Genomic DNA, 50,179 nt, shown 5'->3' with positions numbered 1-50,179 from the left:
CGCAACACCACCGCCTTCGACGCGGTCACCAACGTCCTGGACCGTCACAGCACCGGCCTCGACGCGATCGACAACATCCTCGGACGCAACACCACTGCCTTCGCGTCTATCGCGGAACATCTAACTCGCGGGCTTGCCACGCCGACCGTTCTCCCCGGGTACCAAGACGCCGCCCGAAGAGTGCTGAAGAGACTCGATACTGATGTCGAGGAAGACGACCTCGTGCCGTTCACCCCATCAAAGGACGACTCCGCATACGAGATGCTCGCCGGTGCGGCTCCGGAGATAGCAAGCGCGATCGACGACGCCGTCAAGGTCGTGAAGACTTCGTTCTGGTCCCGGCGAGTGGTCCGAAACTCGCTCGCATGGCTCGTGATCTCGCTACTCGTCACCGTGTGGGTCGCCTCAGGTTTCCTGCCCGCACCCCTGGGCAGCCTGCTGGGCGGACTGTATGGAACGGGGCAGGCCGTACTACAGGTGAAGAAGCGCTTGGGCCCCCCTCCGAAATCGTCGTCGCACGATGACGTGGCACCGACGACGCTGGACACTGACACGCCATCCGACCAGGACTAAAGCCCGCGTGCGCGAATTGTGTGCCAGAATGAAGTCATGCGGTCGAGGTCCGGCCGTGAGCACGGATCGCGGAGGCCGTCATGCCCCAGACTTCACCCATCCAGGTTCTCGATACCCATGCCGACGAGGTTCGCTCCTTTGTCGTCCACCGAGTACTAGATGTCCACGACCGCTTCGCCGACGCACATCAGATGTCGGGAACGAACTACGGATACGTCTTCGGCGGCCAGTGGCGTGACCTCCTAGACGCTGTCCGCAAGGCGGCGACAGATCGCGGCTACCGGACGTACAGTCTCCCTCCGGGGGGTCAACGGCTTCCCGTTATCAACGGCTGCTTGCTGTACGCATGGCGTGTCCCGGACTCCGCGCGAACGGTCTCGTCCTTTGCGTCGAGCCCCACGCGGAGGAGTGGCTTCACCGCGCCGCCACTCGACCCGATGCTCTTCGAGCCGGGCTTCACCGGCGAGGCTGAGGAGCTTGGCGACTGGTTGGACGACCTCGAGCTAAAGGGCGTGGTGGGCGAGGCTCAGGCCGTTATGCCGCTCGTGCTCGTGATGGTGAGATCGACCCCTCGCAGGCTGCAGTCGATCGACTGGGCGGTCGCTGAGCTCGAGGTGGATCGCCGCGAAGTGATCCTGCACGGGCTGGAGACCATCTGGGAGCCGGAGCCGATTGACGGCGCGCTCACTGCCAGCGTCGATTCCTTCGACAGCGGTACTCCCACTGGTCCGAAGATCGAGCCGCAGGAGGAGGCGAACCGTCCCGATGCGTGAAGATCTACCCGGCCTGTTCGACCTACTCAACTCCGGGCAGGCTCACGGCCGTTTCGAGCCGGCGCGGCTGACCCAGGCGCGCCTCCGAGTCGGCATGAAGAAGACCGACCTGGCCGCCGAGGTTGGTGTGTCAGCGGCCGCCATCGGTCAGTACGAGGCAAGTGTGAACTCACCCCGCCCCGACGTGCTCGACCGTCTTGCGAAGGTTCTGGACGTCCGTCCGGAGTTCTTTGGAGCGGGGCGACCACTCGCTCGCGTCGACACGGTGCACGCCCACTTCCGGAGCCTGCGGTCAGCACGCGTGAGTGACCGGCAGAGGGCGCTTGCCACGGCCACCCTAATCTGGGAGCTGACCTTCACGCTGGAGAAGTACGTCAAGCTCCCCGAGGTCGACCTTCCAACCGTGGAGAAGGGCACGACGCCGGCGGACGCTGCCGCGCTCCTTCGCGCGCATTGGGACCTGCCCGACGGGCCAGTCAAGCACCTGACCGCAACGGCGGAGTCGCGCGGCATTGTGATCGTGGTGCGACCCCTCGCGGAGATTAACGCCGTTGACGCCTTCTCAACCGTCATCGTGGAGCGTCCCATCGTCGTAAGCACGCCACGCCGTAGCGAGAACGTCTTCCGCCATCGCTTCTCGATCGCCCACGAGATCGGGCACCTGCTGCTGCACGCCGACTCAGAGGAGTACAGCTCAGCGGCCGAGAAGGAGGCCGATTCCTTCGCCGCTGCATTTCTGACGCCAGCAGCCTCGATGGATGCGGTACTTCCCCAACGCCTCGATCTGGCCGCGCTCGACCGCGTGTCCCGAACCTGGGGTGTCTCTCCCCACGCGCTCGTCCGGCGCATGGTCGAGCGCGGCAGAACGACGGAGTCCTCAGCCCGGCGCGCGTACCAGCGGCTGAAGATGCTCGAAGATCCCAACGCCGACCCGACCAGCGCGTACCCGGGAGAGAGACCGACACTGCTGACTAAGGCCGCAGAGCTCGCCGCAGACCACGGCGCAGGTGTTCCTGCTCTCGCCCAGGCGTTACGGATCAGCCCTAGGCACATTCGAGACCTGCTTGGGGATGCGGATCAGCGCCCTGCGCTCCGTCTGGTCGGCGACGAGTAGGGCCTCCCAGGAGTCGAGGAGTCTACGGCCTCTAGCGTTGGTCCGTCCCGCAAGCCGAACCACCACCAGGACGGAGTCCGGCATCGCCCGGCCTCAGGGTCACGGCCCCGACTCGTGTCCCGTAAGACCTGTTCGGTGGCATGCCCGGTGAGGGCACGCTATCCGGCACACCTGCCGGAGTCCCGGAGGACGGTCGCGTGCTTCCGGCTAACCGGCGGCCGCTAGGTAGCGGTAGACCGTTGCACGCGACACCCCAAGCGCCTTGGCAATCTGTGTTGGGCTCTCGCCATTGGCGCGGCGGGCGCGGGCGATGGCGAGCTTGTCGGGGTCCATCACTCGAGGTCGCCCGCCCGTGCGTCCCTGTGCTCGGGCGGCTGCGAGGCCGGCCATGGTGCGTTCTCGGATGAGGTCACGCTCGAGCTCGGCGAAGGCGGCCATCATCGTGAAGAAGAACTTCCCCTCCCCCGTAGCGCTGTAGGTGCCGGCCAACGTCCCGGTGAGGACGCTTAGACCGATACCGCGGTCACTGAGGTCGTCGGCGACCGTGAGGATGTCCTTGGTCGACCGGCCCAGGCGGTCAAGCTTCCAGACGACCAGGGTGTCCATGCCGTCGCGCATGTATTCCAGCGCCGCGGCGAGCCCCGGGCGATGGCTCGATCGGCTGCTGATCTTCTCCTCGAAGATCTTGATGCATCCGGCTACCTCGAGGGCGTTGCGCTGCAGCTGGGCGTCCTGGGCGTTGGTGGAGACCCGGGCAAGGCCGACAAGGTTCTGCGTCACGCCGCCAGCGTCTCACAAACTGTCGCAGAACCGCCTAAGACTCGTCCGGTTTTGAGATGAGTTTTGGACGCACCAGCCCTCGCTCGCCCACCCTCGCCACGTCGTCTCACTAACGATCGTTTGTTGACCGCGGAGGTGATGGATCACTGAGATGTCTACTGACGCTGCCCAGCCGAGGTGCCCGGCGAGGCTCTACCCTCGGGCCGCCTCGTGAGTCTTAGGCAGGCCTGGCCGGTCGTAACTCGTCAAACCAAACCTGCATACAGCTCATCGGTGATGAGTTCAGAATGTTCCACTCTCAACTGCCCAGGTCCAACGCGCGACTCGAACGCGGTAAGGACCAAACCGACGCCGGTGGCGGAGGGCGTCAGGACCCCACCGAGGCCGAGAAAGTGGGCAGCATGGCCAACGGCCTGACACGCCGTGCGGTCCTCATCGGTGATATCCGTCAGCTCCAGTCCAACCTGGGCTTGCGCGGCTTCTGTACGCAGGTCGAGTACCGACAGTTCGCGCACGTCGATCGTGTGGAGAGTCCGCCCTCCGCGGGCTCGCAGGAAGTCGGAGACAGTCAAGTCCTGCGAGCTCGCCATGCGGGCAAGCTCGGCCATGCACGCGGCGACGGGGTGGGCCAGGTAGATGGCACCAAAGACGCCTGGGGGGTTCCAACGCCCTCCGAAGATGCGCGCTCCTGCCCCAGACAGCGGATCCCGCTGACCGGCTACATGCCGATAGGTCGTGCCACTCCATGGAGTAGGGCCGAGATCGTTGACCCGCTGTACGAGTTCTTCGTCGAGCGTGGGAGTCACATCACCACGCCGTCGGCCATCGCCTCAATGAGGCCAAGGACGTCCCTGTAGTGGCCAGCGCGGATGCGGTCGGCAGGCGAGTCGTGTTCGAGCAGTCGGTTGGGTGACGTCATCCACAGGTTGACCTTGTCCGCGGGCAGCACCTCGGTAACTACGTCTGCGACGTAGGCAAGTTCGATGAGGCGCTGTTTGTTGAGCTTCTGTGGGACGACTTCACCCCTGGCCCAGCGAGAGACCGAGCGAGGGGAAGCGTCGACGATCGATCCGATCTCCTCCTGAGTGAGGCCTAGCGTTGAGATCAGATCAGTGACGTGGTGGGCAAGGGCTCCGGCAGTAGCCACGGTGTGTCACCTTCTATGGCGGGGTTCTGTCCTCTAGTCTGTCACACTAGTATCGCCGAACGGTAGATGGAGGCATCTCATGGGTGTGGCGTTCCAGCTCGGTCACAGCGACCACAAGGTCGTCGAGGATTTTCTCCTGCGCCAGCCCGCGGGGGTCTCGGCGATCACGCTGCACGCGAAGGCAGCGCGTCACCAGCAAGCTGCAGCCGAGGCGGCTATCGCGGTCGGCGTCTCGGTCTTCTACAACCCTGCAACGGAACGGCTGGCAGCTCCTGGGTACGCCATGCCCGAGGCTCCCTTCTACGCGCACGCACCTTACGACGTAGATCTCCTCGCCAGCGACGCAGCGGCTCGCGCTCGACTCATAGACCTCGTGATCGAAGGCCACCCCGCGTTCACCACAGCGATCACACCCCCACACTTCTACGTCAACAGCATGAGATCGGCGAACCTCAACGCAGCACTCGCGGCTGACACCCGCAAGAGCACCGATAAGCCCATCCAGGCGGTCCTTGTACTCGACCGTCGCTTCGGTCTCAAGGTCGCGGCAGAGCTGGCCGCACAGTACGCACAGGAAGGCATCCGCAACCTTGAGCTTCGCCTCAGCCCCTTCGGTGGTGAAGACGAGAGCATCGCGAAGATCAAGTCCGGGTTCACGATCCTGGATGCCTTCCGAGCCGCGGGAATCACCACGACTCTCGGCTGGTCTGGGAACATCGGCCAGTCCGCGGTGGCTCTGGGACACACCGACAACTACTCGGTCGGCGTGGGGCTGCTCGAGCACGTCAGCCACACGGCAATGATCAGTCGGCAGCGACTCCCTCCGAAGCTCGACGAGAACGGCAAGAAGAAGGGCGGTCCCCAGTTCGAGGGTGTGTATCTACCGGGCATCGCTGCAACCGTCAGCCGAAAGGTCGCCGAGACCCTACTCGGCCACACCGACCTTCGACTCCGCCTGAGCTGCCGCCTCGACGAGTGCCGCGCAAGCATTGACGGACCAACCAGAGCCTCACGTCGCCATTACCTCCATGCCCGCGCTCACGAGATGGACGACCTTCTGAAGAAGCCGGAGCCCTGGCGCGCCACCACCGAAGAGGACCGCTTAGGCCGGGCGCTCGCACTCCGCGACCTGGTCAATGAGAAGTACCGTGCGGGCGACAGCCCAGCACTGAAGACCCGCACCCTGCGGAGCATCCTCGACCTCTCTGGGGAGTCGACCGCCGCTCAGACGGCCTAAGGGCCCTGTCGCCTCCCAGTAGGACTAGACGCCACAACTTCACACCGCGACGATGCATACATGCAGGTCGGCGATGAGGATGGCCACGGCCGATATGGCGCTCTCGATGAGGACGCAGAGGGGCTGCTGTGCCACGAGTGTGGCGGCCGATTCACCCACCTCGGCTTGCACGTCTACAAGGCACACGGGCTCACGGCGAAGGAGTACCGCACGGCGCACGGACTCGGCCGGCGTGGGCTGGTCGCCGAGACCACCAGACGAACCATCGCGGACAACGCACGGCAGCGACTCCCGCTCAATAGCTTGTTCGTCCAGAAGCGGGACCCCTCGAGGGCCACTGCCGCGCGCCTCGCGGCGGGGAGTGTCTTCTCGCCGGCCGGTCTGGAGGCGATGCGGCAGGCGAGCGCGTCTCGGCGTGGGAACCAGCGTCTCGGCACAGTCGTCGCGTGCGAGCAGTGCGGGCTGGAGTTCTGCCCGTTGACGGGCGCCAAGAGGCGCCGTTTCTGCTCACGCTCCTGCGCGTCGAAGTACAACCGAGCGCGCCGGTCTGGCTAGCGAGGGCGGTCGTACCAGCGAACCACGCCGTTGGCGGAGTGTGCCCGGCCCAGGGCGCTTGAGGCTGCATTGAGGGCCGCAGTCGCGGCCTCGAGCTCGGCTGCGGCAGTGATAGTTCCGGTGGCACCGTCGCCCCGGTCGTCCTCTCCCGCGTAGTGAATGCCGTCCACGACGCTGCTGTGCCAGGCGCCAAGTTGTTGGCACACCTGCTCGAGGGAGTCGATGGCGGCGCGCAGCTCCGCGAGCAGGCTGTAGGAGTCGGACGGAACCGGCACGTCGCGTGTCGAGTGCGCCAGGGTCCGTGCAGCCTCCTCGAGTTCCGCAGCGACCGCGAGTTGGCGGTCCTCTTCGTTGATGGCCATGGCTGGTTCCTTTCAGTGACCCATGGGCCGGCCCTGTGGCAGTTCCCGCGCACCGACGCCCGGCCATGGTTGGCCGGCGTTGTGCTTGCGCTCGAGCCGTTCAACTTCGGCCATGACGGCGTGGTTGATGAACTCGCTGAGGGAGCGCGGGCCTTCGATGTGGTTCGTGTGAAGGATGGCGGCCCTCACGCGGGCGGTGTCGTCCTCGTCTTGGTAGAAGCTGACCTTGTGCCGGTACTTCCGCTTCTCCCCCGCCGGCTGGCCGGCTGGCGCAGCCACCGGCCCAGCACCTGGCGGCGGGGGGGCCGCGGGTGCGGCGACCTCGGGACCGGGCGCGCTGGCGGCCGGTGGGGGCGGGTCGGTCGGTGAGAGCCGGGCGAGGCTGGTCTTGCGCGGGGTGGGGCGGCTCATCGCGCGGCCTCCTCGAGGTGGGTCAGGTAGCTGTCGAAGGTCTCCGCGAGGCGATTGGCGACTCGGCTGCCGTACTCGTCCAGTCCGACGCTGGCCTCTGCGGCGTCGGAGAAGACCACGGCCTTGGGCATGGGCGGCTCGAGGATCGTCATGGCGGCGCGGAGCTCCTCGAGCCAGGACTGGCCGCTGACGGTGTTCTGCTCGTGCTGGTTAACCAGGACGCCGGCGATGGTGAGGTCGGCGCGGTAGTTGCGGCGGACGGCGTCGATGGTCTCGTGCAGCTTGACCAGGCCGTTGATGCTGGCCTGCTTGCTCTGGGTGACGATGAGGACGGCGTCGGCGGCGACCAGGGCGTTGATGGTGAGCTGGTCCAGTGAGGGCGGGCAGTCGACGAGGACCAGGTCGTAGCGGTCCGCCACAGTGGCCAGCGCGTCGCGTAGCCGCGACTCGCGGCCCGCGCCGGTCACTACGAGCTCATCGCGGACGACTCCGAGGGTCTCCCCCACCGTGGGCGCGACGTCCAGCCCGTCCCAGGTGCCGGGGACGAGCACGTCGGTCAGCGGCTCGCGGGTGCGGGCGCTGAGGACGTCGGCGACGCCGATGCTGTCCTCGGGGACCTCCTCGCGCGCCGCGATCGTGGTCAGGGTGCCTTGGGGGTCGAGGTCGACGACCAAGACCCGGCGCCCGGCGCGGACGCCGGCACGGGCGAGGTGGTAGGTGGTCGTCGTCTTCCCGACGCCACCCTTCTGGTTACACACGGCTAGTACGAGAGCACTCATCCATTACCTCCAATGCTGTTCACCGTACTAATAGTGGCGTTGCCAGTGTTGGCGCCACACCGTCAGGGCACGATCCCCCGGTCGCGCAGCAGCCGGCGCTGCCGCTCGGCACGACCCTGCTCGCCCCGCTGCTCACACAGCTGGTCGTAGGGCTGGCCATCGGCGATGCCCCGGACGAGGGCGGCGGCGGTCGCCCATGTGGCCTCGTTGTTCGCTTCGGATGCGCGGTAGCCCAGCTCGAAGCCGTGGTCGAGGCCGGCCTCGTAGTAGGCGATGACGAGCTTCTGTATAGCGGCCGGGACCTCCACCAGGCTCGGGACCACCTCGTCTTCATTCATCGGTCGCACCACCGTTACTGGCAATAGTGGTGTTAGTAGTCGCACGGGCTGCCACTGCTTTGATGCGGTCGGGACGGAAGCCGGACCAGTGGTGGGCTTCGTCCTGGTCGACGATGACCACGGGGGCCTCGGTGTAGCCGAGCTCCTCGGTGACGTAGGAGCGTGCGGTGGGATCGCTGGCGACGTCGACGACGCGGTAGGTGAGGCCGGCCTTGTCGAGCTGGCGGCAGGTCATGGTGCAGCGGATGCACTCGGGTGTGGTGTAGACGGTGAGGGTGTACGTCCCTTCTCCCCCTTCTCATGGTGTGCTCCGCCGGGGTGACCGTTGGCGAAGCGGGAGGGGGCGACCGGCCCCCGCCGGCCGGAGCGCCGGAAGCCCCCTGCCGGACCTCCGGGACTCCGGTTAGTGGTAATAGTACCGTTAGTGTTGTGCCTGGACAATGGTTGGCGGGATCGTCGCGGGCTCCAGGGCGTCGGCCAGGGTGTGAACTGCGCCCAGGACTCGGGAGGCGGTGGCGTGGATGTCTTCCCCGACTGCGTGGGTGTCGGCGTCAGGGTCGGACCAGGTGGCGATGTAGCCGATGGAGTAGGCGCTAGTGTCTAGCCCGAGCAGGCCGGCCAGGACGTAGGCGACGGACTCGGCTTCGCATTCCATGACGCCGCGGTGGGTGAGGTAGTCGCTGTGCGGTGTCTCGAGGTGGCCGAGGGTGATGTGGGCGGCCTCGTGGAGGAGTGTCTTGGCGCCTTGGGCGGGGGAGAGGTGGGTCTCGATGACCACGCGGCGTCCGTGGTTGGTGGTGTAGCCGTTGGTGTGGCCGTCGAGCTGCTCGCGGGTAACGGTCCAGCCGGTGGCGGTGAGGTAGTCACTCACGGCGGCCGCGATCCCAAGGTCGTCGGTGCCGGTGAGGCGGTGGGCGATGGTGGCGTGGTCCTCTTCGCCGTCGATGAGGTCGGTTTGGGTGATGTCGAAGACCGACAGGACGGGGAAGCGGGGCAGTCGCTTCTCTAGCTCCTCACCGGTGGCTGGGTCCTCCTCGGTGATCCTCTTCGTGGAGTAGCCGAAGATCCGGATGGCCTGCTCGCCCTTGCGGACCTGGCGACCCTTGGTCTGCCACTGGCGGTAGCCGGCCACGGCCGTTGCGGTGGGACGCTGGGCCAGGATGAGCAGGACGTTGTTCAGGCTGTAGGTGTGGAACGAGCGTGAGAAGTCGAGGAAGCGTCGCCACTCCTCGCTGCCGCGTAGGGCGTGGGCCTGGTCGGCGATGCTGGCGTGGAGGGCCGCGGCCTGCTCCCGGCGCTGCTCGGCACTCATCGTCTGGCGGCTCGTGCGTGACATGGTTTCCATCCTCCAAAGGTGACGAGATTAGTACCGTTAGTACGGTTAACCCTCTTGGCCCCCTCCACGTTTTCTTGCCGTGAAGGCACGTAGTGCCGCTAGGGAGAGCCGGCCGGAGTGCAAGGCGTCGTGGAATACCGGACTGAGCGCAGCGAGGGAGGATATGCCGCGAAAGCGCCTTGCGCGTAGGTCGGCCGACCGTATGCTGCCGCAGGCTTCACGGCGAGAAAAACGAGCGCCGTTGGCGCGTGCAGCTGGTGGCCGCCGTGGCGGCCTCGGGTAGCCGGCACGGCAGGCGGGCTTGGGTGGGGGAGTGGGGTGTGGACGCTGCCGGGTGCGATCGCGGCATGGATCGATCCACTGCACCCGCGGCTTGAGCCCTCCGGCGGTTAGGCAGTGGACCGCGCGCACTCCCTGGGGTTCATGTGCGTGTCGCTTGTTCCTTGTGGAGCCAAGGCCGGACGTCTGCCTTGCGGAGCCACACGAGCCGTTCCTGACGGTGGTTGCGAGGGTCGGGTCGCCACAGCACCAGGACGTGGGTGGTGGTCCAGCGGTTGGCGGTGGCGGCCACCCACCAGCTCGAGCCTGTCTCGTCCTCGAGGCGTGCGATGCAGGGCAGCGCCCCCATCGGGTTCAGCGGCACCGATGGGGGATGGTCCGCGTTGGCCAGCTCACGCACGCTCCAAGTATCGAACATACGTACCACTCGCGCTCTCAGGGCTCCAACCTCGCGAGGGGTGACCGCCCGTGGCATCAATACTGGGATTAGTACTGTTGTCGGTGCGGCCGTTGGCCGCCGGGTTGTTGGTTTCTTTCCCTTCCTGGCGTTCGATTCTGAGCCGCGGCCGCCGCCGGTCAAGTCGGGCGCTGCGCGCCGGCGGTCCTGCGCACGATTCTGGGTCGCGCTCCTGCGTCGCTTGTTTCGCCCCAGATTCGTGCTTGTCTCGCCGGTTCCCCGACTGGACCTCTGGCGTCCCATCGCGGCTCCGATCGACCTCTTGCCAGGAAGGACAAGAAAACGTTCAGGGGAGGAGTCAGGGGATGGGTGCTCACGTGGTGGTGTACGGCCGAGCCGGGTGCGAGGCGTGCCGGGCGACCGAGCGCGCACTGCAGCGGGCGGGGGTGGAGTTCGAGGTGGTGGACCTGGACCGCAACCCTGCGGCGCTGCGGCTGGTGCAAGCGCTGGAGTTCACGACGGCGCCGGTAGTGACGACGGGCCGGGAGTGGTGGTCGGGCTTCCGTCCGGACCGGATTAAGGCGGTCACGAAGGCGTGATCGGGGCGTCGAGGGGCCGGGGCGCCGGGGAAGGGGCTTGGCGGCGACTCTGCTCCGGCAGCGTCGGGACGGGCTTGCCCGACCTGATCGCCTCCGCCACGGCGCGGGCGAGCTGCCGGCCGGGGCTCATGGGTCCGGCGGCGGCGGCCCGGGTGGCGGCCTCGGCCTCTCGGCGAGCTCGGGCGAGGGCAGCGTTGTGGCGCTGCTCGGCGAGGATGCGCTGGGAGTTGGAGCGGCGCACGGTGCCGTGGGCGTCGCGCCAAACGGCCAGGCGGTAGCTGAGCCAAGCTCCGACGTTGCCGACTCCGTCGGCTCCATCGTGTGGCCATCTCCTCCCGCCCGGGAGGTGGTCGATGGCGTGGTGAAGGTCGGCAACGGTCCAGCCGGCGAGAAAGTAGGGCCGGGCGATGGACCGGACGTGCTCGGGAGAGATGCGCCGCAACACCGGGATGAGGTGACGCAACGTGCCGGCGGCTGCCAGCATGTCGTCCTTGCGCTTTGGCGTGACGGAGCGGGGCCATGCTGGGAGTTGCCGCTGTGCTGGTAGCGGGGCGGGCCGCGCTTGCGCGGCTGAAGGTGTCGGGCCGCGTAGCGGCTCCGGTGTGGTCTGGGCCAGGTCCCCGCGCGCGTGCGTGCGGGGGAGTACGCCAGCCTCTTTCAGGGGAGGGGTCTCAAAACTGTCCACAGGCTGCAGCGGGCGGAGCACGGACAGGACGTATACGGCCCGCTCGTTGCTGCCACCGCCTGCGGCCGGGGCGTACTGCGCGGTGCGGCCGCTGGCCACCACTCCGAGGAGCTTCCAGTCGCGCAGGCGGCGCAGGTAGCGGGCGATGGTGGCGCGGGAGCTGGCCGCGGTGGGATCGACCTCGAGGACCGCGGCGGCGAGGCTGGTCCAGGAGAAGACGGTGGTCTTGGACTTGGGGTCGATGGCGTTGGCGGTCGCCAGGACGACGGCACGGTAGGTGCGCCAGGACCGGGGGGTCATCGTGGCGGTCCCCGGGTGGGCGAGGGCCTGCTCGACCCAGTCACTGACCCGGCGGGGGATGGTGTGTCCCGCCGGCACGGCCATCCGGACCGTCAGCGGGGCGCGTTCACGCTCCCTGTTGGGCCGTCGGGTGCGCCGCCGACCCTGGTTCCAGGGCTCAGGTGCGTTCGGCGTGTCGCGCGATGAAGGTAGCGCGAAAGAGGCAGGGGTAGCTATGGTGGGCTCCGAGCGTTAGACGCACGAAGGTGCGTTGATCTAGGCCCTTCACCTGAGGCCGGCAAGCACAGGGGTGAAGGACTTGGACTCTGGGGCCGGCCCTTCGGGGCCGGCCCCCACTCATATGTGGGGTTATGCGCTAGCTGCTAGCGGCAACTCCTTCTGGTCGGGGTGTCGAGTGGGCACGGGGGCGAGCTCAGCGAGCCCCTCATGCGTGGCGAGCACGGCAGCGACGTAGTCACTGACCGCGTCGTAACCGGCCTTGGCCGCGCTGGCCTCGACAGCGGCGCGGACCTCACGGTGGGGTCGGCTGTAGAGCACGACCCGGTCGCCCTTGCTGGGCCGTCCAATGCGTCCACTCATACCGCCACCCTGGCAGTGGTGCTTGCAGAAAGACGGAAGGCGCGCCGGTGTGTCGCCAGGATCGTCGGGGAGTGGTCATCGGATCCTCACAGCCCGCGCGCCACGGCGGCCGCGGCGTGGAGCCAGGCGCGGCGGGTGCGCTCGTTGAGGGCTCCCAGACGCAGCAGTCCATCGACCATCGCGGGGTCAAAGGGGACGGTAACGGCTTCGCGGGCCAGGGGCTGGAAGCCGTCAGCGATGCGGTCGACCTGGGTTGTGGTGGCTTTCGGGTCGGCCTGGGAGACGATGACCACGGCACCGGCGGCGAGCTCGGCGCCGCGCTCGTCGCGCTCGGCCAGGGCCTCGAGGAGGAGTGCGCCGGCCTCGGCGTGGTCGTCGCGGGTGGTGGTGGCCACGACGATCTGGTCGGCGTGGTCGATCATCCGCAGCCACATGGGGTCGGACTCGTCGTTGCCTGAGTCGATGAAGATCAGGCGGTAGTACTTCGCGGCGACGGCGTGGATGGCGTCGACGTCGCCTGGTTCCACCCGCTGCTCGTGGGCCAGTGCCATGGGCTTGGAGCGCAGCACATCGAAGCGGTCGCGGGTCTGGTGGTGGACGTAGTGGGCCAGGTCGGCGGACTGGGCTGCGGTGCCCAGGAGGCGGTCGGTCTGGGGCAGGAGCTCGAGCAGGGTGGCGTCGTGGGGGCCCTGTTCGGTGCGCCAGCCGAGCGTGCCGCGGGTCTGGTTGTTGTCCCACGCCAGTACCCCTGCGCCGCCGTAGCGGGCGAAGATGGCCGACAGGAGGATGGTGGAGGGGGTCTTGCTCGCCCCGCCCTTGCCGTTGACGATCGCGATCGTGCGCGGGCCGGGCCAGTGCTGGCTCACGGCCTGTTCGTCGGCTCGTTCGCTGCGTTCGGCCTCGCTGGGGCTCACGCGTACACCCAGGCGGGTGAGCAGCCCCCGTGCTCCCTTGGTGGCCGGTTCCTCGGTCTGTTCGCTGGTGAGGAAGGACCGGCGCGCCGCGGGCGTGGCCGCCGGCGCGTGAGCGCCCCACGGGGTGGGCGTGGGGGCGTCCTGCTCGGGCTCGCGGTTCGCCGGCTCGCGTGTCGCAGGCTGCGCGCGCGTGGGGTCCGGTGCGGTGGTGGCCTGACGGCGGCGGGTGCGCCGTGGGGGCGCCTGCTCGGTGTCCTCATCGGCCTCGACAGTGCCGTCGGGGTGGACGATGAGCGGCCAGGTCCCGTCCGGGCCGGTGGCGGTCAGGCGTACTGGCCGGTCGACCTTGGCCGCGGTCTCGGTGACGAGCTCGACGATCGCGGCGCGCGCGTCTTCCGGTCGTGAGGTCTCGATGGGGCGGGCGGTGCCGTTGATGATGACTTCCCCACTCCCGTCCTCACGGGTCGTGGCGTGGATGCGGGGCCAGGCTGCCACGGGCTTGGTGGTCATGAGTGGGTTCTCCTGTCTGTCACAGGCTGATACCGAGAGCGGCTAAGAAGTCGCGGGGGTCGACGGGGCTGCCATCGACGTGGACCTCGAAGTGGAGGTGGCAGCCGGTGGACCAGCCACTGGAGCCGGTGCGGGCGATCTGCTGCCCGGCCTCGACCCGGTCACCGACGGCGACGAGGATCCCGTTGGCGTACATGTGCTTGTAGCGGGTCAGGACCCCGCCGTGGTCGACGTCCAGGGTCCAGCCGCCGTGCTGGTCGGTGAACACGTCGATGACGGTGCCCTCTTGGGCCGCCCAGATGGGGCCCTCGCACCCGCCGGCTTGGAAGTCGAGCCCAGCGTGCAGGCGGGTGAATGCGCCCGTGACCGGGTCGACGCGCATCCCGTAGCCGCTGGTGATCGGTCCGTCGGCGGGCAGCGCCCAGCCTTCAGGGCCGACGGTGCCTGGGGTGGTGGTTGTGGTCGTGCACACGCGTCCACCGGTCCCGCGTGCCAGGCCGGTGTCGGCACCGGAGAGGGCTTCGACGACGGCGACGGCGTCGTCCCAATACCTCTCGTAGTGGAAGGGGTCGGCGTTTCGTTGGACGCGGTGGGCGACCATCGTGGGCTCGAGGGAGTCGCGGCCGTGGAGCTGGATCATCGCCTCGAAGAAGCTGGTGGCCGAGACGTAGGGGTCCATGCGGTCCTCGTAGCTGCCCCAGGCGCCGTTGTCCCGTTGCTGGAACAGGCCGCGGGAGTCGGGCCCGACCGCGTCGCCACGGTCCAGGACCTGCAGGCTGGACTCGCCCATGGCGGTCATGACGCCGATCGTCTGGTCGCGCACGCTCATCCCCATGTCCGCGCCGGCGCGAAGGATGTGGGCGGCGTTAACGAGCTGGTCTCCGCTGTAGCCGTTGACCTCGCCGTCGGGCACGTCCGCGTCGCTGATGGAGACGGTGGAGTCCTGGCCGGGGTTGCAGTTCGCCTCTGCCGGCGTCCCACCCAGCAGCAGGAGACTGAACACGAGGGCCAGGACCGCAGCCGGGATGAGGATGAGCGCGGCGATGGGTAGGAGTTTGGGCGGCATGGCATGACCTCAGCCCGCTGCTTCTGGCGGCGTGATGCGCTCGGCGAGCCAAGGCGCATTGGCGTCCCGGCGGCTGAGCAGGACGGTGTAGTCACCGACATCGGTGGGGACCTGCACTCGGGCGACGTAGGCGCTGGAGTCCTCGGTCACGGAGGGGTCGGCGGTGACCTCTCGTGCGGGGATGTTGGCGGGGTCGACGTGGGCGTAGTCGATCTGCGCCTCGTTGCTCAGGAGTGGTTGCAGCTGCGCCCACCAGCTGTCGTGGTCGAGGTCGGGACGCGCGAAAACGCGCATGACCTCCTCACCGGCGGCCGCAGTTGCGGCACGGGACTCGGCGTCCCACTCAGGCACCGCCCGCGGAGTGATGACCTCCCCGGTGTCGTCATCGATGAGCCCCGATGGCACGGGAGCGGGCACGGGCGAGGACGACGGGGCCTGATGTGGCTGTGGGTCCCGGGTCGAGTGAGGGAGGGACGGTTGCGCAATCGGGCTCGCGTCACTGCCTGGGGTGGCGTTCTCGCCGGAGCCGCAGCCCACCAGTAGGGAAGCAGCCAGCACGGCTGCTGCTGTGCCAATGCGCCGGTGCGTCACCGAGCCCCCCTCGTGACTGACTTCTACGCCTCGTCTGGCTTCTTACTGTTGGCTCCGGCGCGCAACGTCTCCTTGAGCTCGTCACGCAGGATCAGCCAGGTGGATCCGATCTTGTAGGCGGGGATCACGCCCTCCTTGAGCCACTTGTAGACCCCGGGCTTGGTCATGCCGAGGATCTCGGACACGTCCTGCACGCTCAGCTTCTCCGGGCGCCCTTCGAACAACGCGTCGAGGTAGCTCACGTTCCACTTCCCGAGCCACATAGCGGCATCGTAGACTCTGTTACTCCCTGGTGGAAGGGGTTGCTCTCTGAGGGACTATCACTCATACCGTTGATCCTGTCGCTCCTCGGGTCTAGCCTGGATCCTGCGTGGTCCAAGTGCTCCACGTCATTATCGAGGGGGCGAGATAATGCCTGACAGCAGCAACCCCTGGGTGTCCCGGCCAACGGTGGCGGAGAACTCCCAGGCACAGGCAGCGATGCCTGCAATGACCGTACCGCCGGCGACTGGGCCAGTGGTACCCCAAGCCGACGTGCGCGCACCCGACCACGTCGACCGACTGGCGGTAAGGGAGCACGCACGAGCCGCCGAGCTGTGGTGGGTTGGAGTGCACGGCGGAGCGGGGGAGAGCACCCTCGCCGAGCTCGTGCCTCAGTGGCGCTCTGCCCAAGGTGCCTGGCCTCGAGTGAGCGGTGAGAACACGCCTGCTCGCGTCGTGCTGGTGGCGCGGTCGAACGCAGCCGGCCTCAGGGCCGCGCAGACCGCCGCCACACAGTGGGCAGCCGGTCTCGTCCCACACGTGGAACTTCTGGGCCTGGTCATCGTCGCGGATGCTCCCGGTCGCCTCCCGCGTCCATTGCGCGACCTCGTCCGCCTCGTTGGGGGAGGCGTACCGCGGACCTGGACAGTGCCGTGGGCCGAGCAGTGGCGTCTAGGCCATGACGTGTCGCTGCCGAGCGCGCCGCGTCAGGTGCGCCAACTCGTCGAGGAACTGACAGCGCTGATTCGAGCTGGTGCGCCTGCAGGCACCGCGAACCGGAAGGACGACTGATGATCATCGAGGCAATCTCGACGGCGGGCGACATCGCGGCGCTGGTCCCCGTTCACGTGTCGGCGCTGCCCGACCCGGACCCGATCCAGCCCCCGGGCACCGAAGGGCTGACCGCGATCCTGGGCTGGGCGCGGTGGGTGGCTCTCGCGGTGTGCATCCTGGGCCTGTTCGCCGCCGGCGCGCTCATGGCGGTGTCCTCCCGGCGCGGGGAGGGCGGGGAGCACGTCGGCAAGATCGGCATGTCCCTCGCCGGCGTCATCGTCATCTCCGCCGCCGTCGCTCTCGTCGGCTTCCTCGCCGGAACATGACCTGGTGGTGATGTAGGTGAGCGGCCAGGACGACAGCGAGACACGGAGCCCGTTCACGCGGCCGGGCTTCCTGGTGGCGGCCGTCCTCGTCGGCGCGATCGTCGTCGTCGGGATCGTGCTGGGCATCCTCAATGCCACACGCGCCGGCGACGACCCCCCTCAGCCCAGCTCGACGACGACACAGCCAGCGCCGTCCGCCACCTCACCAGACCCCTCGATCGAGCCGGCCGGTGACGACAGTGTCTGCGGCCTGGAGGACGGGAGCTCCGCCGAGGACACACTGTCGGCCGCTCCCGATGCGGAGTGGCAGTTCCAAGGCACCACTGCCTACCCGACCTCACCGACCTACGGACCGGGAGCTACCGACGACAACGGCGTGCGGTACTGCTTCCAGCGCTCACCCGAAGGTGCCCTGTTCGCCGCAGCGAACGCAGTTGTGCAGGGGTCCGATGCAGCGACCTCGACGTACTGGATCAACTACTTCCTGTCGGATGACGCGCCTAGTCGCGACCAGCTACTAGCCGATGTCGCGGCCGGCAGTCCCTCGTCGCTCCGGATGACGGTCGCCGGATTCCGCCTCCTCAACTTCAACGGTGAGAGCGCAACCGTCGACATGGCGATTGAAGCGGTCGGTGGGGGCAACACCAAATACGCCTCTGCCATCTACGAGTTGGTGTGGGAAGCAGGCGACTGGAAGTTGCTCCCGCAAGACGTCACGAACCCACTGCGCATGGCTCAGATCCCCGACATCTCGGGGTATGTCGTCTGGATGGGGTGAACACCATGACAGAGTGCTCGTGGTGGGAAGTGGGCTGCAACCTTGGGAACTGGGTCGAGTCCACGGTGGGTGATGCCATCGAGAACATGGCGAACGCAGTGGTGGAGGCGTTCGGTAAGGCGATTGCTTCGCTCGGCACCGTGTGGGTGCACATCGGGACGCCGAACCTCACCGGCACGGGTGGCTCTTCCCAGCTGGCCGCAGGGGATGTGGCGCCGGCCTCCGGCGCGACCATCACGACCGTCATGGGCTACGTGACGTGGATCAGCTTGGCGGTTGCCATCCTGTCGCTCTTCGCCCTGGGGGCGTTGGTTGCTACCCGGGTGCGGGCGGGTGAGGGGATGGCTGCCGTCGGTCGATTGGGGCTCATCCTGGGCGCGGTTGTCCTGCTGGCGGCAGCTGGTGCGCTGGTCTCCGGCGTGCTTCCGGCTGGCCCGCGTAATGCGGGCGGCGCGGTCCTGTTCCTTCAGTCCGGTCTGTGGTGGTACATGGGCGCCGCCGCGGTGGTCTCTGTGGTCATCGGGGCGGCCAGGATGGCGTGGGAGCAGCGCGCTGAGCCGGGACGGGAGACGGTGAGGTCGCTTCTGACCTTGGTGGTTGTCGCCGGCGCAGGAGTGACGATCGTGAGCCTGCTGGTGGCGGCCGCCGACTCCTTCGCCGTGTGGATCCTCAACAGCTCCCTGGAGTGCGACGTCACGAGTGACTCGGCGTGCTTTGGGCAGAGCATGCTGGACATCCTGGCGCTGACGACGAACACGGCTGCGGGGGGCCTGGGCGCGCTGCTGGTGATCATTCTTGGGCTGATCGCCATCCTCGGTGCCGCGATTCAGATCCTGCTCATGGTGGCTCGGGGCGGGATGCTCGTCATCCTCACCGGGATCTTGCCGTTGGCGGCGTCGTTCACGAACACGGAGATCGGCAGGGGTTGGTTCAAGAAGTGTGTCGCCTGGCTGGTGGCGTTCATCTTGTACAAGCCGGCGGCCGCGATCGTCTACGCCGCGGCCTTCCAGCTCGTGGGCACCGACGTCTTCTCCGACGACGGCACCGGGCTCTTGGCCGTGTTGACGGGCCTGATGCTGATGATCATCGCGCTGTTCGCGATGCCGGCGCTGATGCGCTTTGTGACTCCGATGGTGGGCGCGGTGGCCAGTGGCGCGGCTGGGGGAGCGGTGGCGATGGGTGCGATGGCGGCGCTTCCCACCGGCGCCGCTGCCATCGGCCGTCTGGCCGCCAGGGGCGGCGCGGCCGCGGTCAGCGCGGCGGGTTCCGATGGCCCGCGAGGTGCGACCGGTCCAGGAGGCTCGGGCGGAGGATCGGACACTCCCGGACCCTCGGGCAGCCGTAGCTCTGGCGCCCCGAGCCCGGGCGGCCCGCACGGGTCGGCGCGCGGCGACGGTAGCGCTGCGGCGGCCTCGAGCAGCGGGGCTCGCGGAGCTCCGGTGGGCGTTGGCGCGCAGGCGGGCGGAGGTGGGACCAGCGCCGCGGCGATCGGAGCGAAGGCCGGCGGTGGGGGAAGTGCTGCTGGGGTAGCCGCCGGCCCGGCGGGTGTGGCCACCGGCGCGGCGTTGGAGGCGGGCAGGCGGGCGGGCGCGGCGGCCTCGGGCGCCGCGCGCAGCGTGGGTGAGCAAGCGACGGGCGAGGGGGAAGGGGAGGGTCCGAGTGGCAGCCGTTGAGACAGGCAGGAGCCCGCGCACCTACGGCAACTGGCGGCGTCCGACGTCGGCGGGGATCCTCGGGCTGGGCTCGGTGGGGACGGCGCTGCTGCTGGTCGGCCTCATCATGGTCGTGCTCATGGTGATGATCGCCGGGCTGCTCGAGGCGGTGGTCGTCGCGGGCGTGCTGGGGGCGGTGATGCTCGCCGTGCTGACGAAGGACTCCCACGGCCGGAGCCTGGTCAGCCGTGCCGGTGCGCGGGCGGCGTGGTGGTCGGCTCGCTCGCGTGGCACGCACATCTACCGGTCCGGGCCGCTGGGACGCGCGGAGTGGGGCACTTTCCAGCTGCCCGGCTTGGCGGCCCCGATCCGGATGAGTGAGTTCACCGATTCCTACGGCCGCCCCTTCGCGCTGCTCTACACCCCCGCCACCTCCAACTTCTCCATCGTCATCGGCACCGAACCGGACGGCGCGGCCCTGGTGGACCAGGAGCAGATCGACATCTGGGTCGCGGACTGGGGTCACTGGCTGGCTGGCCTGGGGGATGAGCCGGGGGTGGAGGCCGCGTCGGTGACGATCGAGACCGCCCCGGACTCCGGGTCTCGGCTGCGGCGCGAGGTCGAGCTCAACCTCGATGAGAACGCCCCGACGTTCGCCCGCGAGATGCTGCGCGAGGTGGTGATGCGCTACCCGGCCGGCTCCTCAACGGTCAAGGCGTATGTCGCGATCACCTTCACCGCGGCCCACCGCACGGGGGGCAAGCGGCGCCAGGCCGAGGAGATGGGCCGCGAGCTCGCCGCGCGGCTCCCCGGGCTGACCGGGGGCCTGCAGGCCACCGGCGCCGGCGCCGCGCACCCCCTGTCGGGCCAGGAGCTGTGTGAGGCCATCCGCATCGCCTACGATCCGGCGGCCGCGGTCCTCATCGACGAGGCACACGCCGCGGGGGAGGTCCCCGAGCTGTCGTGGCCCGACGTGGGGCCCGCGGCCGCGCAAGCGAGCTGGGACGGTTACCGGCACGACTCGGCCTACTCGTGCACGTGGGCGATGAGCCAGGCGCCCAGGGGAACGGTGCAGTCCGGGGTGCTGGCCCGGCTCCTCGCCCCGCACCGCGACATCGCCCGCAAGCGCGTCACCTTGCTCTACCGGCCGATCGACGCGGCGCGCGCGGCCGCGATCGTCGAGGCCGACCTGCGGGCGGCGGAGTTCCGAATGACGGCGACGAGCAAGCCCGCGGCCCGCGACAGTCTCGCGGTGCGCTCCGCGGCCGCCACGGCGAGTGAGGAGGCCTCCGGGGCGGGACTGGTGCAGTTCGGCATGCTCGTCACCGCCACCGTCGGTGACCCGGCGCGGGAGGCCGATGCACGGGCGGCGGTGGACAACCTGGCCGCCACGGCGCGGCTGCGGCTGCGCCCGGTGTACGGCTCGCAGGACTCGGCCTTCGCGGCCTCCCTGCCGCTGGGGCTGGTGCTGCCCAAGCACATCAAGATCCCGGCCGAGCTCAGGGAGAAGCTGTGACCACAGCTGAGGATGTCGGCCAGCGGTCCGGGCGGGGTGCACGAGGAGCGAAGGCGGCACCCGTGCGGCCGCGGCGCCCGCCGATGCGCGGGTGGCTCGGCCGAGGCCGAGGGGAGTCGGTCTACCTGCAGACACCGCCCGAGTGGCGCGGCACGACCGTGCAGGTGTGCGGGCTGTGGCCCTTCGCCATCGGCGCCGGCACCCCGATGGTCGGGGTCCCGTTCGGCCGGCACATCCACACCGGCGCCACCCTGTGCTGTGACCCGATCTCCTGGTACCAGCGCGCGAACCTCATCGGGAACCCGTCGGTGTTCTTCCTTGGCCGCCCCGGCTTGGGTAAGACGTCGGCGGTGATGCGCATGGCGGTGGGCCTCAGCGGCTACGGGGTGATCCCGCTTGTGCTGGGGGACACCCGGCCTGACTACATCAAGATGGTCGACCGGCTCGGCGGGCAGGTCATCACCCTGGGCCGCAACCGCGGTGCCCTGAACGTCCTGGACCCCGGAGAGGCGCCCGACGCCGCCGCGCGGCTGCGCGCGGCGGGCTTCGGGCGGGAAGCGGAGGAGGTGCTCGCCGACGCCCACGGCCTGCGGCTGAACATGCTGTCCTCGCTGATCACGGTGCTGCGCAAGAGCGCCCCCACGGCGCGGGAGGAGACGATCCTGGCCCGGGCGCTGACGTGGCTCGATGAGCACCACGACGGGGTGCCGGTGATCCCTGACCTCCTCCAGGTGGTGCGCGCCGCTCCAGCGGAGCTGCGTGAGGCGGCGCTGGACCGCGGTGCGGCCACCCGCTACCAGGAGGTCACCGAGGAGCTCGAGGCGGCCCTCGTCGCCCTGGGGCCGGGCGGGAAGTTCGGTGACGTGTTCGCCAAGCCCACCACCCAGCCGATGCGCCGCGACCGTGCCGTGGTCTACGACGTGTCCGCGATCCCGCAGTCCGACAGCGACCTGCGCGCCGTGGCGCTGCTGGCGTCCTGGTCGGCCGGCTTCGCCGTGGTCAATATCGCCCAGGTCCTGGCCGACGTGGGCCTGGAGACGCGGCGGCACTACTTCGTGGTGCTCGATGAGCTGCACCAGGCCCTGAAGGCCGGCCCCGGCCTGGTGGACCGGGTCGACTACCTCACCCGCCTCAACCGCACGGTGGGGGTGGGGCTGGCGATGATTACCCACACGATGAAGGACCTGCGGTCCCTGCCGTTGGAGGAGGACCGGCAAAAGGCCATGGGCTTCATCGAGCGGGCCGGGTTCATCGTGTGCGGGGGTCTGCCGTTGAGTGAGATGCCGCTGCTCAGCTCGGTGGTGGGCCTGTCCCGCGAGGAGCAGGAGCTCCTCGGCGGCTGGCAGGACCCACCCGCCTGGGACACCAAGGAGGGTCGGGAGGCACCCCCGCCAGGCCTGGGCAAGTTCCTCGTCAAGGTCGGGGGCCGGCCGGGCATCCCGGTCGACCTCACCCTCACCGCGGCGGAGAAGTCGCTGCACATGAGCTCGGCGCGGTGGACTGAGCGGTCCCGCACCGGGCTGCTGGGACAGGAGGCGCCGCAGTGAGCCTGCCGAACAACCGGCGCCGCGACCCCGGTGGCGCCTCGAGCGACGCGGTCCTCGTGTGGGTGGCCATCGCCGGGGTCATCGTGGTCGTCGGCGGGGTCTACGCCGCGATGCACCTGGGCCACCGGATCGCCGACACCGGCGCCGACCTTCCGGCCGATCCGTTCTCCGTGCTGTTCGGGCTGCTGGGCGGGGACCTGGCCTGGCCGGGGGCGGCCGGTTGGTGGGTCATCGCCACCCTGGCGGTCGTCCTGGTCGTGCTCATCGTCGCCGCGGGCCTGCTGGTCCACCGGGTCCGGGCCCGGCGGTCCCGGGTGGACCGCGCCGCGCGGTACATGGGCCGCGGGCGCGACGTGCAGGACCTGACGCGCAAGCAGGCACTGGGCACTGCCACGCGCCTGGGCGTGAACGCCTCGCCAGGGGTGCCGATCGGGCGCACCGTGGCGCAGAACGAGCCGCTGTACGGGTCGTGGGAGGACATGCACATCGACATCTGGGGGCCGCGCACCGGCAAGACGACCAGCCGGGCGGTGCCGGCGATCCTCGAGGCCCCCGGGTCGGTGCTGGTGACCTCGAACAAGCGTGACGTCGTCGACGCGACCCGCGACGTGCGCGCCCAGGCCGGGCCGGTGTGGGTCTTCGACCCCCAGGCCATCATCCTCGAGGAGCCCTCGTGGTGGTGGAACCCGCTGTCCTACGTGACCGATGAGGTGCGGGCCGCGAAGCTCGCCGACCACTTCGCCACCGGCTCCCGCGATCCCGGCGCCAGGACCGACGCCTACTTCGACCCAGCCGGGCAGGACCTGCTCGCCGGCCTGCTGCTGGCGGCGGCGCTGGACCACCGGCCGATCACCGATGTGTACAGCTGGCTGACCCGGCCCACCGACGAGACCGCCGTGGACATCCTCCACGAGCACGGGTACACGCTGACCGCCGACCAGGTCGCCGGCGTCGTCTCGGCCCCGGAGAAGCAGCGCGGGGGCGTGTTCGGGACGGCGCAGCAGATGGCCTCGTGCCTGACGAACCGGCAGGTCGCCCGGTGGGTCACCCCGCAGGGGGTGGCCGACCCGCGGCGACAGTTCCGGCCCGAGGACTTCGTCCGGGCCGATGGCGGCACGCTGTACTCCCTGTCCAAGGAGGGACGCGGCACCGCCGGCCCTCTGGTAACGGCGCTGACCGTGGCCGTCGTGGAGGCGGCCGAGGACCTGGCCGCGAGCTCACGGGGCGGGCGGCTGGGCACCCCGCTGCTCGGGGTCCTCGACGAGGCGGCCAACGTGTGCCGCTGGCGCGACCTGCCCAACCTCTACAGCCATTACGGCTCCCGCGGGATCGTGCTCATGACGATCCTGCAGTCCTGGTCCCAAGGCGTGGAGGTGTGGGGACAGTCGGGCATGAAAAAGCTGTGGAGCGCCTCGAACGTGAAGGTCTACGGCGGGGGAGTGAGCGAGGCCGCGTTCCTGGAGGACCTGTCGCGGATGATCGGGGACTACGACCGTCTGTCCTCCTCCACCTCCCACGGCCGCGGGCACCGCACCGTGTCCCAGCAGCTCCACCGCGAGCGGATCCTGGACGTGGCCGACCTCGCCGCGCTGCCCAAGGGGCGCGCGGTCGTGATGGCCTCGGGTTCGCGGCCCACCCTCATCCGCACGCAGCCGTGGATGCACGGGCCTCACGCCGCGGAGGTCGAGGCCTCGATCGCGGCTCACGACCCGCAGGCCGAGCGCACCATCCGTGAAGCACAAAGCGCGGCGGCCGCCGTCGAGGCAGCCGTTGGTGCCGGGGAGGTGTGATGAGCGACTGGGCTGATGCTGTCGAGGACGAGGGCGCTGAGGCAGGCGCGGGCGAGGTCGATGACGCGGGCGGGGAGGCCGGGTCGGCGTTGTACTACGGCTCGGTCGACGAGTTCGTCCGGGAGTACCTGCGCCACGTCTACCGGCGGCGCATCGACGGCCGGCACCGGGTGTGGGCCGCGCGCTGGTGGGAGCACGACGAAGCCATCATCCGCCTCGAAGCGCTGTGGCGCGCCTGGGAGCATCTTCGCCGGGACCCGGCCACCGGTATGAGCGTGTGGTGGCGTGACCACGCCGACCATCACATGGCGATGCTCATGAGCCCAGACGGCCCCTTCAGCGCTGTCGACCCAGACGCGAAGGAGAACCACACCCGGAAAGGGGAGCCCCTGCCGTACCAGCCGCCGCCCGCTGGGTTGTTCCCAGATGTGCGGCAGGCGGTGTAACTAGGCGAGCGGCCCCGGCGGCTGGGGCCGTGTCGTATGTGGAACCCGATCCCGAGTCCCACGCGCGGGCCCAGCGGGGGTCTGTGACGCGGGGCCCGGGAGGTGCCGGCGTCGTCACCGGGCCTTGGTGGCCGCCAGGATCCCGTCATGAGCGGTTCGTTCCGCGTTCAACCGCTCGCAATGTGCGCGTGATCGCCTGAGGCGGGCCCCGGTCGGGGCTGTTCACGCGTCGAGAGGGAATCATGAGGACTTCTGCTGGAAAGCGGGGGAGGGCGGGCCGCCTCTCCCTGGTTGCCGCTAGCGCGGTGGGTCTCGCGTTTGTGCCGTCGATGGCTGTCGCGGACGTCAGTGACCACGGGGGCGCTACGCGCAACGTCGAGGACCGCACCGCTGCGCTTGAGGCCGCGATCATGGACGGGCCCGCGAAGAACGTCATCCTCATCATCGGGGACGGCATGGGCGCGTCGGAGATCACCATCGCGCGCAACTACGCCGAGGGCGCCGCGGGCACCCTGCCGGGCCTGGACCCGCTGCTGGTGACCGGTCAGAAGACGACGTACGACCTCACCCCCGACGGTGAGGTCCACTACGTGCCCGACTCCGCTTCCACCGCCAGTGCGTGGGCGACGGGCACGAAGACCTACACCGGTGCGCTGTCCATTGATGTCGAGAACAACCCTCAGGACACGCTCCTGGAGATCGCCAAGGCCAACGGCCTGAAGACGGGCAACGTCTCGACCTCGGAGATCCAGGACGCCACCCCTGCCGCGCTGTTCGCCCACGTGAACGCGCGCCGGTGCTACGGGCCGCAGGCCACCGCGACGACCTGCCCGACGTTCGCCAAGGAGAACGGCGGCCTGGGCTCCATCACCGAGCAGCTGCTCGACGCGCGCGCCGACGTCGTCCTGGGTGGCGGCAACGCCACGATGGGCGAGACCGCGGCTGCCGGCCCGTGGGCCGGCCAGACCCTCCAGGAGCAGGCCGCCGAGCGCGGCTACACCTACCTGACCGACTCCGCCGAGCTCGCCGGCCTCTCCGCCGCTGACCAGAGCGCCCCTGTCCTGGGGCTCTTCACCCCGGGCAACTTCCCCGTGCGGTACACGGGCCCGATCGCCACCGAGGGTGGCGGCAACCAGCCGGCAGCCAGCTGCACCGAGAACCCCGAGTGGGACCCGGCGACCTCGCTGGGCACCATGACCGGCAAGGCGATCGAGCTCCTCGACGGTGACGAGGGCTTCTTCCTCCAGGTGGAGAGCGCAAGCATCGACAAGCGCGACCACTCCGCTGATGCCTGCGGGCAAATTGGTGAGACCATCGAGCTGGATGAGGCCGTCCAGGCCGCGCTCGACTTCGCCAAGGCCGACGGTGAGACCCTGGTCGTCATCACCGCCGACCACTCCCACACGAGCCAGATCGTCGGCTCCACCCCGCCCGGGCTCAGCGTCAACCTCCTCACCGCCGACGGCCAGGAGATGATCGTTGCCTACGGCACGGCACCCGCCGGTGGCTCCCAGCAGCACACCGGCGCGTCGGTCCCGATCGCGGCCTACGGCCCTGGCGGGGCGAACGTGGCCGGGCTGACCGACGACACGGACACCTTCTTCACCACGATGGACGCCCTCGAGCTCAATGGTGACCTGGCGTCCCTGAGCGCCGCTGCGACGCTCACCCTCGAGCCTTCCTCGGCTGCGCCCGGGCAGACCGTGACCGCGGCCTCGTCCGAGCTGTTCGGTGACCGGCAGGTCCTCGCCACGGTGGGCGGTGAGCCCGTTGGCCAGGCCGACGTCATCGACGGCGTCGCCTCCTTCGACGTGACGGCACCCGAAACCCCGGGGGAGTACCCGGTCGTGCTCACCGGTGTGCAGACCGGTACCGAGCTCACTGCTTCCCTGGTCGTGTCCCAGTCCCCGACCACCCCTGCCCCCGGGGACGACGGCGATGACAACGAGCCGGACACGGGTGGTGTCGTCGACACTGACGACGCCGGCGGGCCTGGCATCGGCGCTGCTCCGCAGTCCGCCGCCGGCGGTCCGCTCGCGGTGACCGGCGCCGAAGTGGCGCTGGCAGCACTCCTCGCGGCCCTGCTGCTCGGCTCTGGCGGTGCCGCCTTCTGGCTGCGCAACCAGCGCCTCGCCCGGGTCGGCTAACGACACACCCACGGCAGCAACACGGAGGCCGTCGCCCGGCTACGGGCGGCGGCCTCCGCTGTCGGCGGGATGACCCGAGCGGGTCGACGTCATGCCTCCGTCGGTCGCCATGGCGTGTCGGCGGCGAACGAGGCCATGAGTGAGCGAGCTGGCCTCCCTGTCGACGGCGCACTTCCGAGACCGTGGGCGGCGGAGTCCTGGCCGCTACCCCACGGAGCCGAGCAACGCCTCCGGTCGTCACCCGGGCCGCGCCGCCGCCCATCATCCGCCTCCTCACCGCGGTCCAACGGGCCGGATGCTGGCTGGCTTCGAATCGGCTTCTCACGGGGTGTTACGCTCGCGCAGGTCAGACGGATCGGCGTCACAGTGGCCGCACAGTTGAGGCCAGCGACGGCCGCGACCAGCGCCCTTGATTCGCCTGCTGCCTCCCCCCGCCCTGCCCGAAGGACAACGATGAACCGGACCGGTCGACTCACCGCAGCAACCTTGGGTGTTGCGCTCGTGCTCAGCGCGTGCGGCAGCGACGATCCCGAGAGCGCCTCGACCCCTGCCGCCCAGGACACCGCGACGGCGGCCCCCACTGAGGACGGCGCCGACACGGGCGAGGAGGAGGACGCCCACGCCAACCACGGCGGTGGTGACTCAGCGGATCCGACTCCCGTTACCGTCAGCCTGCTGGGCACGTCGACTGGTCACTTTGAGCCCGTCGAGGGCCGCGGTGACATGTTCGCCTCCATCGAGGGCACCGCAGTCCTGGAGAAGTCCGAAACCGGCACCACCATGACGGTGAACGCCTCCGGCCTCGACCCGCAGTTCACCTACCCCTCGCACATGCACGACGGTGCGTGCTCGACGTTCGGCGGGCACTACCAGCAGGACCCGTCGGGCCCGATGTCACCGCCCAACGAGATCTGGGGATCCTCCTCCGCTGACCCGAGTGGTGACCTCGAGCCGAACAGTCAGGGCATGGCGGTAGGGCAGGGCAGCGCGGACTGGGTGCCGCGGACGCAGGACCTGGCGGTGCAGATCCACGAGCCCGAGATGCCCGGTTTCCCGGTGGTCTGCGCGGACTTCTCCGCCTACGACTCGCCGGTGACGATCGTCCTCGAGGCGGACGCCACCCATGGCGCAGACATCGAGACCATCGAGTACTCCCTCAACGACGGCGAGATGCTCACCTACGAGGGTCCGGTCGAGGTTGCCGAAGCGGGTGACCATGTCCTGGTCGTGCAGGGTGTCGACGCCAACGGCACAGCGACCGACCCGCAGGAGTTCACCTTCGTCATCGACGACGCAGCCTAGACGTCCCCGGCCATCAGGGTCGGACTGGGCACGGACAGTCACGTCTAACTTGTGGCGCTGAGATTTGTTCGCCTCGCGTCTTCTGGGTGCGCCACTCGAGCGTGGTGGTAGGTCGTGCTGCTCGTCCTACCGTCCCCTCGCGGTGGTGGCGTGGTGTGTGCGTGCGGCCCGCAGTCCGTTAAGGATGACCAGAACCTCGGCGATCTCGTGGATGAGCACGACCGCGGCCAGGCCGAGGACGCCAGTGATGGCCAGGGGTGGCAGGGCGGCGATGATGAGCAGCGACAGGACGATGTTCTGGTTGACGATGCGCCGCCCGCGTCGGGCATGGGTGATGGCCTGGGGCAGGAGGCGTAGGTCCTGACCGGTGAAGGCGACGTCGGCGGACTCGATCGCGGCATCGGAGCCGGTGGCTCCCATCGCGATTCCGACGTCGGCCGCGGCTAGGGCGGGGGCGTCGTTGATGCCGTCGCCGATCATCGCGGTAGGCCGGCGACCGCTGAGGTCGTGCACGGCGGCGGACTTGTCTTCGGGGCGCAACTCGGCGCGCACGTCGCTGATGCCGGCTCGGGCAGCGAGGGCGCGGGCGGTGCGCTCGTTGTCCCCGGTGAGCATCGTGACGCCGATGCCGTGCCCCGCCAGGGCCTCGACGACCTGGGGCACCTCGGGGCGCAGCTCGTCCCTCACCCCGATCGCTCCCGCGATCGTGCCGCCACGGTGAACAACGACGACGGTCATCCCTTGGGCCTCGAGGTCACGGACCGGGGCGGTGAGGTCGCCGGGGTCAATCCACCGGGGGCTGCCGACCCTCACCTCACCGCCGTCGACGGTGCCGTGGACGCCGTGACCGGCTTCCTCAGTGATGCGCTCGGCGGCGGGGGTCTTGGGGGCGGCGCGGGTGATCGCCGCGGCGAGGGGGTGGGTGCTGTGCTGCTCGAGCGCCGCGGCCCAGGCCAGGACCTGCTCCTCGGTCACGTCGGGCGCGGGCACGACGGCGGTGACGGTGGGCTGGTTCCGGGTCAGGGTCCCGGTCTTGTCGAACGCCAGGTGCCCGATGGTGCCGAAGCGTTCGAAGATGGCCCCGCTCTTGATGATGACGCCGAACTTGCTCGCCGAGCCGACCGCGGAAACCACGGTGATGGGCACCGCAATGGCCAGCGCGCACGGGGAGGCGGCCACGAGCACCACCAGGGCGCGGGTGATCCAGGTCTGCGGGTCACCGGCGAGTGAGCCGATGACGGCGACGAGCACGGCCAGCACCAGGACGCCGGGCACGAGCGGGCGGGCGATGCGGTCGGCCAGTCGGGCGCGGTGCCCCTTCTCTGCCTGGGCCTGCTCGACCAAGCTCACGATCGTGGTCAGGGAGTTGTCGGTGCCGGCCGCGGTCGCCTCGACCTGTAGGGCTCCGGCGGCGTTGATTGCTCCGGCGGACACCTCGTCGCCGGGGCCGACCTGGACGGGGATGGACTCTCCGGTGATGGCCGAGGTGTCGAGGCTGCTGTGCCCGCTGCGCACGATGCCGTCGGTGGCGATGCGTTCACCTGGCTTGACGACCATGACCTGCCCTGCGGCCAGGTCACGGGCCGGAACGGTCACGCTCTGACCGTCGCTGAGGACGGTGGCGCTCTGGGGCATGAGCTGGAGCAGCGCGCGCAGCCCGGCGCGTGCGCGGTCCATGGCCCGGTCTTCCAGGGCTTCGGCGATGGAGTAGAGGAAGGCCAGGGCCGCGGCCTCCTCGACGTGGCCGAGGATGACCGCCCCGGTGGCGCTCATCGTCATGAGGAGCGCGATGCCGAGCTTGCCCGCGGCGAGCTTGCGCAGCGCACCGGGGACGAACGTGGAGGCCCCGAGGAGCAGGCCGACCCAGAACAGCACCTGCGCTGCGGTCTCGGCGCCGGACCACTCACAGGCCAGCCCGGCGACGAACGCTGCCCCCGAGGCGACGGGGATCATGACGGCGCGGTCACCCCACCACGGGGCCTCGTGCTCGTCGTCGCTCTCGAGCTCCTCGACGGGTGCGTGGGTGATCGCGCTCATGCCATCGCTCCGCTCGCGCAACAGCCGGGCACCGTGCAGCTCGCGTCCACGCACGGGGCGTTCTCATCGACCGCCAGCGTCACCTCGACCAGCGCAGTCATCGCCGCCGCTAGGTGGGGGTCGGCGATCTCGTACCGCGTCTGACGGCCCTCGGGTTCGGCGACAACGATGCCGCAGTCCCGCAGGCAGGTCAGGTGGTTCGACACGTTCGACCGGGTCAGGCTCAGGTCGCGGGCGAGCACCGCCGGGTAGCTGGGGCCCTCGAGCAGTGTCATGAGGATGCGGGAGCGGGTCGGGTCGGCCATCGCCCGGCCCAGCCGGTTCATGACGTCTAGCCGCGAAGCAATAGTCAGCATGCGCTGACTATACAGCACGCGCTGACTTCTTATGCTGGCGCGACCACACCTGCACAACTGTATAGGTGTATGGTCGTGGTCATGAGTGTGACGCCGTTGGATTCGTGTGAGGTCGCCGCCGTCGATCCGGGGAAGGTGGCGCTGACCCGGGAGAGGATCCCCGATGAGGGGGAGGCCGGCAGGTTGGCCGGCCTGTTCAAGCTTCTGGGGGACCCGCGCCGCGCCCGCGTGCTGTATGCGTTGCTGGAGGGGGGAGAGCTGTGCGTGTGCGACCTGGCGGCGGTCGTGGATGTGCCGGAGGCGTCGGTGTCCCAGGTGCTGCGGGTCCTGCGCACCGCTGGGGTGGTCGACAACCGCCGGGAGGGGCGGATGGTGTACTACCGCCTGGCCGACGGGCACGTGCGGATGCTGCTGGACGTCTCCCGGGAGCACGCTCGCCACGAGGGGCAGAGCTGATGGGCGCGGGACACAGCCACGCCCCAGCGCCTGGGCATGCCGGTGGCCGCTACCGCCGGCGGCTGGCCGGGGCGTTCGCCCTGACCGCGGGCTTCTTCCTCATCGAGCTCGTCGCGGGACTGGTGTCAGGGTCGTTGGCCCTGCTGTCGGATGCCGGGCACATGGCTGCCGATGTGGTGGTGCTGGGTGCGGCTCTGCTGGCCACCCGCATCGCGAGCCGTCCGGACTCCACGGGGCGACGCACCTATGGCTCCTACCGGGCGGAGGTGTTCGCCTCGGCCCTGGCGGTGCTGGCGATGCTCGCCGTGGGGGTGTACGTGGTGGTCGAGGCCGCTAGCCGGCTGGGTGATGCGCCGGAGGTGGCCTCCGGTGCCATGCTCGCGGTCGGGTTCGCCGGCCTGGTGATCAACATCGTTTCCATGCTCCTGTTGCGCAGCGGGTCCAAGGAGAGCCTGAACGTCAAGGGTGCCTACTACGAGGTGATCGCCGACGCCGCGGGGTCGGTGGGCGTCATGGTCGCCGGTGTGCTGATCATCGTCACCGGCCAGCCGGTCTGGGACATCGTCGTCGCGGCGCTCATCGCAGTCTTCGTCATCATCCGGGCGGTGGTCCTGGGCAGGCAGGTGGTGACGGTCTTGGCTCAGCACGCTCCGGAAGGGGTGGACCCGGAAGGCGTCGCCGGTGACCTGGACGCGGTCGCGGGTGTGGCCGAGGTTCACGACCTGCACCTGTGGACCCTGACCTCGGGGATGAACGTGGCCACCGCTCACCTGGTCGCCGGCCACGGCGCCGACCACGGCGAGGTGCTCGCCGGCGCGCGGCAGGTGCTGCGCGACCGCTACGGTATCGCCCATGCCACCTTGCAGGTGGAGGCCGCCGGCAGGGGCGGCTGTCACGACCTGAGCTGGTAGCACTCGACATTGTCCTCACGCGGGATCCGCGCGACCTGGATCGAGCCGACGTCAACGGAGCGCGCGATGACTACGAAGCAGGGCAAGGCCCCCGGGCCCGACGATGGTCAGCGGCGGGCACGACGCGGGATGGTCCTCACCCTGCTGGGGATCGGGCTGGTCTGCGCGGCGTACGTGGTGACGATCGTGGTCATGGTGGCGCGATGACGTGGCCCAGGGTGTGACCCGCGCGGTTAGCATCGCCAGATGCCGATCCTGACCACGAGCGGGAAACCGCCGCACGGTGACGTGTCCGCCGGCCGGGGTGCCCCACGGGCGTGGCCGTGGGCGGTGGCCGCGCTGCCGCTGGTTGTGGTCGGCCTGGTGGCTGGCCTGGCGCTGAGTGGAGCGGCCGCGCCGCGTGAGCTGATCGATCCCGGCCCCCTGGTGCGGTGGGGCCTCCCGCTCGCGACCTCACTGGCCCGCGCGGCGGCGGCCGTGACGATCGGCGCGCTCATGCTGTGCGCCGTGGTCCTGCCCCGGACCACACCTGCCGCACCGAGCCAGGCCCGCGCGGGCGAGCAGGCTCCCCGGGATGACCGGGACCGGCGCTTGCCCTCGAGCGGTGAGGACCCGACGTGGCGGCGGGTCGCGAACGTCGCTGTCGTGGCGGCTGTGGTGTGGGCACTGGCGCAGCTGGCTCATCTCCTCCTGACCCATGCCGCGGCGCTGGGTACGGTGATCGGTGGGCCGGGGTACGGCGCTGAGCTCCTCCAGTTCGTCACCCAGATCGACATGGGCCGCTACCTGGGTGTGGCCACGCTCCTGGCCGCGATCGTCGCACCGGTGGCCGCGGTCATCGCAAGCCACGGCTCGGCAGCCTGGGCCATGCTCCTGGCCGTGGCGGCGTTCTCCCCAGTCTCGGTGACCGGCCATGCCGCCGGGGCGGCCAACCACGACTTCGCCGTGACCTCGTGGTGGCTGCACGTGACGGCCGTGGCGGTCTGGGTGGGAGGTCTGGCCGTCTTGTGCGTGGTGGCCTCCCGACTGGGTGCTGGTTTGGCGGATGTCACTGAGCGGTTCTCGAGGATCGCGGTGTGGGCCTTCGCGGTCGCCACCATCGCCGGCGCCGCCAATGCCTGGATCCGGTTCTCCACGCCGCTGGACCTGTTCGTCCATCCCTACGGTCAGCTCCTGTTGGTCAAGGTGGTCCTGACCGCCGCACTGGGCCTGGCGGGCTGGTTCCACCGCACCATGACGATCCCGGCGATCCGTGCCGAGACGCGGCCGGAGGGAAGGGCAGGGTGGGCGTTCTGGCGGTTGGCCGGGGTGGAGGTCCTGATCATGGGCGCGGTGGTCGGGGTCGCCGTCGCACTAGGTTCCTCCGCACCGCCGGAGGCGCTGGAGCCACCTGCCGACGCCAGCCCGGTCTATCTACTGACGGGCTACCCCCAGCCCCCGGCGCCCACTGCGTGGGCCTACCTCTCGCAGTGGCGCCCGGACCCGTTGACGATCTTTGTCGCCATTACGGCCCTGGTGGTCTACCTCTCCTGGGTGTGGCGCCTGCGCCGCACGGGAGCCCGCTGGCCGGCGATCCGGGTGGCCAGCTGGGTGGTGGGGGTCTTGCTGTTCCTGTGGAGCACCAGTGGCGGTCCGGCGGTCTACGGAAGTGTCCTGGTCAGCGCTCACCTGGTTCACCACATGGTCCTCCTCGTAGTGGTACCGATCCTCCTGGTGCTCGGGGCGCCCGGCGCGTTGGCCATGAGCGTCCTTCCTAGACGGGAGGACGGCTCCCGTGGTCCAAGAGAGTGGCTCGAGGCCCTACACAGCTCGCGGTTCGTGGCGTTCGTCGCGCACCCCGTGGTGGCTACCCTGACGGTCGCCGTGTCTGTGGTGGTCTTCTACTACACCCCCGTCTTCGCGCGAGCCCAGGACAGTCCCATCTGGCACGCAGTGTCCGTCGTGTACTTCACCGCGGCAGGCTGCAACCTGGTGCACGCCCTCCTCGCCGGTCCCCACCGTCGCCCGGCCCCCCTCCCGCTGCGCCTCGGCGCGGCGGTGGCAGGCATGCTGTTCTACGGCGCTTGGGGGATGGTCCTGGGCTCGAGCACCTCATTGCTCGCGGCCGACCACTTCGGCCAGCTCGGCCTGAGCTGGGGCGTCGACGCGCGCGCCGACCAACGCGCTGGGGGACTGGTCGTGTGGGGCATCGCGGAGGTCGGCATGCTGGCTCTGGCGCTGGCCCTGATCCTCACGTGGATGCGGGCCCCGCTCACGCCAGCACGCCGCAGCCCGGCCCCGCCGGCTCCGGAAGCGTGAGATGCGCGGGGTGCGGCGCAGAACACAGCCAGCACCGTGACCATTCCGTTACACTCGCGGCTGCGGTGTGATCGGGACCGTGGAACGAGACTGTGTGACCTGTTACCTGGAGACTGCTTGATGCCCGAAGAGGCGCGGCCATCGCCGATGCCGCAGGTGACCCGTCGTCAGCTGCGCGAGAGTCGCGGTGGACGGCCTAAACTCCGGTCCGATGATGCGGGGCGCCGGCGTGCTGGTGCTCTGTCGGCGGCACCGGAAGACGGTCCGGTCTCGGCTGCGGGCCGCGGGCAGGCGCCCTCGGGCGAGGTTAACTGGGCCCAGATTCTCGGTCAGGCTGAGCCCGCCCGCCACACGGCCGGCGGGCGCCGAGTGTCGCGGCGTGACTTGCGCGCCGCGAGGCCGTCGTCGCGCCCGCGTCGACGGTCTGTGGTCCGCGGCGGCCTGCGGCGCGCGACGATGCGGTCCGCCATCGTGGGGGTCCTGGCGGCCTCGACGATCGTGGCGCCACTCCTGGGAACGGTGTGCATGGACCCCGCCCATGCCCATCCCGGCGAGACGCGGCAGGGGGTGCCGGCCACCACTCCAGAGGCCTCCGCCCCCGCAGAGCCGGGCCTCCCATCACCGCTCTACGCGACGGATGATCCCACGGCCGATGCGGCGGCCCCCACGCGCAGTGAGGAGCAGGCGGCCAGGACGGCTGAGCGTGAACCCATCGAGGAACCTCTGGACGTCGAGGAGCCGCTGGAGAAGGTCGTGCCGGACCTCGAGCTGCTGGCGGAGGAACGCGCCACGGCGGCTGCAGAGCCACCGCCTCCGACGTTCGTGATGCCCCTGGGACAAAACACCTTCCGGGTGTCGTCCTCCTACGGGGGCCGTACCGACCCGTTCAACGGCGCAGCGGCCTTCCACGAGGGAGTGGACCTGGCTGCACCGATGGACACACCCATCTACGCCGTCGCCGACGGGGTGGTGGACTACGTGGGCCCGGGCAAGGACGGGCGGTCCAGCATGATCATCGTCATCGCCCATGATGTCGCCGGGCAGCGGTTCTACAGCTGGTACAACCACATGTACGCCGATGACCTTTACGTGCAGGAGGGCCAGAGCGTGAGCGCGGGTGAGGTCATCGCCGGGGTCGGGTCCAACGGCAGGTCCACCGGCCCGCATCTGCACTTCGAGATCCACACCGATGACGCGTTGACCACCACCGACCCGCTGGCGTGGCTGGGGGAGCGGGAGGCTGTGGACATCAGCGCCCTGTCGTAGACCAGCTCCATCCGGGGGTGACGCGCCGGGTGTCAACTCGTGAACTACCAGCCACCGCTGGGGGCGTCCTAGGGTGGCGACATGGTCAACAGTCACCGCAGCCTCCGGCCCCGTCTGTTCACCCTGGCGATCCTGCAGGCACTGGCACTCGTTGTCCTCGGTGGCCTGACCGTCACGCTGGCCACGAGCGCGGCCGCGCACGACACGATCATCGACGCGGAGCCCGCCCAGGACGCCGTGCTGGACACCGCCCCCAGTCAGATCGTGCTGACCTACAGCGCCGAGGTCCTGGACCTGCCGTCGGCCATCATGGTCACTGACGCCAACGGCGAGGTCGTCGCCGAAGGCGAGCCGACGATTCAGGGACAGTCAGTCGTCCTGGACCTGCCCTCGGCCCTGGAGAACGGGGCCTACGAGGTGCTGTGGTCGGTGATCTCATCCGACGGGCACCGCACGGAAGACACGTACAACTTCACAGTGGCCGCCAGTGAGGCGGCCGGCGATGCGCAGACCACTGCGCCCGCCGAGCCGACCAGCGAGCCCCCCAGCACGGAGCCCACCACCGAGGCGTCCACACCGGCACCCGCGGCCAGCCCCGACGCTGACGCGGTGGATGCCGATGCTCCCGGCGGAGGCTTGCCCATCGGCATCGTCCTGGTGCCGATCGCTGTCCTGGTGCTCGCCGTGATCGCTGCCCTCGTCTACCGTCGCCGCCGACAGGGCTAAGGGTCCCGCGCTGGCTGCGGTGGGTCCGCCACGGCCAGACCAGCCGCGATGCAGAGTTTGCGACACTGACACCATGGCCAGCACCTCCACCCCCTCACTCTCAACCGTTCCGAACAGCATCCTCACGGAGAGGGTGGCTGCTGCCCGTATGGACCCGGTGGTGTGGACATGAGGGTGACACGTCGCGCGCTGGCCGGGCTCCTCTTTACTCTCGTCGCCTTGGCCGGCTGCGGCACCTCCACCGACACGGTGCAGGACACGGCCGGGGCGGGCTACCAAGCGGGTGACGGGTCATGGACCGCGTGGGAGCCGGGCGAGCGCGGTGAGCCGGTCGCGCTTGCCGGCACGACCTACGACGGGCAGGAGGTCGACCTCGCGGACTGGCGCGGTGAGGTCGTGGTCCTGAACTTCTGGTACGCCGCCTGCCCGCCCTGCCGGGTCGAGGCTCCCGACCTGGCCGCGATCCACGCCGACTACTCCGAGGCTGGCGTGCGCATGCTGGGTGTCAACCCGCGCGATGACCCCGCCACCGCCCAGGCCTTCGAACGCACCTTCGAGGTGCCCTACCCCAGCGTGGATGATCGCGCGGCGCGCGGCGTGGCGGCCCTGCAGGGTGTCGTGCCGCTTCAGGCGATGCCGACCACGGTCGTGCTCGACACCCAGGGGCGGGTCGCCGGCCGGGTGCTGGGACAGATCGACCCGGGTGTCGTGCGAGGGATGATCGACGACGTGCTCGCCGAGCCCGCACAATGAGCTGGGACCACGTTACGGACGTCCTCCAGGCCACAGTCCTGGGCGGGTCGCTGCTCGCCGCGGTCCTCGTCGCGTTGCTGGCCGGGGCTGTCTCCTTCGCCTCACCGTGCGTGCTGCCCCTCATCCCCGGCTATGTCGGCTACCTCGGCGGCATGGGCGGCACCCTGGGACAGGGCACCGCACCAGGCGGCGAAGCAGTGCGCACGGTGCACGCTTCCCGCGCCCGCACCGGCCAGGGTCGGCTGCTGGTGGGCGTGCTGCTGTTTGTGCTCGGGTTCAGCTCCGTGTTCGTCCTCCTGGGGGTGGTCTTCGGGTGGCTGGGGGTGGCGCTGGCGCCGTGGCTGGACGTCGTCACCCGCGTGCTGGGTGCCGTCGTCATCCTCATGGGGCTGGCCTTCATGGGTGCGGTGCCGGTTCTGCAGCGTGATCGCCGCCTCCAGGTCAGTCCGCGTGCTGGGCTGTGGGGCGCACCGCTGCTCGGCGTGGTCTTCGGGCTGGGCTGGGCGCCATGCATGGGACCCACGCTGTCGGCGGTGCTCCTGTTGTCCCTGGACGGCGGGGACCCCGCTCGCGGTGCGCTCCTGGCCGCCGCCTACTGCCTCGGGCTGGGGGTGCCGTTTCTCATGATCGCGCTGCTGTATTCGCGCACCACCCGCGCCATGGGCTTTCTGCGCCGGCACCGCCTGACGATCATGCGCATCGGTGGCGCGATGCTCATCGTCGTGGGGGCGACGATGGTCACCGGCTTGTGGGGCCAGTTCGCGGGCTGGGTGCAGGGCCTGGTCGCCGGTTTCGTGACGGTGGTGTGATGAACTACGTCCCCGAAGGGTTGCGGACGATCGACGACGCGCAGCAGACGCCGGTGCAGCCTTCGGCCGGTATCGGCGCGCGCGGCTGGCTGCGCTGGGCCTGGCGCCAGCTCACCTCGATGCGCGTGGCGCTGTTGCTGCTCATGCTGCTCGCGCTGGCCGCGTTGCCCGGCGCGTTCATCCCGCAGGTCCCCCAGGATCCCGGCGGCGTCGCCACCTTGCGTGCCGACCGGCCCGAGCTCGCTGCCTGGTTCGAGCGCCTGGGGCTGTTCGACATTTACGCCGCGCCCTGGTTCGCCGCGATCTACCTGCTGCTGTTCATCTCCCTCATCGGCTGCATCCTGCCCCGCACCAAGGCGCACGTCGCCGCCCTGCGCGCGGCCCCCTCCCGTGTCCCGCGCCGCCTGGCCCGCTTTCCGGTCCACGACACGCACACGACGAGAGCATCGCCCGAGGAAGTGACCCAGGCGGTGCGCCGGACGCTGCGCCGGCGCTTCCGGGTGGCCGTGACCCATGAGGGCATCAGCGCCGAGCGCGGCTATCTGCGGGAGACTGGCAACCTCACCTTCCATCTGTCCCTCATCGGGGTGCTCGTGGCCCTGGGCGCCGCGCAGATGCTCGCCTACCGTGGGCAGGCTGTCGTCGTGGAGGGCCGCACGTTTGCCAACGCGCTCGTCGACTACGACACGTTCACACCCGGGACGCTGGTCACCGGAAGCGACCTGGAGGCCTTCACCTTCACGCTGACCGAGCTCACCTCACGGTTCACCGTGGATGCGCAGCCGCGGGACTTCGCCGCCCGGGTCGAGGTCACCGAGCCCGACGGCGACAGGTATGAGGACACCATCCGGGTCAACTACCCGATCAACGCCGCGGGCGCGAACATCTACCTGGCCGGGAACGGCTTCGCCCCCCACCTCACGGTGCGCGACGCGCAGGGCCAGGTCGCGTTCTCCCAGCCGGTGCCCTTCCTCCCCGAGGACGACTTCTACACCTCCCGCGGGGTGCTCAAGGTCCCCGACGTCTCACCCGGCCTGGACCAGCTCGGCTTCACCGGGTATCTGCTGCCCAGCGCCGTCGTCGACGGGCTCGGCGCCCGTTCGGTGCACCCGCAACCCAACGCACCCTTGCTGGTCCTGGACATCTACACCGGTGACCTGGGGTTGGACGAGGGCGTCCCGCAGAACGTCTACGAGCTAGCCACCGAGGACATGACGCAGGTGATGGACGGGGAGGAAGAGGCCAAGGTCCTCCTGGAACCGGGCCAGGAGGTTCAGCTACCCGACGGGCTGGGCAGCATCTCCTTCGACTCCCTGCCGCGCTTCGCGGCCATCGACCTGCGTTACGACCCCACCCTCACCCTCCTGTTGGTCTCCTCCCTCGCGGCGATGGCCGGCCTGGCCGCTTCCCTGTTCGTTCCGCGCCGCCGCCTGTGGGTCAAGATCACGCAGGACGACACTGGCGGCACAGTGGTCGAGGCTGCCGCACTGGCCCGCGGCGACGACCCGGGCTTGGAGCGGGAGCTGGAGCGCGTAATGACCGAGGTCCGGGCCACCGGACCCAGCCCACAGGAGGACACGTGAACGACCTTGGCCAGCTGAGCCTGCTGGCAATCTACGGCGCGATGGCGGCCTACGCCCTCGCGATGGTCGCCTTCGGGATCGACCTGTCGGCGCTGCGGGACCGTGGCCCCACTGGGCGTCCCCGCCGCGCCGCGCGCATCGCGATGACGACGACGACGGCGGGTCTGGCGCTGCACGTCGTCGCCGTCCTCGCCCGCGGCATCGCCGCGGGCAGAGTCCCGTGGGCCAACATGTACGAGTTCACCCTGGTCTTCACTCTCGTCGCGGTCACCACCTTCCTGGCCCTCCAGCGCTGGCGCGACCTGCGCTACCTGGGGGCGCTCATCATCACCCCCACGCTCCTAGCCCTGGGGCTGGCCGTGTCGGTGTTCTACGTCAAGGCCGACGGCGTCAGTCCCGCCCTGGACCACTACTGGCTGGTCATCCACGTCTCGGTCGCGACGATGGCCATCGGTGTCTTCGCCGTGGCCGCCGCGCTGTCAGTGGTCCAGCTCGTCAAGGACCGCGGTGAGCGGAAGTCCGCGCAGCGACGTGAGCCCGCCGTCGCGCTGGCCGGCGGCGCGGCGGCCGGGCCGGTGGCCGGCGCGTCCGCCGAGCAGGCGGACCGCGGCTTCTGGGGCCGCCTGGCCGACGTGCTGCCCGGCGCCGCGGAGCTCGAGCGCCTCGCCTACCGGCTCAACGCCGTCGCCTTCCTGCTGTGGACCTTCACGCTCATCGCCGGGGCGATCTGGGCCGAGCACGCCTGGGGGCGACCGTGGGGGTGGGACCCGAAGGAGGTCGGCACCTTCGTCGTCTGGGTGACCTACGCCGCCTACCTCCATGCCCGCGCGACGCGCGGGTGGGACGGACGCAAGGCCGCCTACCTGGGGCTGTTCGGTTTCGCCCTCGTCCTGGTGAACTACTTCGTGGTGAACCTCTTCACCGAGACCGTCCACGGCTACGCCTTCTAGGTCTCGCCACGGCACACGACCCGGGAGACATACCCGTCCCAGGTTGTCCGCTTAGTGTTCTCCCTCGAAGGACAACGACGTACTCAACAGGCGAAGGGGAACCCGGTGGGCGACAGGAAGCAGCAGGCACGCGAACGCGCCGCCAAGCTGGCGGAGATGCGCGCGGGGCAGGCCCGGCAGGAACGGCGACAGAAGTTCCTCATCTACGGGGTCGTGGCCGTGGTCTGCCTCGCGCTGGTCACCGCCGTCGCGGTGCCACTCATCAACCAGGCACGGCGCCAGTCGGTGATCGAGGCCACCGCCGGGGCACCGCTAGAGGGTGTTGAGCTCATTGAGATCGCCTCCTCCAACCATGTCCCCGGCACGGTCGACTACCAGACCTCCCCGCCGGCGGGCGGTGACCACAACGGCGTATGGCAGAACTGCGGTGTGTACACCGAGCCGGTCGTCAACGAGAACGCCGTCCACTCCCTCGAGCACGGTGCCGTGTGGCTCACCTACTCCGGTGACCTTCCCGAGGACCAGGTCTCGGCCCTGGCCGACAGGGCAGCGCAGGGCCAGGGATACGTGCTGGTGAGCCCCTACCAGGACCAGAGCACGCCCATCGTGCTCAGCGCGTGGGGCGCTCAGCTCACGGTCGACGACGCCGATGACCCCCGCGTCGACGCCTTCCTCATGGAGTACCTCCAGGGCGCGCAGACCCCCGAACCCGGCGCCCCCTGCTACGGCGGCACGGGCACACCCGCCGCCTGACCACGCGCACATGAGCAACGCACCCCACATCCCCGCGGCATCCGGCTCCCACAGCAGGGTGTTCCCTCGCCGCGTGGCGGTCGCCGGCGCCGCGGGCGTGCTCATCGCCCTGGCCGCCGTGCTGGGCCTCATCGCCGGATCCCGGCTGGCCGTGTCCGCACCACAGTTTCCGGGAGAGGGCTCGGTGGATACCGGCTTCGCCCGGGACATGGGAGTTCACCACTCCCAGGCCGTGGAGATGTCGGTGCTCATCCGTGACCGCACCGATGACGCTGAACTGCTCAGCCTCGCGCTGGACGTCATCCTCACCCAGCAGCAGCAGGCAGGGCAGATGTATGCCTGGCTGGAGTTGTGGGGCCTGCCGCAGACGTCTACCCACCCCGCTATGAGCTGGATGCAGGACCACTCCGACCCTCAGGCCCACGGCGCAGGGCCCGGACACATGCCCGGGATGGCCACCCGCGAGGATCTCAATCGGCTGGCGGCCGCATCGGGTGCGGACGCCGAACGGCTCTATCTGGACCTCATGGTCGCGCATCACGAGGGGGGGATCGAGATGGCCGAGTACGCCGCTGACAACGCCAAGAACCCGGCGGTCAAGGCGCTTGCGGTGAGCATCGTCAACTCCCAGAGCGCCGACCTCAACGTGCTCAGCGATCTCCTCGCCGCCCGTAGCGGACCAGGACTCGACTGACCGCAGTCGTTACCGTTCACCGTCGCCGCTGTCCTGTCCGACGGGTCCAGAGTTGCGGGCTATGCGCCGAAGGTTGGTCATCTCCAGCCTCATGGTGATACCCGCTAGCGTGTATCACCATGAGGCGTTCGCGAACAGCCGGCCACCACGTCGGCGTCGCGATAGTCGGTGCAGGCCAGGCCGGGCTGGCCGTTGGGTACTACCTGGCGCGGTCCGGCGTCGACTTCCTGCTGCTCGAGCGCACTGACCAGATCGGCACCAGTTGGGCTCGCCGGTGGGACTCCCTGCGGCTGTTCACCCCGGCGCGCCATGACGCACTGCCCGGGCTGGCGTTCCCCGGCGAGCCGTGGGCCTACCCGGGCAAGGGCGACGTTGCGGCATACCTGGCCGAGTACGCAACACACCACCGGCTACCAGTGCGCACCGGCGCCCACGTTGTCCGGCTGGCCGGCCAGTCCGGCGCGTTCAACCTGCAGCTCGCCAGTGGTGAGGCCATCACCGCCCGCCGCGTGGTGGTGGCCACCGGGGCCTTCGGGGCGCCCTTCACCCCCGCCTGGGCCGACCGGCTGGACCCGGACGTCGTCCAGGTGCACACCGACGCCTACCGCAACCCCGGCCAGGTCCCCACTGGCACGGTCCTGGTCGTCGGCGGCGGCAACTCCGGGTTCCAGGTCTCGCACGAGCTCGCCCAGGCCGGGCGCCGGGTGCACCTGTCCGAGGGCACTCGGCTACGCACGCTGCCACAACAGATTCTTGGCCGTGACCTGTTCTGGTGGCTGACCACCACCCGTGCCATCCACGCTCCAGCCGGCTCGCTCGTGGGACGGCGGCTGCGCGCCAACGAGCCCGTCATCGGCTCATCCCGCCGCGCACTGCACCGCGCCGGGGTGACCTTCCACTCCCGGGCGACGACTGCTGAGGGCAACCGGGTCGACTTCGCCGACGGCGCCACCCTGCAGGTCGATGCGGTGGTGTGGGCCACCGGCTACCGTCACGACGACAACTGGGTCACCATCCCGGGCGCCCTCGACAAGAACGGTGCACTTTGCACCGACGACGGCACGACCCCGGTGCCCGGGCTCCACACCATCGGCCGCCCCTGGCAGCGTGACCGCGGATCGTCACTGCTTGGCTACGTCGCCCGCGACGCCAGCCGGCTCGCCGCCCGTCTTGGAAACGCCACACAGACCGGACCTGTCACTGAGCCCGAAGTGCCTGCGCCCGAGCACAGGCGACACGCCGGCGGAGAGTCGTCCTAGGGCGCGGGCCGAAATTTGCAGTAATCTACGCCTGGTGGGGAGCAGTGCGCCCTACTACCAGAAGCCCCGAGGTTGACCCGGGGCTTTTTCGTTGCCCCGCTGCGGATTTCCGACACGTCACCGCATGCAGCCTGGCGCGACGCGCCGTCACACTGTCACACTCAATGAGTGAGGATCCGCGTCCACGAACTAGCTCGCGAGCTCGGCGTGAGTTCCCCGCGCATCCTCGCCGAGTTGGGCAAGATGGGGGAGTTCGTGAAGTCCGCGTCGAGCGTCCTCGACGCCAAGGTCGCAGCGGCAGTGCGGAGTTCGCTCAACTCCGCAACAGCGCCACCCAGTCGCCGCAATCCGTTCACGTTCAACGTCCCAGCCACGCCACGCCCCGCGAGCTCCAGTCGGGCACTGTCCACGCAGAGCTGCTGGGGCGATGATTATTGGGATGATCCTCCGCGCCCACGCGAGGCCGAGCTGACAGCGGCCGAGGCCGCACTCGAGCTCGGGGTCAGGCCGTCGACGGTTAGGCAGTGGGTCCGCCGCGGCCACCTGACCTCCTCAGGTGTTCGGGTCGCGCTCGGCTCTCGGACCGCGCGAACGAGCGCGCCGTCCGTCTCGCCAAGGCGAAGCGGACCCGACGGAGCAGGTAGCGCACAAAGCGCCCTTTCTCATGGGTAGGGAGATGTCTGTCCAAAATCAGCCCGCGCCGATAACCGACGTTATGACATCCTACTTTCTCGAGGAAGCTCAGGCTGATTGTCGGTGGTCGCCTGTATAACCCAGCCATGAACACAAAGTGCTACCCGACCGTCCACAACCAGCGCCACACCTACGGGCTGCCGGCGTACGAGCTCCGAGACAGCAAGCTCTACCCGACCGTCCACAACCAGTACGACACCTACGGGCTGCCGGCGTTTGAGATCAGATGATGCGTCCGCCGCTGGCGGGCGTTACGCCTAGTACCGAGGCCTGCCGGCCAGCACGTCGAGATCCCAGTCGGTAGCGACAGTGCGGAAGGCCTCACCGTCGACGTTGAGGTCGGCGATGGTCTTGGGGTCGTTGTCTCCGGGCATGAGGCCGTCATCGGCTCTGCGGTCCCACCAGGCCCAGCAGGTGCCGTAACCGGTCTTGGAGTCGAAGTGGATGCCGAGTGGTCGGGATCCGTCGAAAAGTGTCTGGCCGCGGATGTGCTCGGCGAGGAGGGTGGTGACTGCGCGGTTCTCGCCGGTGGTGCTGCTGAGGGTGAGCAGGGGAACGCCGGCCTGGCGCAGGGGTTCGGCGAGGTCGAGTCCGAGGCGGTTAAGGGTGGCCTTGTGGTCGATCTGGACCCACCAGCCCTCGGCGGGCATGGTGACCCGGTGCAGGCAGCGGCTCATCTGCCAGTCGACGCTGACGGACCAGGGGCGTTCGCGGCCGTTCGTGGCGGCCTGGTCGCAGATGGCGGAGACGTAGTCCTCCACACTCATGCCGATGGCGTCAGCATCGGCCTGCAGCGCGACTCGGGCAGCGCGGAAGTCCTGGAGGACCTCGGCGAACGCGGTGGTGGCGTGCTCGGCGAAGTAGACGGTGCGGCCGATGGTGTCGAAGCGGCCGCGCTGGTCGGGCAGTTCTGGTGGGAGGGGTCCGACGTGCTGGTTGACGCGCACGGCGAGGATGCCGCCGGAGCGGGTGTAGCGCTCCTGTGCGACGCGCCAGCCGTCCTGCCCGCGGGCGGGCAGGATGTAGAGCCCGGTGCGGGGGCAGACCCGGGAGCGTGGAGCGGCGCTCACGCCGCGGGGGATCCGTCGATGAACGCGAGGACGGCGCCGATGACGTCGGCGCTGTCGAGGTCGCGCACCGCGGAGACGGGGGTCCTCTCCCCCAGGCGCGGGTTGGCGCCGACGAGCCAGGCGAGGGCCACGTCGGGGCCCTCTGCCTGCTCGAGGAGGTGCCAGACGCGGTAGCCCAGCCGGAGCTGGTTGACGGTGTTATGGCGCGGTTCAGGACCGTCGGGACGCGCCCACTTCGCGGGTTGACCGCGGTCCTTGGTACCGGTCATCGCCTGGACGACGGTGCTGCCCACGTTCTCGTTGAGGATCCGCACCAACTCGTGGATGTCGAGCCTGGTGGCGTCAGCGTGTGCGGCGACAACATCGGTTCTCATGCAAGAAGACTACGCGGGAAGCACCGTAAAAACCACAGGAAATCTGCACCTAGGGGTGCCCCACTCCCCCACCGGATCCGTGTCGCACGACGCCCTTCCCTTCTCTGAGTGGCTGCTGGCGCGACGGGCAGTCGTGCGCTGGGCGACGGTTTACCGGTCCAGTCCGGTGCGCTGTCGCTGCGCCGCGCGCACCGTGCTCCTGCGTGCCTTTGGCGCCGTGCTCACGCGCTTGACCGCCTCCGTCGCCGGGGCGCCCTGGCTGGTGTCGGCACGCATCCTCGTGGCGACCAGCTCGGGGTCGATGCCCTTGGCCTCGAGCTGCCGCGCCGTGACCTGTCGCCTTTCCGCGGTGTCGTACATGGCCCGCCCATCGGAGCGGAGATGATCTGCTGTGGCCTCGCGCTGCTCGGCTTCTCGCGCTGCCCGGAGCCGCTCGTCCGGGGCCGGCTCGAGGAGCGCCGCTGAGCGCGCTTCCTCGGCGAGACGATCCTGCCGGTCGGCGTCCTGCGTCAGGCGGTGCGCCTCGGCGCGATCGGTCTGCTCCCGGGTCCGCTCGGTGCCTGCGTCCGCGCGGTCGCGCTCGGCACGCTCGATAGCGGCCTGAACTGCGTCGGCTGGGGCGCCGGTGTTGTCGGCGTCGATACCGTAGCGGGTGCGCAGTTCCTCCCTCATGCGCTGCTCCGCCCGCACGGCTTCGGGGTCCTCGTGCGCCCATGCTCGGGCCACCTGGTAGGCGTGGCCGATCTGCTCCGGGCTGGCCCGGTCCCACCACTCGTTGCGGTACACGCCGGCGAGCTCGGCGCGTGCGGCGTGCCGCTCGGCGTCCAGACGTGAGCGCATCTGTCGGGCCTGCCGCTCGCTGTGCGCTTGGGCGCGGCGCAGCGCCTGCTCCCGCTCCCGGGCGAGGCGCTCGGCGACCTGGCCAGCGGCGGTGACGAGGACGCGGACCTGCCCTTCGAAGGCTTCCTCGATGCCGTCGGTCTCCTCAACCATGATCAGTCCCCCTGGTTATCGTTCCGGGCCGCGCTCCGCGCCCCGTGTCGTCGTGGTGCGCCGCTCGGCCGGCTCGAGCGTCGCGGGCAGCGGTGAGGCGGCCCTCGTCGCATCGTGTGCCTGGCCGGCGCTCAGCCGCTCGAGCATCGCCTGGGCCTGCGGGTCCAGCGATGGGGCCTGCGACACCGCCGCTGCCCCGGTGGGTGCCGCGGGCTGCGGCAGCGCGTCGCGCACCCGCACCAGCCGGGCCCGGGTGTCCTCGGCCAGCAGCCGGGCCTGGCGCAACTGCCCGGCGGCCACCGAGGCGTCGTACACCGCTTGGGTCAGCCGCAGGAGCTGGCGGATCATCGCCGCCTGGGCGACCGCGCCCTTGCCGCCCCGGGTGGCGCTGGCCAGCAGCATCGCGGCGCCCGAGACGGCCACCGTGCCGGCCTTGGCGGGGGGCACCGTGCGGCGGTAGGTCTGCGCCGAGCGTGACAGGGCCTCGGCGGCCGCGGCCAGGTCACCGGGCGTCTCCTCGGTCGCGTTGGACCACGCGGCCAGCGCCCCGGCTGTCTGCCGGGCGACCGTGGCCCAGGTGTCACGGTCCTCCACGTCGACCGAGCGCAGCCGGTCGACCAGCGCGCGCAGGTCGGCGTGGTGCTGCTCCCACAGGAGAGGGTCAACTTCGTGAGCCTCACGGCCGGGTGCGACAACGCGCCGGCCTCGCTTGGCGGCGTTCCACTCCGCAACAGCCTCACCGGCGCCGGTCGGGGTGTCGGGCCACCCGTCGCGCAGCCGCGGCAGGGCGAGGTCACGGGCGAGGTTTCCCCCGCCGTACCAGATGGGCCGCTCACCGGCTTCGGGTCGCTGGGCCACGGTGTACCCGGTGACGACGTCGGTGCGGCCCGAGGCGTAGCGCGGTCGCACCAGGAGCCCGGACCGGCGCATTCGGCGGACGAACTCGGCTTCGGATGCACTGGCGGTCGCGGCCGCGCGCACCTTGAGCGATAGGAGGTAGCGCGGCTGGTCGGTGCGCAGCTCTGCGGCGATGCGCGCCTGGCGGTCGGAGCCGCTCAGGGTGTCCCAGGCGGGCAGGCTCTCGCCCCGCTGCGTGCGCCGGCGCTCGTGCTTGGCGCGCGCCCGGGCACGTGCCTGGGCCTCGCGCTCGGCGGGGTTGTAGCCGCGGGTGGCGCGTTCGGCGCGCACCGACTCCAGCTCCTCCAGCCCGTGCTTGACCTCGATCGCCCGCGTGGCGGACTGGGCCCGGGCGAAGTCGTTGTGGATCGAGGCCTTCGTGCCGTCCTCACGCACGAGGTTCACGGCGATGTGGATGTGGTCGTTGCCGTTCTCCGACACCCCGTGCCGCACGGCGACCCACCGGCAGGGGGCCTTGGTGCCCTCGTTGTCGTCGAACTCCATGGCGGCGACGAAGTCATGGGCGATGGCCGCCCACTGCTCGTCGGTGAGCATGCCCTCGTCGGCGCGCAGCGACAGCGAGCAGTGCCACACGTGCCCGCCCTTCACCGCCACGTCGTATGCGGTGCGGGGCCGGTCCAGGTGCCGAGCGATCTCCAGGGCGGAGTCGCGCCCGAGCTCGTTGTCGTCGTGCCACGCCAGTAGGGCCGGGTCGCCGGCCACCAGGTGGGGGTCGATGTGCTCATTCGACCGGCCCGGCCCGACCAGGTAGGTCATCAGTCCGGCCATGCGATCACCGCGCACCACGTTGGGCATCACGGCAGGCTCAACCCATCGATCGCCTCATCAATCCGCAGCGCGGTCCGCCGCACCGCAGCCAGTGTCGCGGTGAGCTCCTCCTGCACCTCGCCCGTCGCGTTGGTGGCCTTGGCCATCTGGTTGACGTTGTTGGAGATCGACGCCAGGAGGCGGTGCAGGGCAAACAGCTCGGCCATCGCGTTGCGCCGCTCACTCGGCGTCTCAGCACCCGCCGTCAGCGCCGACTCCACCAGCAGGCGCGGCACCGTCACCCGCTGCTCCGCGGCCAGGCGCAGCAGCACGCCCTCCTCCTCCGGTGACACCTTCACCTCGTGCCGGTGCGGTCGCCCACCCTCGACATTGGCGCGCCGCCGGCGTGCCAACTGGCGCGCCTTGGGAGCCTCACCGCTCACGGGAACCACCAGCCTCTCCGGCCCAGCGCAGCGACCCCGCCACCGGCGGGGACTCACACGACCAGTGTGCCCTCTCCGCCGCGACGCGTCGAGAGGCAAAGCCACTTAGCCGGGCTAAGTGTATAGCTTGCTCCGTCGGAACTCCGCTGGTCTGTGACCTCACCACGCGCAAACCACCGCCCGACTCTCGACGTGACGCACGTCTCACCGTACGCTCGTCGTATGGCGCGAGTACCGACACCCGAGGAGGCCCTCGAGCGTGCTCGACGGGCCCAAGAGCAGCGGCTGAAGGCCATCCAGTCACTCGCCGACGCGCGCCAGCGCATCGTCGACGTGCGCGAGGAAACCGAGCGCGAACGCGCCGAGCTCGAAACGCGTATCGCTGGCCGCATCAGCGACGCCGAGCGCGGCGACGTGCGTGCCTACAACGCCGCACTCACTGCCGGCTGGTCAGCGACCGAACTGCGCAAGATCGGATTCCCAGAGCCGGAGAAGAAGAAGCGCGCCGCACGCGCACGCCGGCGCACCACCACCGCGACCGAGACGAACGGCACCACCTCTCAGCCAGCCACTGAGAACAGCACACACATCACGGGGGGCACCGACCATGAGCCAGTCACCAGCTGAGTCCACCATCGCCGAGGCGATCGCCACACGACCCATCCCCAGGGAGACCAGCCCCTCCGCCATGACTTCAACGGTCGACGTGGGGCGCGGCCTGCCCATCGCACTCGACCTCGAGGACGAGTCGGATGAGTGAGCAGCGAGACGCACTCATAGCCCGTCAGGCAGCCGTCGTCGCCGGCGCCATCCCCTACCGCCTGGAGTACCAGCCCAGCGATGACCAAGTGGCCATCGCCACCATCACCGACGGCCATCTCGGACCCGTCGCAGCCGTGAGCTGGGACTCTGACGTCATCAACGACGCGATGCACGCCCGGTGGATGGCCGGACGGATCTCCCACGCCTTCGCCGGCGCCAAGGTCGATCACTTCATCCCCGTCGGCTACGGACCACACGCTCACGAGCGCGCGGTGCTCCTGTGCGGAGCGTTCGCCGAGTACGGCAACGCCCACCTCGGGATCGTGGTTGACCGCGAGGCCAACACTGCCCGGGTCATCGATCCCATCCTGGGTCCCGCTGACACCACCTACGAGCTGGTGCCACCCGCCGAATACATCGCCTCGGGGGTGCCGGCTCCCGAGGCCTCTCGCGAGGACCTGCTGCTGCGTTACCAGCCGCACCCGGCACCCACTTATCCCCCGGCCCCCGATCGTGTCGCGAACACGATCGCGACCACGCTTCCCTCAGCGCGCCGGGTCCAGGCACGGGCACTGCTCGAGGACCTAACTCGACCCAAGGTCGAGCACCGGCCCGAAGACCTCTCGCGCCTCGCGCATCTGGCACTGAGCCACAAGCTCGTGCGTGACTCCCTGCTCACCGACGCCGGCCGCAGTCACGCCAAGACCCACCTCCTCGTCGATCTCTACCGTGGCGCGCCCGAGGACTACCGGTCCGGGCTCGCCACGCTCGCCGCGGCCAGCCTCTATCTCAACGGCAACAGCGTCGGCACCGAGGAGGTGCTCAACCACGCCGACCGCTTCGGGGATCACTCGCGGCTGACCGAGCTCGTCGAAACCGGGCACGCCCTGGGCGTGCGACCACCCGCCGTCGACGAACTCGCCGGCGACCTCGCAGCTGCGGCCGAACGCGCCGACACCGCCTTCAAGCGCGAGCAGACCTCCGGACTGCACGGAGCCTCATTCCCCGCCCAACCCACGACCGACCCCGGCAAGCGCCGGGGCAACGATCCGGGCAGGCGGCCGCCGGCGGCCGGGCCCGAACCCGACCTCGACAGATAGCCAGCGGTCCCCTCCCCCGACCACGGAGGGTCTCGCACAACCACCCCCTGTCAAGGGCGCCTCACGTCACTACGTGATGCGGCTACGCCGCACCCCTGACAGGGGGTGGCGGCGCGACGAGTGGCGACTATCGGAGAAGGGAGAACCCTGGCAAAGTCCGCAGCGGGACTCTCGCTGGCAGCCAAGGGGCGGCGAGAACAGGTCATCCGACTCTGGGAGGTTCGGACGCGCATGGACGAAGACCTCACCGACGACTCTTCGCGCACCGTCGCCGGCCTCGCCGCGATCGACAACATCCTCGGACGCAACACCACCGCCTTCGACGCGGTCACCAACGTCCTGGACCGTCACAGCACCGGCCTCG

Annotated in this window: 55 protein-coding genes and 1 pseudogene; 33 read left to right on the top strand and 23 right to left on the bottom strand. The window is 69.9% G+C overall.

The genetic code is table 11. The features are described from left to right. The 3 genes from DSZ44_RS18465 to DSZ44_RS16895 all read left to right on the top strand — a co-directional run. The coding region (locus tag DSZ44_RS18465) for a hypothetical protein (protein WP_181424703.1) at window positions 1–573 on the top strand (573 nt) is incomplete at its 5' end. An 80-nt stretch (window positions 574–653) separates the two neighbouring features. Then, window positions 654–1,346, top strand: coding sequence for a hypothetical protein (locus DSZ44_RS16900; RefSeq protein WP_220035247.1), 693 nt, complete (start codon window positions 654–656; stop codon window positions 1,344–1,346). Beyond that, the gene (locus tag DSZ44_RS16895; RefSeq protein ID WP_110853795.1) at window positions 1,339–2,460 is read left to right on the top strand and encodes an XRE family transcriptional regulator; all 1,122 of its coding nucleotides are present in this window, start codon (window positions 1,339–1,341) and stop codon (window positions 2,458–2,460) included. The genes DSZ44_RS16900 and DSZ44_RS16895 overlap by 8 nt, the downstream gene beginning before the upstream one ends. A 207-nt stretch (window positions 2,461–2,667) precedes the next feature. Here DSZ44_RS16895 and DSZ44_RS16890 read toward each other — a convergent pair whose 3' ends face one another. The 3 genes from DSZ44_RS16890 to DSZ44_RS16880 all read right to left on the bottom strand — a co-directional run bounded on the left by DSZ44_RS16890 (window position 2,668) and on the right by DSZ44_RS16880 (window position 4,387). Beyond that, window positions 2,668–3,240, bottom strand: coding sequence for a recombinase family protein (locus DSZ44_RS16890; RefSeq protein ID WP_110853794.1), 573 nt, complete (start codon window positions 3,238–3,240; stop codon window positions 2,668–2,670). 245 nt (window positions 3,241–3,485) lie between these two features. Continuing rightward, window positions 3,486–4,046, bottom strand: coding sequence for an RES domain-containing protein (locus DSZ44_RS16885; protein WP_110853793.1), 561 nt, complete (start codon window positions 4,044–4,046; stop codon window positions 3,486–3,488). Further along, window positions 4,043–4,387 carry a hypothetical protein gene (locus DSZ44_RS16880; RefSeq protein WP_110853792.1) on the bottom strand — a complete coding sequence of 115 codons (345 nt, stop codon included), beginning with the start codon at window positions 4,385–4,387 and terminating at the stop codon, window positions 4,043–4,045. Before DSZ44_RS16880 ends, DSZ44_RS16885 begins: the two co-directional genes overlap by 4 nt. A gap of 79 nt (window positions 4,388–4,466) precedes the next feature. Between DSZ44_RS16880 and DSZ44_RS16875 the strand changes: the two genes are divergently transcribed. After that, window positions 4,467–5,624, top strand: coding sequence for a hypothetical protein (locus DSZ44_RS16875; protein WP_110853791.1), 1,158 nt, complete (start codon window positions 4,467–4,469; stop codon window positions 5,622–5,624). Window positions 5,625–6,175: 551 nt separating this feature from the next. Here DSZ44_RS16875 and DSZ44_RS16865 read toward each other — a convergent pair. From DSZ44_RS16865 to DSZ44_RS16835, 7 genes and pseudogenes are all read right to left on the bottom strand, one after another. Further along, window positions 6,176–6,541 carry a hypothetical protein gene (locus DSZ44_RS16865; RefSeq protein ID WP_110853789.1) on the bottom strand — a complete coding sequence of 122 codons (366 nt, stop codon included), beginning with the start codon at window positions 6,539–6,541 and terminating at the stop codon, window positions 6,176–6,178. Window positions 6,542–6,553: 12 nt separating this feature from the next. Further along, window positions 6,554–6,952, bottom strand: a complete 399-nt coding sequence (locus DSZ44_RS16860; RefSeq protein WP_110853788.1) for a ParB family protein — start codon at window positions 6,950–6,952, stop codon at window positions 6,554–6,556. Beyond that, window positions 6,949–7,710, bottom strand: a complete 762-nt coding sequence (locus tag DSZ44_RS16855; RefSeq protein WP_258369665.1) for a ParA family protein — start codon at window positions 7,708–7,710, stop codon at window positions 6,949–6,951. Before DSZ44_RS16855 ends, DSZ44_RS16860 begins: the two co-directional genes overlap by 4 nt. Before the next feature lie 83 nt (window positions 7,711–7,793). Next, window positions 7,794–8,069 carry a hypothetical protein gene (locus DSZ44_RS16850; RefSeq protein WP_146237600.1) on the bottom strand — a complete coding sequence of 92 codons (276 nt, stop codon included), beginning with the start codon at window positions 8,067–8,069 and terminating at the stop codon, window positions 7,794–7,796. Continuing rightward, window positions 8,062–8,328 (bottom strand): annotated as a pseudogene (locus tag DSZ44_RS16845) (glutaredoxin domain-containing protein); the annotation flags it as partial. The pseudogene DSZ44_RS16845 and the gene DSZ44_RS16850, both read right to left, overlap by 8 nt. A 162-nt stretch (window positions 8,329–8,490) precedes the next feature. Next, complete coding sequence (locus DSZ44_RS16840) at window positions 8,491–9,405, bottom strand: ArdC-like ssDNA-binding domain-containing protein (protein WP_110853784.1); 915 nt, start codon at window positions 9,403–9,405, stop codon at window positions 8,491–8,493. Between the two features lie 421 nt (window positions 9,406–9,826). After that, window positions 9,827–10,084 carry a hypothetical protein gene (locus tag DSZ44_RS16835; RefSeq protein WP_146237599.1) on the bottom strand — a complete coding sequence of 86 codons (258 nt, stop codon included), beginning with the start codon at window positions 10,082–10,084 and terminating at the stop codon, window positions 9,827–9,829. 362 nt (window positions 10,085–10,446) lie between these two features. Here DSZ44_RS16835 and DSZ44_RS16830 point away from each other — a divergent pair, with 362 nt between their 5' ends. Beyond that, on the top strand, window positions 10,447–10,680 hold the full coding sequence (locus DSZ44_RS16830; protein WP_110853782.1) for a glutaredoxin domain-containing protein: 234 nt from the start codon (window positions 10,447–10,449) through the stop codon (window positions 10,678–10,680). Here DSZ44_RS16830 and DSZ44_RS18120 read toward each other — a convergent pair. The 6 genes from DSZ44_RS18120 to DSZ44_RS16795 form a co-directional block, all read right to left on the bottom strand. Beyond that, window positions 10,667–11,749, bottom strand: coding sequence for a hypothetical protein (locus DSZ44_RS18120; protein ID WP_146237598.1), 1,083 nt, complete (start codon window positions 11,747–11,749; stop codon window positions 10,667–10,669). The two genes, DSZ44_RS16830 and DSZ44_RS18120, sit on opposite strands and share 14 nt — an antisense overlap. Window positions 11,750–12,013: 264 nt before the next feature. Beyond that, complete coding sequence (locus DSZ44_RS16815; RefSeq protein ID WP_146237597.1) at window positions 12,014–12,244, bottom strand: hypothetical protein; 231 nt, start codon at window positions 12,242–12,244, stop codon at window positions 12,014–12,016. A gap of 86 nt (window positions 12,245–12,330) precedes the next feature. After that, a complete protein-coding gene (locus DSZ44_RS16810; RefSeq protein ID WP_110853778.1) occupies window positions 12,331–13,668 on the bottom strand; it encodes a MinD/ParA family ATP-binding protein in 1,338 nt (445 codons plus the stop codon). 19 nt (window positions 13,669–13,687) lie between these two features. After that, on the bottom strand, window positions 13,688–14,734 hold the full coding sequence (locus DSZ44_RS16805) for a M23 family metallopeptidase (protein ID WP_110853777.1): 1,047 nt from the start codon (window positions 14,732–14,734) through the stop codon (window positions 13,688–13,690). Between the two features lie 9 nt (window positions 14,735–14,743). Continuing rightward, entirely contained in the window at window positions 14,744–15,028 is a 285-nt protein-coding gene (locus DSZ44_RS16800; protein ID WP_146237596.1) for a hypothetical protein, read from the bottom strand. Window positions 15,029–15,348: 320 nt separating this feature from the next. Next, window positions 15,349–15,567, bottom strand: a complete 219-nt coding sequence (locus tag DSZ44_RS16795) for a helix-turn-helix domain-containing protein (RefSeq protein WP_258369661.1) — start codon at window positions 15,565–15,567, stop codon at window positions 15,349–15,351. Between the two features lie 169 nt (window positions 15,568–15,736). Here DSZ44_RS16795 and DSZ44_RS18995 point away from each other — a divergent pair, with 169 nt between their 5' ends. The 10 genes from DSZ44_RS18995 to DSZ44_RS16745 all read left to right on the top strand — a co-directional run bounded on the left by DSZ44_RS18995 (window position 15,737) and on the right by DSZ44_RS16745 (window position 27,864). After that, window positions 15,737–16,378: a DUF6668 family protein gene (locus DSZ44_RS18995; protein WP_110853774.1), complete on the top strand. Its 642-nt coding sequence runs from the start codon at window positions 15,737–15,739 to the stop codon at window positions 16,376–16,378. Next, window positions 16,378–16,686: a hypothetical protein gene (locus tag DSZ44_RS16785; protein ID WP_110853773.1), complete on the top strand. Its 309-nt coding sequence runs from the start codon at window positions 16,378–16,380 to the stop codon at window positions 16,684–16,686. The genes DSZ44_RS18995 and DSZ44_RS16785 overlap by 1 nt, the downstream gene beginning before the upstream one ends. 16 nt (window positions 16,687–16,702) lie before the next feature. Then, a complete protein-coding gene (locus DSZ44_RS16780) occupies window positions 16,703–17,464 on the top strand; it encodes a DUF8175 domain-containg protein (protein ID WP_110853772.1) in 762 nt (253 codons plus the stop codon). A gap of 5 nt (window positions 17,465–17,469) precedes the next feature. Further along, the gene (locus DSZ44_RS16775; RefSeq protein ID WP_110853806.1) at window positions 17,470–19,137 is read left to right on the top strand and encodes a TrbL/VirB6 family protein; all 1,668 of its coding nucleotides are present in this window, start codon (window positions 17,470–17,472) and stop codon (window positions 19,135–19,137) included. Continuing rightward, window positions 19,124–20,632 carry an SCO6880 family protein gene (locus DSZ44_RS16770; protein ID WP_181424702.1) on the top strand — a complete coding sequence of 503 codons (1,509 nt, stop codon included), beginning with the start codon at window positions 19,124–19,126 and terminating at the stop codon, window positions 20,630–20,632. Before DSZ44_RS16775 ends, DSZ44_RS16770 begins: the two co-directional genes overlap by 14 nt. A gap of 62 nt (window positions 20,633–20,694) precedes the next feature. Continuing rightward, window positions 20,695–22,179, top strand: coding sequence for a putative type IV secretion/conjugal transfer ATPase (locus DSZ44_RS16765; RefSeq protein ID WP_110853771.1), 1,485 nt, complete (start codon window positions 20,695–20,697; stop codon window positions 22,177–22,179). Beyond that, a complete protein-coding gene (locus tag DSZ44_RS16760) occupies window positions 22,176–23,969 on the top strand; it encodes a type IV secretory system conjugative DNA transfer family protein (protein ID WP_181424701.1) in 1,794 nt (597 codons plus the stop codon). The genes DSZ44_RS16765 and DSZ44_RS16760 overlap by 4 nt, the downstream gene beginning before the upstream one ends. Further along, window positions 23,969–24,415, top strand: coding sequence for a DUF4913 domain-containing protein (locus DSZ44_RS16755; protein WP_110853770.1), 447 nt, complete (start codon window positions 23,969–23,971; stop codon window positions 24,413–24,415). The genes DSZ44_RS16760 and DSZ44_RS16755 overlap by 1 nt, the downstream gene beginning before the upstream one ends. Window positions 24,416–24,744: 329 nt before the next feature. Further along, complete coding sequence (gene phoA / locus DSZ44_RS16750) at window positions 24,745–26,562, top strand: alkaline phosphatase (protein WP_258369660.1); 1,818 nt, start codon at window positions 24,745–24,747, stop codon at window positions 26,560–26,562. Between the two features lie 453 nt (window positions 26,563–27,015). Beyond that, on the top strand, window positions 27,016–27,864 hold the full coding sequence (locus DSZ44_RS16745) for a hypothetical protein (RefSeq protein WP_146237595.1): 849 nt from the start codon (window positions 27,016–27,018) through the stop codon (window positions 27,862–27,864). Between the two features lie 126 nt (window positions 27,865–27,990). On the opposite strand, the gene DSZ44_RS16740 is transcribed toward DSZ44_RS16745, so the two are convergent. Further along, window positions 27,991–29,901, bottom strand: coding sequence for a heavy metal translocating P-type ATPase (locus tag DSZ44_RS16740; protein WP_181424700.1), 1,911 nt, complete (start codon window positions 29,899–29,901; stop codon window positions 27,991–27,993). Continuing rightward, window positions 29,898–30,257 (bottom strand): Cd(II)/Pb(II)-sensing metalloregulatory transcriptional regulator CmtR, encoded by a 360-nt coding sequence (gene cmtR, locus DSZ44_RS16735; protein WP_110853802.1) that lies wholly within the window; start codon window positions 30,255–30,257, stop codon window positions 29,898–29,900. The genes DSZ44_RS16740 and cmtR overlap by 4 nt, the downstream gene beginning before the upstream one ends. An 81-nt stretch (window positions 30,258–30,338) precedes the next feature. Between cmtR and DSZ44_RS16730 the strand changes: the two genes are divergently transcribed. The 15 genes from DSZ44_RS16730 to DSZ44_RS18455 all read left to right on the top strand — a co-directional run bounded on the left by DSZ44_RS16730 (window position 30,339) and on the right by DSZ44_RS18455 (window position 43,638). Beyond that, on the top strand, window positions 30,339–30,713 hold the full coding sequence (locus tag DSZ44_RS16730) for an ArsR/SmtB family transcription factor (RefSeq protein WP_110853801.1): 375 nt from the start codon (window positions 30,339–30,341) through the stop codon (window positions 30,711–30,713). Beyond that, on the top strand, window positions 30,713–31,624 hold the full coding sequence (locus tag DSZ44_RS16725) for a cation diffusion facilitator family transporter (RefSeq protein ID WP_110853767.1): 912 nt from the start codon (window positions 30,713–30,715) through the stop codon (window positions 31,622–31,624). The genes DSZ44_RS16730 and DSZ44_RS16725 overlap by 1 nt, the downstream gene beginning before the upstream one ends. A gap of 66 nt (window positions 31,625–31,690) precedes the next feature. Further along, on the top strand, window positions 31,691–31,831 hold the full coding sequence (locus DSZ44_RS18460; protein WP_181424699.1) for a hypothetical protein: 141 nt from the start codon (window positions 31,691–31,693) through the stop codon (window positions 31,829–31,831). Between the two features lie 39 nt (window positions 31,832–31,870). After that, window positions 31,871–33,922, top strand: coding sequence for a bifunctional copper resistance protein CopD/cytochrome c oxidase assembly protein (locus DSZ44_RS16720; RefSeq protein ID WP_110853766.1), 2,052 nt, complete (start codon window positions 31,871–31,873; stop codon window positions 33,920–33,922). Between the two features lie 456 nt (window positions 33,923–34,378). Continuing rightward, window positions 34,379–35,188 (top strand): M23 family metallopeptidase, encoded by an 810-nt coding sequence (locus DSZ44_RS18990; RefSeq protein ID WP_110853800.1) that lies wholly within the window; start codon window positions 34,379–34,381, stop codon window positions 35,186–35,188. A gap of 81 nt (window positions 35,189–35,269) precedes the next feature. Further along, on the top strand, window positions 35,270–35,914 hold the full coding sequence (locus DSZ44_RS16710; protein WP_110853765.1) for a copper resistance CopC family protein: 645 nt from the start codon (window positions 35,270–35,272) through the stop codon (window positions 35,912–35,914). 168 nt (window positions 35,915–36,082) lie between these two features. Beyond that, on the top strand, window positions 36,083–36,667 hold the full coding sequence (locus tag DSZ44_RS16705; RefSeq protein WP_110853799.1) for a TlpA family protein disulfide reductase: 585 nt from the start codon (window positions 36,083–36,085) through the stop codon (window positions 36,665–36,667). After that, on the top strand, window positions 36,664–37,476 hold the full coding sequence (locus tag DSZ44_RS16700) for a cytochrome c biogenesis CcdA family protein (RefSeq protein ID WP_110853764.1): 813 nt from the start codon (window positions 36,664–36,666) through the stop codon (window positions 37,474–37,476). Before DSZ44_RS16705 ends, DSZ44_RS16700 begins: the two co-directional genes overlap by 4 nt. Further along, entirely contained in the window at window positions 37,476–39,059 is a 1,584-nt protein-coding gene (gene resB / locus DSZ44_RS16695) for a cytochrome c biogenesis protein ResB (protein ID WP_110853763.1), read from the top strand. Before DSZ44_RS16700 ends, resB begins: the two co-directional genes overlap by 1 nt. Beyond that, window positions 39,056–40,009, top strand: a complete 954-nt coding sequence (ccsB, locus tag DSZ44_RS16690) for a c-type cytochrome biogenesis protein CcsB (RefSeq protein ID WP_258369658.1) — start codon at window positions 39,056–39,058, stop codon at window positions 40,007–40,009. Before resB ends, ccsB begins: the two co-directional genes overlap by 4 nt. Window positions 40,010–40,114: 105 nt before the next feature. Continuing rightward, window positions 40,115–40,762: a thioredoxin-like domain-containing protein gene (locus tag DSZ44_RS16685; RefSeq protein ID WP_258369657.1), complete on the top strand. Its 648-nt coding sequence runs from the start codon at window positions 40,115–40,117 to the stop codon at window positions 40,760–40,762. Between the two features lie 73 nt (window positions 40,763–40,835). Further along, complete coding sequence (locus tag DSZ44_RS16680; RefSeq protein WP_220035245.1) at window positions 40,836–41,456, top strand: DUF305 domain-containing protein; 621 nt, start codon at window positions 40,836–40,838, stop codon at window positions 41,454–41,456. 119 nt (window positions 41,457–41,575) lie between these two features. Then, window positions 41,576–42,715 carry a flavin-containing monooxygenase gene (locus tag DSZ44_RS16675; protein ID WP_110853761.1) on the top strand — a complete coding sequence of 380 codons (1,140 nt, stop codon included), beginning with the start codon at window positions 41,576–41,578 and terminating at the stop codon, window positions 42,713–42,715. A gap of 168 nt (window positions 42,716–42,883) precedes the next feature. Next, entirely contained in the window at window positions 42,884–43,387 is a 504-nt protein-coding gene (locus DSZ44_RS16670) for a translation initiation factor IF-2 N-terminal domain-containing protein (protein WP_110853760.1), read from the top strand. Between the two features lie 107 nt (window positions 43,388–43,494). Continuing rightward, window positions 43,495–43,638: a hypothetical protein gene (locus tag DSZ44_RS18455; RefSeq protein WP_181424698.1), complete on the top strand. Its 144-nt coding sequence runs from the start codon at window positions 43,495–43,497 to the stop codon at window positions 43,636–43,638. A gap of 27 nt (window positions 43,639–43,665) precedes the next feature. Here DSZ44_RS18455 and DSZ44_RS16665 read toward each other — a convergent pair whose 3' ends face one another. The 5 genes from DSZ44_RS16665 to mobC form a co-directional block, all read right to left on the bottom strand. Further along, window positions 43,666–44,478: a hypothetical protein gene (locus DSZ44_RS16665; protein WP_110853759.1), complete on the bottom strand. Its 813-nt coding sequence runs from the start codon at window positions 44,476–44,478 to the stop codon at window positions 43,666–43,668. Continuing rightward, window positions 44,475–44,852, bottom strand: coding sequence for a hypothetical protein (locus DSZ44_RS16660; RefSeq protein WP_146237594.1), 378 nt, complete (start codon window positions 44,850–44,852; stop codon window positions 44,475–44,477). Before DSZ44_RS16660 ends, DSZ44_RS16665 begins: the two co-directional genes overlap by 4 nt. 150 nt (window positions 44,853–45,002) lie before the next feature. Beyond that, window positions 45,003–45,845 (bottom strand): hypothetical protein, encoded by an 843-nt coding sequence (locus tag DSZ44_RS16655; protein WP_110853757.1) that lies wholly within the window; start codon window positions 45,843–45,845, stop codon window positions 45,003–45,005. A gap of 15 nt (window positions 45,846–45,860) precedes the next feature. Further along, window positions 45,861–47,531 (bottom strand): relaxase/mobilization nuclease domain-containing protein, encoded by a 1,671-nt coding sequence (locus DSZ44_RS16650; RefSeq protein WP_258369655.1) that lies wholly within the window; start codon window positions 47,529–47,531, stop codon window positions 45,861–45,863. A gap of 26 nt (window positions 47,532–47,557) precedes the next feature. After that, complete coding sequence (gene mobC / locus DSZ44_RS16645) at window positions 47,558–47,953, bottom strand: plasmid mobilization relaxosome protein MobC (protein ID WP_110853796.1); 396 nt, start codon at window positions 47,951–47,953, stop codon at window positions 47,558–47,560. Between the two features lie 222 nt (window positions 47,954–48,175). Here mobC and DSZ44_RS16640 point away from each other — a divergent pair, with 222 nt between their 5' ends. The 3 genes from DSZ44_RS16640 to DSZ44_RS16635 are packed head-to-tail and all read left to right on the top strand — an operon-like array spanning window position 48,176 to window position 49,815. Then, window positions 48,176–48,580, top strand: a complete 405-nt coding sequence (locus tag DSZ44_RS16640; protein WP_110853755.1) for a hypothetical protein — start codon at window positions 48,176–48,178, stop codon at window positions 48,578–48,580. Further along, a complete protein-coding gene (locus DSZ44_RS18450; protein WP_181424697.1) occupies window positions 48,561–48,713 on the top strand; it encodes a hypothetical protein in 153 nt (50 codons plus the stop codon). Before DSZ44_RS16640 ends, DSZ44_RS18450 begins: the two co-directional genes overlap by 20 nt. Beyond that, window positions 48,706–49,815: a DUF4192 family protein gene (locus DSZ44_RS16635; RefSeq protein WP_110853754.1), complete on the top strand. Its 1,110-nt coding sequence runs from the start codon at window positions 48,706–48,708 to the stop codon at window positions 49,813–49,815. The genes DSZ44_RS18450 and DSZ44_RS16635 overlap by 8 nt, the downstream gene beginning before the upstream one ends. The last annotated feature ends 364 nt before the right edge of the window (window positions 49,816–50,179 follow it).

Source organism: Georgenia satyanarayanai (assembly GCF_900116375.1).
GTDB classification, from domain to species: Bacteria; Actinomycetota; Actinomycetes; order Actinomycetales; family Actinomycetaceae; genus Oceanitalea; species Oceanitalea nanhaiensis.
This window is presented reverse-complemented; position numbering and strand designations above follow the sequence as displayed.

Bases quoted from the DNA above. Each gene is read 5' to 3' on its own strand.
- DSZ44_RS16900 (WP_220035247.1), top strand. From the start codon at position 654: ATGCCCCAGACTTCACCCATCCAGGTTCTCGATACCCATGCCGACGAG.
- DSZ44_RS16895 (WP_110853795.1), top strand. From the start codon at position 1,339: ATGCGTGAAGATCTACCCGGCCTGTTCGACCTACTCAACTCCGGGCAG.
- DSZ44_RS16875 (WP_110853791.1), top strand. From the start codon at position 4,467: ATGGGTGTGGCGTTCCAGCTCGGTCACAGCGACCACAAGGTCGTCGAG.
- DSZ44_RS16865 (WP_110853789.1), bottom strand. From the start codon at position 6,541: ATGGCCATCAACGAAGAGGACCGCCAACTCGCGGTCGCTGCGGAACTC.
- DSZ44_RS16860 (WP_110853788.1), bottom strand. From the start codon at position 6,952: ATGAGCCGCCCCACCCCGCGCAAGACCAGCCTCGCCCGGCTCTCACCG.
- DSZ44_RS16850 (WP_146237600.1), bottom strand. From the start codon at position 8,069: ATGAATGAAGACGAGGTGGTCCCGAGCCTGGTGGAGGTCCCGGCCGCT.
- DSZ44_RS16840 (WP_110853784.1), bottom strand. From the start codon at position 9,405: ATGTCACGCACGAGCCGCCAGACGATGAGTGCCGAGCAGCGCCGGGAG.
- DSZ44_RS16830 (WP_110853782.1), top strand. From the start codon at position 10,447: ATGGGTGCTCACGTGGTGGTGTACGGCCGAGCCGGGTGCGAGGCGTGC.
- DSZ44_RS18120 (WP_146237598.1), bottom strand. From the start codon at position 11,749: ATGGCCGTGCCGGCGGGACACACCATCCCCCGCCGGGTCAGTGACTGG.
- DSZ44_RS16815 (WP_146237597.1), bottom strand. From the start codon at position 12,244: ATGAGTGGACGCATTGGACGGCCCAGCAAGGGCGACCGGGTCGTGCTC.
- DSZ44_RS16810 (WP_110853778.1), bottom strand. From the start codon at position 13,668: ATGACCACCAAGCCCGTGGCAGCCTGGCCCCGCATCCACGCCACGACC.
- DSZ44_RS16805 (WP_110853777.1), bottom strand. From the start codon at position 14,734: ATGCCGCCCAAACTCCTACCCATCGCCGCGCTCATCCTCATCCCGGCT.
- DSZ44_RS16800 (WP_146237596.1), bottom strand. From the start codon at position 15,028: ATGCGCGTTTTCGCGCGTCCCGACCTCGACCACGACAGCTGGTGGGCG.
- DSZ44_RS18995 (WP_110853774.1), top strand. From the start codon at position 15,737: ATGCCTGACAGCAGCAACCCCTGGGTGTCCCGGCCAACGGTGGCGGAG.
- DSZ44_RS16785 (WP_110853773.1), top strand. From the start codon at position 16,378: ATGATCATCGAGGCAATCTCGACGGCGGGCGACATCGCGGCGCTGGTC.
- DSZ44_RS16775 (WP_110853806.1), top strand. From the start codon at position 17,470: ATGACAGAGTGCTCGTGGTGGGAAGTGGGCTGCAACCTTGGGAACTGG.
- DSZ44_RS16755 (WP_110853770.1), top strand. From the start codon at position 23,969: ATGAGCGACTGGGCTGATGCTGTCGAGGACGAGGGCGCTGAGGCAGGC.
- phoA (WP_258369660.1), top strand. From the start codon at position 24,745: ATGGCTGTCGCGGACGTCAGTGACCACGGGGGCGCTACGCGCAACGTC.
- DSZ44_RS16745 (WP_146237595.1), top strand. From the start codon at position 27,016: ATGAACCGGACCGGTCGACTCACCGCAGCAACCTTGGGTGTTGCGCTC.
- DSZ44_RS16740 (WP_181424700.1), bottom strand. From the start codon at position 29,901: ATGAGCGCGATCACCCACGCACCCGTCGAGGAGCTCGAGAGCGACGAC.
- cmtR (WP_110853802.1), bottom strand. From the start codon at position 30,257: ATGCTGACTATTGCTTCGCGGCTAGACGTCATGAACCGGCTGGGCCGG.
- DSZ44_RS16730 (WP_110853801.1), top strand. From the start codon at position 30,339: ATGAGTGTGACGCCGTTGGATTCGTGTGAGGTCGCCGCCGTCGATCCG.
- DSZ44_RS16725 (WP_110853767.1), top strand. From the start codon at position 30,713: ATGGGCGCGGGACACAGCCACGCCCCAGCGCCTGGGCATGCCGGTGGC.
- DSZ44_RS18460 (WP_181424699.1), top strand. From the start codon at position 31,691: ATGACTACGAAGCAGGGCAAGGCCCCCGGGCCCGACGATGGTCAGCGG.
- DSZ44_RS16720 (WP_110853766.1), top strand. From the start codon at position 31,871: ATGCCGATCCTGACCACGAGCGGGAAACCGCCGCACGGTGACGTGTCC.
- DSZ44_RS18990 (WP_110853800.1), top strand. From the start codon at position 34,379: ATGCGGTCCGCCATCGTGGGGGTCCTGGCGGCCTCGACGATCGTGGCG.
- DSZ44_RS16710 (WP_110853765.1), top strand. From the start codon at position 35,270: ATGGTCAACAGTCACCGCAGCCTCCGGCCCCGTCTGTTCACCCTGGCG.
- DSZ44_RS16705 (WP_110853799.1), top strand. From the start codon at position 36,083: ATGAGGGTGACACGTCGCGCGCTGGCCGGGCTCCTCTTTACTCTCGTC.
- DSZ44_RS16700 (WP_110853764.1), top strand. From the start codon at position 36,664: ATGAGCTGGGACCACGTTACGGACGTCCTCCAGGCCACAGTCCTGGGC.
- resB (WP_110853763.1), top strand. From the start codon at position 37,476: ATGAACTACGTCCCCGAAGGGTTGCGGACGATCGACGACGCGCAGCAG.
- DSZ44_RS16675 (WP_110853761.1), top strand. From the start codon at position 41,576: ATGAGGCGTTCGCGAACAGCCGGCCACCACGTCGGCGTCGCGATAGTC.
- DSZ44_RS18455 (WP_181424698.1), top strand. From the start codon at position 43,495: ATGAACACAAAGTGCTACCCGACCGTCCACAACCAGCGCCACACCTAC.
- DSZ44_RS16660 (WP_146237594.1), bottom strand. From the start codon at position 44,852: ATGAGAACCGATGTTGTCGCCGCACACGCTGACGCCACCAGGCTCGAC.
- DSZ44_RS16655 (WP_110853757.1), bottom strand. From the start codon at position 45,845: ATGGTTGAGGAGACCGACGGCATCGAGGAAGCCTTCGAAGGGCAGGTC.
- DSZ44_RS16650 (WP_258369655.1), bottom strand. From the start codon at position 47,531: ATGGCCGGACTGATGACCTACCTGGTCGGGCCGGGCCGGTCGAATGAG.
- DSZ44_RS16640 (WP_110853755.1), top strand. From the start codon at position 48,176: ATGGCGCGAGTACCGACACCCGAGGAGGCCCTCGAGCGTGCTCGACGG.
- DSZ44_RS18450 (WP_181424697.1), top strand. From the start codon at position 48,561: ATGAGCCAGTCACCAGCTGAGTCCACCATCGCCGAGGCGATCGCCACA.
- DSZ44_RS16635 (WP_110853754.1), top strand. From the start codon at position 48,706: ATGAGTGAGCAGCGAGACGCACTCATAGCCCGTCAGGCAGCCGTCGTC.